This is a genomic window from Clostridium sp. UBA2485 (assembly GCF_002341865.1).
Classification (GTDB): Bacteria; Bacillota; Clostridia; order Clostridiales; family Clostridiaceae; genus Clostridium_J.
The window spans coordinates 1-56,963 of the sequence record NZ_DDOV01000054.1 but is presented as its reverse complement, the minus strand read 5'-3'; the positions used below and the strand labels follow the sequence as shown (position 1 = coordinate 56,963).

46 protein-coding genes and 1 pseudogene are annotated in these 56,963 nt (G+C 28.7%); 17 read left to right on the top strand and 30 right to left on the bottom strand.

Features of this window, described 5'->3' with window-relative positions; genetic code table 11:
• Positions 1 to 363: 4Fe-4S binding protein (locus B3603_RS11260; protein WP_291564747.1), on the top strand; the 363-nt coding region annotated here is incomplete at its 5' end.
• A 210-nt stretch (positions 364 to 573) separates the two neighbouring features.
• Here the strand turns inward: B3603_RS11260 and B3603_RS11255 are convergent.
• Positions 574 to 792, bottom strand: a complete 219-nt coding sequence (locus B3603_RS11255) for a hypothetical protein (protein ID WP_291564744.1) — start codon at positions 790 to 792, stop codon at positions 574 to 576.
• Between the two features lie 150 nt (positions 793 to 942).
• Positions 943 to 1,365 (bottom strand): hypothetical protein, encoded by a 423-nt coding sequence (locus B3603_RS11250; protein WP_291564741.1) that lies wholly within the window; start codon positions 1,363 to 1,365, stop codon positions 943 to 945.
• A gap of 224 nt (positions 1,366 to 1,589) precedes the next feature.
• Here B3603_RS11250 and B3603_RS11245 point away from each other — a divergent pair, with 224 nt between their 5' ends.
• Complete coding sequence (locus tag B3603_RS11245; protein WP_291564738.1) at positions 1,590 to 2,507, top strand: DMT family transporter; 918 nt, start codon at positions 1,590 to 1,592, stop codon at positions 2,505 to 2,507.
• Positions 2,508 to 2,728: 221 nt separating this feature from the next.
• On the top strand, positions 2,729 to 3,694 hold the full coding sequence (locus tag B3603_RS11240) for a DMT family transporter (protein WP_291564736.1): 966 nt from the start codon (positions 2,729 to 2,731) through the stop codon (positions 3,692 to 3,694).
• 222 nt (positions 3,695 to 3,916) lie between these two features.
• On the opposite strand, the gene B3603_RS11235 is transcribed toward B3603_RS11240, so the two are convergent.
• On the bottom strand, positions 3,917 to 4,060 hold the full coding sequence (locus B3603_RS11235) for a hypothetical protein (protein WP_291564735.1): 144 nt from the start codon (positions 4,058 to 4,060) through the stop codon (positions 3,917 to 3,919).
• A gap of 418 nt (positions 4,061 to 4,478) precedes the next feature.
• On the opposite strand from B3603_RS11235, the gene B3603_RS11230 reads away from it, so the two are divergent.
• Positions 4,479 to 4,682, top strand: coding sequence for a DUF4177 domain-containing protein (locus B3603_RS11230; RefSeq protein WP_291564733.1), 204 nt, complete (start codon positions 4,479 to 4,481; stop codon positions 4,680 to 4,682).
• Positions 4,683 to 4,813: 131 nt separating this feature from the next.
• Here B3603_RS11230 and B3603_RS11225 read toward each other — a convergent pair whose 3' ends face one another.
• The gene (locus tag B3603_RS11225; protein WP_291564731.1) at positions 4,814 to 5,398 is read right to left on the bottom strand and encodes a sigma-70 family RNA polymerase sigma factor; all 585 of its coding nucleotides are present in this window, start codon (positions 5,396 to 5,398) and stop codon (positions 4,814 to 4,816) included.
• 422 nt (positions 5,399 to 5,820) lie between these two features.
• On the opposite strand from B3603_RS11225, the gene murC reads away from it, so the two are divergent.
• Both murC and B3603_RS11215 read left to right on the top strand, forming a co-directional pair.
• Positions 5,821 to 7,212 (top strand): UDP-N-acetylmuramate--L-alanine ligase, encoded by a 1,392-nt coding sequence (murC, locus tag B3603_RS11220; protein WP_291564728.1) that lies wholly within the window; start codon positions 5,821 to 5,823, stop codon positions 7,210 to 7,212.
• Between the two features lie 45 nt (positions 7,213 to 7,257).
• On the top strand, positions 7,258 to 8,220 hold the full coding sequence (locus tag B3603_RS11215; RefSeq protein WP_291564725.1) for a PhzF family phenazine biosynthesis protein: 963 nt from the start codon (positions 7,258 to 7,260) through the stop codon (positions 8,218 to 8,220).
• Positions 8,221 to 8,333: 113 nt separating this feature from the next.
• Here B3603_RS11215 and B3603_RS11210 read toward each other — a convergent pair whose 3' ends face one another.
• The 4 genes from B3603_RS11210 to B3603_RS11195 form a co-directional block, all read right to left on the bottom strand.
• Entirely contained in the window at positions 8,334 to 8,684 is a 351-nt protein-coding gene (locus B3603_RS11210) for a hypothetical protein (RefSeq protein ID WP_291564722.1), read from the bottom strand.
• 233 nt (positions 8,685 to 8,917) lie between these two features.
• Positions 8,918 to 10,228 carry an aldehyde dehydrogenase gene (locus tag B3603_RS11205; protein WP_291564719.1) on the bottom strand — a complete coding sequence of 437 codons (1,311 nt, stop codon included), beginning with the start codon at positions 10,226 to 10,228 and terminating at the stop codon, positions 8,918 to 8,920.
• Between the two features lie 590 nt (positions 10,229 to 10,818).
• Positions 10,819 to 11,925, bottom strand: a complete 1,107-nt coding sequence (locus tag B3603_RS11200) for a toxic anion resistance protein (RefSeq protein WP_291564716.1) — start codon at positions 11,923 to 11,925, stop codon at positions 10,819 to 10,821.
• Between the two features lie 33 nt (positions 11,926 to 11,958).
• Positions 11,959 to 14,319, bottom strand: coding sequence for a YceG family protein (locus B3603_RS11195; protein ID WP_291564713.1), 2,361 nt, complete (start codon positions 14,317 to 14,319; stop codon positions 11,959 to 11,961).
• Between the two features lie 487 nt (positions 14,320 to 14,806).
• On the opposite strand from B3603_RS11195, the gene B3603_RS11190 reads away from it, so the two are divergent.
• The 3 genes from B3603_RS11190 (at position 14,807) to B3603_RS11180 (ending at position 17,561) form a co-directional block, all read left to right on the top strand.
• On the top strand, positions 14,807 to 16,153 hold the full coding sequence (locus B3603_RS11190; RefSeq protein ID WP_291564710.1) for a [Fe-Fe] hydrogenase large subunit C-terminal domain-containing protein: 1,347 nt from the start codon (positions 14,807 to 14,809) through the stop codon (positions 16,151 to 16,153).
• A gap of 73 nt (positions 16,154 to 16,226) precedes the next feature.
• The gene (locus tag B3603_RS11185; RefSeq protein ID WP_291564707.1) at positions 16,227 to 16,883 is read left to right on the top strand and encodes an HAD family hydrolase; all 657 of its coding nucleotides are present in this window, start codon (positions 16,227 to 16,229) and stop codon (positions 16,881 to 16,883) included.
• Positions 16,884 to 17,105: 222 nt separating this feature from the next.
• Positions 17,106 to 17,561: an SH3 domain-containing protein gene (locus B3603_RS11180; RefSeq protein WP_039634323.1), complete on the top strand. Its 456-nt coding sequence runs from the start codon at positions 17,106 to 17,108 to the stop codon at positions 17,559 to 17,561.
• 124 nt (positions 17,562 to 17,685) lie between these two features.
• On the opposite strand, the gene B3603_RS11175 is transcribed toward B3603_RS11180, so the two are convergent.
• The 4 genes from B3603_RS11175 to B3603_RS11160 form a co-directional block, all read right to left on the bottom strand.
• The gene (locus B3603_RS11175) at positions 17,686 to 18,696 is read right to left on the bottom strand and encodes a hypothetical protein (protein WP_291564701.1); all 1,011 of its coding nucleotides are present in this window, start codon (positions 18,694 to 18,696) and stop codon (positions 17,686 to 17,688) included.
• 348 nt (positions 18,697 to 19,044) lie between these two features.
• Positions 19,045 to 20,574 (bottom strand): glycine betaine uptake BCCT transporter, encoded by a 1,530-nt coding sequence (locus tag B3603_RS11170; RefSeq protein WP_291564698.1) that lies wholly within the window; start codon positions 20,572 to 20,574, stop codon positions 19,045 to 19,047.
• A 358-nt stretch (positions 20,575 to 20,932) separates the two neighbouring features.
• Complete coding sequence (gene grdH / locus B3603_RS11165) at positions 20,933 to 22,246, bottom strand: betaine reductase selenoprotein B (RefSeq protein ID WP_291564696.1); 1,314 nt, start codon at positions 22,244 to 22,246, stop codon at positions 20,933 to 20,935.
• Between the two features lie 72 nt (positions 22,247 to 22,318).
• Positions 22,319 to 23,644, bottom strand: a complete 1,326-nt coding sequence (locus tag B3603_RS11160) for a glycine/sarcosine/betaine reductase component B subunit (RefSeq protein WP_291564692.1) — start codon at positions 23,642 to 23,644, stop codon at positions 22,319 to 22,321.
• Positions 23,645 to 23,838: 194 nt separating this feature from the next.
• Between B3603_RS11160 and B3603_RS11155 the strand changes: the two genes are divergently transcribed.
• Entirely contained in the window at positions 23,839 to 24,510 is a 672-nt protein-coding gene (locus B3603_RS11155) for a TetR/AcrR family transcriptional regulator (RefSeq protein WP_291564689.1), read from the top strand.
• Positions 24,511 to 24,602: 92 nt separating this feature from the next.
• On the opposite strand, the gene B3603_RS11150 is transcribed toward B3603_RS11155, so the two are convergent.
• The 3 genes and pseudogenes from B3603_RS11150 to B3603_RS11140 form a co-directional block, all read right to left on the bottom strand.
• A complete protein-coding gene (locus B3603_RS11150; RefSeq protein WP_291564686.1) occupies positions 24,603 to 25,187 on the bottom strand; it encodes a hypothetical protein in 585 nt (194 codons plus the stop codon).
• Positions 25,188 to 25,401: 214 nt separating this feature from the next.
• A pseudogene (locus B3603_RS11145) lies at positions 25,402 to 26,377 on the bottom strand (MerR family transcriptional regulator).
• A 194-nt stretch (positions 26,378 to 26,571) separates the two neighbouring features.
• Complete coding sequence (locus tag B3603_RS11140; protein WP_291564683.1) at positions 26,572 to 28,128, bottom strand: ABC-F family ATP-binding cassette domain-containing protein; 1,557 nt, start codon at positions 28,126 to 28,128, stop codon at positions 26,572 to 26,574.
• Between the two features lie 548 nt (positions 28,129 to 28,676).
• Here B3603_RS11140 and B3603_RS11135 point away from each other — a divergent pair.
• Positions 28,677 to 29,855, top strand: a complete 1,179-nt coding sequence (locus tag B3603_RS11135) for a class I SAM-dependent rRNA methyltransferase (RefSeq protein ID WP_291564680.1) — start codon at positions 28,677 to 28,679, stop codon at positions 29,853 to 29,855.
• A gap of 33 nt (positions 29,856 to 29,888) precedes the next feature.
• Here B3603_RS11135 and B3603_RS11130 read toward each other — a convergent pair whose 3' ends face one another.
• The gene (locus B3603_RS11130; protein WP_291564677.1) at positions 29,889 to 30,080 is read right to left on the bottom strand and encodes a hypothetical protein; all 192 of its coding nucleotides are present in this window, start codon (positions 30,078 to 30,080) and stop codon (positions 29,889 to 29,891) included.
• Positions 30,081 to 30,486: 406 nt separating this feature from the next.
• On the opposite strand from B3603_RS11130, the gene B3603_RS11125 reads away from it, so the two are divergent.
• On the top strand, positions 30,487 to 31,707 hold the full coding sequence (locus B3603_RS11125; protein ID WP_291564674.1) for a NupC/NupG family nucleoside CNT transporter: 1,221 nt from the start codon (positions 30,487 to 30,489) through the stop codon (positions 31,705 to 31,707).
• 713 nt (positions 31,708 to 32,420) lie between these two features.
• Here the strand turns inward: B3603_RS11125 and B3603_RS11120 are convergent.
• From B3603_RS11120 to B3603_RS11105, 4 genes are all read right to left on the bottom strand, one after another.
• On the bottom strand, positions 32,421 to 33,302 hold the full coding sequence (locus B3603_RS11120) for a DMT family transporter (protein WP_291564671.1): 882 nt from the start codon (positions 33,300 to 33,302) through the stop codon (positions 32,421 to 32,423).
• A gap of 138 nt (positions 33,303 to 33,440) precedes the next feature.
• Positions 33,441 to 34,403, bottom strand: a complete 963-nt coding sequence (locus tag B3603_RS11115) for a S66 peptidase family protein (protein ID WP_291564666.1) — start codon at positions 34,401 to 34,403, stop codon at positions 33,441 to 33,443.
• Positions 34,404 to 34,598: 195 nt separating this feature from the next.
• Entirely contained in the window at positions 34,599 to 35,306 is a 708-nt protein-coding gene (locus B3603_RS11110; RefSeq protein ID WP_291564663.1) for a 2-phosphosulfolactate phosphatase family protein, read from the bottom strand.
• Positions 35,303 to 36,241 carry a TIGR01212 family radical SAM protein gene (locus B3603_RS11105; RefSeq protein WP_291564660.1) on the bottom strand — a complete coding sequence of 313 codons (939 nt, stop codon included), beginning with the start codon at positions 36,239 to 36,241 and terminating at the stop codon, positions 35,303 to 35,305. The genes B3603_RS11110 and B3603_RS11105 overlap by 4 nt, the downstream gene beginning before the upstream one ends.
• A 388-nt stretch (positions 36,242 to 36,629) precedes the next feature.
• Between B3603_RS11105 and B3603_RS11100 the strand changes: the two genes are divergently transcribed.
• Positions 36,630 to 37,052: an EamA family transporter gene (locus B3603_RS11100; protein ID WP_291564657.1), complete on the top strand. Its 423-nt coding sequence runs from the start codon at positions 36,630 to 36,632 to the stop codon at positions 37,050 to 37,052.
• 221 nt (positions 37,053 to 37,273) lie between these two features.
• On the opposite strand, the gene B3603_RS11095 is transcribed toward B3603_RS11100, so the two are convergent.
• The 3 genes from B3603_RS11095 to splB all read right to left on the bottom strand — a co-directional run bounded on the left by B3603_RS11095 (position 37,274) and on the right by splB (position 41,247).
• Entirely contained in the window at positions 37,274 to 38,569 is a 1,296-nt protein-coding gene (locus B3603_RS11095) for a metallopeptidase TldD-related protein (RefSeq protein WP_291564654.1), read from the bottom strand.
• Entirely contained in the window at positions 38,569 to 39,993 is a 1,425-nt protein-coding gene (locus B3603_RS11090) for a TldD/PmbA family protein (protein ID WP_291564651.1), read from the bottom strand. Before B3603_RS11090 ends, B3603_RS11095 begins: the two co-directional genes overlap by 1 nt.
• A 246-nt stretch (positions 39,994 to 40,239) precedes the next feature.
• A complete protein-coding gene (splB, locus tag B3603_RS11085) occupies positions 40,240 to 41,247 on the bottom strand; it encodes a spore photoproduct lyase (RefSeq protein WP_291564648.1) in 1,008 nt (335 codons plus the stop codon).
• Positions 41,248 to 41,469: 222 nt separating this feature from the next.
• Here splB and B3603_RS11080 point away from each other — a divergent pair, with 222 nt between their 5' ends.
• Both B3603_RS11080 and B3603_RS11075 read left to right on the top strand, forming a co-directional pair.
• Positions 41,470 to 42,552 (top strand): transporter, encoded by a 1,083-nt coding sequence (locus B3603_RS11080; protein ID WP_291564787.1) that lies wholly within the window; start codon positions 41,470 to 41,472, stop codon positions 42,550 to 42,552.
• 193 nt (positions 42,553 to 42,745) lie between these two features.
• The gene (locus B3603_RS11075; RefSeq protein ID WP_396151960.1) at positions 42,746 to 43,651 is read left to right on the top strand and encodes a radical SAM protein; all 906 of its coding nucleotides are present in this window, start codon (positions 42,746 to 42,748) and stop codon (positions 43,649 to 43,651) included.
• A gap of 356 nt (positions 43,652 to 44,007) precedes the next feature.
• On the opposite strand, the gene B3603_RS11070 is transcribed toward B3603_RS11075, so the two are convergent.
• From B3603_RS11070 to B3603_RS11060, 3 genes are all read right to left on the bottom strand, one after another.
• Positions 44,008 to 45,807 (bottom strand): heme NO-binding domain-containing protein, encoded by a 1,800-nt coding sequence (locus B3603_RS11070; RefSeq protein ID WP_291564645.1) that lies wholly within the window; start codon positions 45,805 to 45,807, stop codon positions 44,008 to 44,010.
• 628 nt (positions 45,808 to 46,435) lie between these two features.
• On the bottom strand, positions 46,436 to 47,941 hold the full coding sequence (locus B3603_RS11065; RefSeq protein WP_291564642.1) for a sensor histidine kinase: 1,506 nt from the start codon (positions 47,939 to 47,941) through the stop codon (positions 46,436 to 46,438).
• The gene (locus B3603_RS11060; RefSeq protein ID WP_291564639.1) at positions 47,931 to 48,617 is read right to left on the bottom strand and encodes a response regulator transcription factor; all 687 of its coding nucleotides are present in this window, start codon (positions 48,615 to 48,617) and stop codon (positions 47,931 to 47,933) included. Before B3603_RS11060 ends, B3603_RS11065 begins: the two co-directional genes overlap by 11 nt.
• 773 nt (positions 48,618 to 49,390) lie before the next feature.
• Between B3603_RS11060 and B3603_RS11055 the strand changes: the two genes are divergently transcribed.
• Together B3603_RS11055 and B3603_RS11050 are read left to right on the top strand one after the other, a co-directional pair.
• Positions 49,391 to 50,080 carry a TraX family protein gene (locus B3603_RS11055; RefSeq protein ID WP_291564636.1) on the top strand — a complete coding sequence of 230 codons (690 nt, stop codon included), beginning with the start codon at positions 49,391 to 49,393 and terminating at the stop codon, positions 50,078 to 50,080.
• A gap of 14 nt (positions 50,081 to 50,094) precedes the next feature.
• A complete protein-coding gene (locus B3603_RS11050; RefSeq protein WP_291564635.1) occupies positions 50,095 to 50,301 on the top strand; it encodes a hypothetical protein in 207 nt (68 codons plus the stop codon).
• A 482-nt stretch (positions 50,302 to 50,783) separates the two neighbouring features.
• Here B3603_RS11050 and B3603_RS11045 read toward each other — a convergent pair whose 3' ends face one another.
• The 4 genes from B3603_RS11045 to B3603_RS11030 form a co-directional block, all read right to left on the bottom strand.
• Complete coding sequence (locus B3603_RS11045; RefSeq protein WP_291564632.1) at positions 50,784 to 52,169, bottom strand: peptidoglycan-binding protein; 1,386 nt, start codon at positions 52,167 to 52,169, stop codon at positions 50,784 to 50,786.
• Between the two features lie 325 nt (positions 52,170 to 52,494).
• A complete protein-coding gene (locus tag B3603_RS11040) occupies positions 52,495 to 54,372 on the bottom strand; it encodes a S8 family peptidase (RefSeq protein WP_291564629.1) in 1,878 nt (625 codons plus the stop codon).
• Between the two features lie 46 nt (positions 54,373 to 54,418).
• Positions 54,419 to 56,287: a S8 family peptidase gene (locus B3603_RS11035; protein ID WP_291564626.1), complete on the bottom strand. Its 1,869-nt coding sequence runs from the start codon at positions 56,285 to 56,287 to the stop codon at positions 54,419 to 54,421.
• 45 nt (positions 56,288 to 56,332) lie between these two features.
• On the bottom strand, positions 56,333 to 56,963 hold a 631-nt coding region (locus B3603_RS11030), incomplete at its 5' end, for a S8 family serine peptidase (protein ID WP_291564622.1).

The following is a 56,963-nucleotide window of genomic DNA, read 5'->3' as shown; positions in this document are numbered from 1 at the left end:
CTTAGAAAGCAGGGGAAAGTTCACTGTTCCCATTATTGTCCTAGAGGATCATTACTTCAAAATTTTTTAAGCCATATATCCTTACAAAACAACTTACCTAGTAAATTTAAAACAAAAACTGTAAAAAATATTATTTTAAGTTTCATGTTGATAATGTTTACTATTACCATGATTAAATCCGGCGGAAATATAAATTCAATAGGGTTTGGATTGTTTAGACTTATGATGTCTTCATTAGTCTTAGGTGTTATTTTAGGAATAATATATAAGCCTAGAAGTTGGTGTCAGGTTTGTCCTATGGGGTATGGTTCTGGTCTCATAGATAAAATAATAAAAAAGCCTAAATCTTCTAGCCACAAATAATAATTATAATATCTAATCTTTTTATTGCCTATTTGTATATAAAGCAAAAAACTTCTCAGTATATCTGAGAAGTTTTCCAATAATTTTTATTATAAATTATTGATATATAAAATATGGAAGATAAGTTGAAAGAGCATGTGAACGAAAGGATTGATGATTACTCTATAATTATTTTTATGAACAAATGTTATCTCATATCTTCCATATTTACTAACATTTAAATTTATTAATCATTGTATTCTTTTGTAAAAATTCATTTGTCTCATCTATGTTTCTCATTTTAAAAACTATTTTAGAGTTTTTTTTATTCAATATCCCCCTACAAAGTATATATTTATTATTATATACATCATTTTTAAAGCTAATTTCTAAAGGTAGTTCTTCTCCATTTTCATAATTTAACTCTATAAACATTTGATTACTACTCATTTTTTTCCCCCTAAATTTAACATAGATCATTTATATACTCATTATATCGAACATTTGTTCGCAATGCAATATTTTTCTAAATTTTTTTTTATTTTTACTAAAAAACTCCTAAATCCAAGATTTAAGAGTTTTCTTTATTAAAATTCCAATTCATTTTTTTATCTCATCCCAATTCCACCTTTTTTTAGGCGAATTTAAATTTTTAATTATTTCTTTTTTAATATTCCTTAATAATAAATAGCTAGATATTAATCCTAAATATCCTATTACAATAGCTTTTAAATTATATTTACTTAACGTTTTTATTGTATCATTAATTTCTGCAAGCTCTTTTACCGTTAAAGCACCACTTTTAACTCCTTCATTATAAATATCTAAATTGCTAATACATGCATTGCTGTAAATTACAACCATTATTGAACAGTATAATGAGAGTGCTATACATAATATAAGTACTACATTCTTTATTCCTTTTTCACTGAGGGTGTTATCAATAAATATTTTCTTAATCGCCCAATAGCCATTAATTACAGCTAATATTATCCCAGCAATATATATTACTGTAGGATTCATAAGTTCTCCCCCTTTTTCAAAATTTTCTTTATATTTTAATTGTACCACTTTATGTAGTTTTTACAACCACTATTCTTACCATATATTTTCCAATACATCTTAATATTAATTAATTTTTCTACTTATATATTTTTTCAAATTAAAATAAAGATTTTTACTTAAATAATTATATTAATTGTGTTATATTTTATTTCAATAATATAACTTACCTTAGGAGGAAAAATATGAATAATAAAAATAAAATAATTCCTATAATCTCTGGAATTATATATTCGACCCTATTTGGACTTACTTTTATGTTCAGTTCCATTGCTCTTAGATTCACTTCTCCTTTCGCACTTTTATCTATGAGATTTGGAATTGCTTTTATCGTAATGTCTATACTTGTATTTTTTAAAATTATAAAAATAAATTTTAAGAATAAAGATTTAAAAACCTTATTTTTATTAGGACTTATGCAACCCATTTTATATTTTATTTTTGAAACTTACGCCATAAAAAATACAGCTACTTCAGTAGCTGGTACACTAATTGCACTAATTCCTATATCGGTAGCTATAAGTTCAAGTTATTTTTTAAAAGAAAAACCTACTAAAGCTCAGTATGGCTTTATATTAGCCTCAATAGTCGGCGTTATTATTATAGTAGTTTTAGGTGGGCAAAATAATACTAGTGGAAATTTTATAGGTATAATTCTTTTGTTTGGAGCTGTTATTTCTGCAACTATATTTAATTTATTATCTCGAAAGCTCTCCACCACCTTTACACCTGCTGAAACCACGTATTTTATGATGGGAATTGCTTTTTTTGCTTTTACTCTAATTGCCTTAATAGAAGGATTATTTCAAGGTACATTAGATAAATTTTTCTTACCTTTTTATAATTTAGACTTTCTATTATCATTATTATTTTTAGGAATAATGGCTTCAATAATTGGCTTCTTTTTAGTTAACTTCACTCTATCTAAAATGGAAGCTACTAAGGCATCGGTCTTTTCTAATTTATCTACTGTAGTGTCAATAATTGCAGGAGTTATTTTTCTAGGTGAAAGTTTTAAATTATTTCAAATAATAGGTGCTATTTTAATACTCATAGGAGTATGGGGAACAAATAAATTTGGAGAAAATTATAATCATAAATAAAATTATAATTCTTATCAAAAACTAAAAAGCTTCAATTCATTAATAATGTGTATAAAATTCTTCACTACAAAAAAATCATCAATGGAATTATTAGTTAAAGTTCTTAAAGAAATTAATCCTCAAAGAATTAGTTTCTTTAAAGATTAATAATGATGTTTTATTGTTCCTCTTTAATACTATGATTTTAAATGATAAAATTAAGTAGNNAGGGGGATGGTATTATGATTAATAAGAAAAAAGCCATGCCAATATTTGCCGGCATGGCTTATGCACTATTATTTGGACTAACTTTTATGTTTATATCTATAGCTTTAAGGTATACTTCACCCTTTCTTCTTTTATCTATTAGATTTTCTATAGCATTTATTGTAATGTCTATATTAGTAATTTTTAAGATATTAAAAGTAAATTTTAAAAATAAAAATTTATTACCTTTAATATTGGTAGGATTTATGCAGCCAATTCTATACTTTGCTCTTGAAACTTATGCATTAAAAAGCATTCCTAGCTCTATAGCAGGAACAATTTCCTCATTAATTCCTATATCTGTTGCTTTAAGTTCAGCTTATTTCTTAAAAGAAAAGCCTACTAAAGCACAGTATGGATTTATATTAACCTCTATAGTAGGAGTTATTATAATAGTAATTTTTGGTGCAACAGATAGTGGAAGTGGTAGTTTAGTAGGAATATTACTTTTGATTGGTGCTATATTATCACAAACAGCTTTTACTATACTTTCAAGGAAATTTTCAGTAAGATATACTCCTACAGAAACTACATATTTTATGATGGGAATAGGTGGATTCGTATTCACTATAATTGCTTTTATAGAATGTTTAATTAAGGGGGATTTAACTGCATTTATAACCCCTTTTCTACATAAAGAGTTTATATTTACAATAATTTTCCTATCCATTTTTGCATCAATAATGGGTTTCTTCTTAATAAACTACACACTGTCTAAGATGGAAGCTGCAAGGGTTGCTGTATTTGAGAATCTTTGTACTATAGTATCCATAATAGCTGGAGTGGTATTCTTAGGAGAAAATTTCAGAGTATATCATGTAATTGGTGCTATATTAATAATTTTAGGCGTATGGGGGACAAATCGTTTTACAGCATCTAACCATAAGATAATTGAAGAAAAAGCTATAGATAATACTATAAGAGAAAAAAATCGTGATTAAAAATCACGATTTTTAGTTCCTAATTTATTACTATATTTATGAGAAATTTAAATTACCAAAGTAAAAAAAGTAGGGCTATTCGCCCCCAAAATTTAACTTTCACATCCCTAATATTTTGAAAATTATTTATATTATTTAAAACAAGATTTGGCTAATAAATAGTAGATTAATTTTAAAAATTATTGCTTTATTTATAAATTTATACAAAAGGCTTACTAATTATTATTGGGTATCAAATTGCCAATATGCATACTCTAAATCTACACCTTCTGCAATTCTATCACAATCATCAATTGCCTTCCTATCATCTCTTCTTTTACTCTTTAATTGCCATATAAGATATTCAGAATTGATTTTTGTTAACATATTAACACACCTCTCCATACCTTAACCAAACGGTTATATTTTTTATATATTTATATAATTAATGAAAATCTGTACTATGTCTAAAAAATCTAAGTAAAATTCTAATATTATGCACGTATATTACATTCTATGCATCTGGTTAAATAATTAACACTTTATGTTTAAAGTTTAACATACTTTTTCTACTAATGGAAGTAATTTTTTAGAATATTTTAAATTTTCTATCGACTTTTTTTGTCATAGAAAGTCATGCTTTAATATTTGTTATCACTATTTTATTATTATATTTTAATCATCTACAAATTGTATAAATATTTCATAAATTTTATGAATAAAGTATTGATTTTCAACTCATTATATTGTATATTATACTATATAAATAGTTAGCTCTTATTGTTTTAGAAGGATTCTTATATTTATGTATGAATCTAAGTTTGTGAAATTTGACTTAAAAGCAGGTTTATTATCTCAAGATTCAGCAGAAGATTATCATAAAATAATTGAAGATCATCTAAAAGAAGGTTGGAGATTAATTCAAATATTTGCACCTTCTACAGGAAAGTATGGGCTTTCGCCTTATTTTGAGCTAATTTTTGAAAAAGAAATAAAAAATTCTAATTAAAATTAAATAGCAATTATACTTAATATTTGGAAAAAGCAGAGAAGCAAAATAGTTAATTTAACATCAACCCCTGATAAGTTATATCAAACTTCTTCACTGCTTTTTATTTATTATTTATACAAGTATATTGTTTATTTAATTATATATCCTTTTTTTCTAAACATATCTTTTAATCTTTTTATAGCTACTTCCCTTCTTTTAACTATTGTCATATATTTCATATTTTTATACTCTGAATATTCCTTTAGATTTCCTTTTTTATCTAGATAAACATAGTATATAAGTTCCTTATGTTCAGCTGTAAGCATATCAACAAATTCATAAAGATATCTTCTAGTTTCATCATTAATATAATTGTCAATAAATCTATCTTCATAAGTTAATTTATCTTGAAGTATTATACCTTCTCCTATAGGAGTATTTAGGCTAACTTCATAATTTGATTTAATTTTGCTCCTTATTAAATAATTAAAATTATTTTTTATACTTCTCATAGCGTATGGAATAAACTCGCCTTTGCCTACCTCATATTTATCTATGGCTTTCAATATGCTAATTCTTCCTAGTTGCAGTAAATCATCTTTATCATATCCATTAATATATATAGCATTGCAACATTTATGTAGAAATGGATTTAGTTTATTTATTATATATTCAATTTCTTTGGTCTCTCCATTTTTAGCTCTTAATACTACATCATTTATCTCATTACACATATTTTATCCCACCTTAAAATATTTTCTTCTAATTAATTAGGTATGCATTTTAAAGTAATATTTATAATATTATTGTAAGTTTTGCAAATATTTTTGTATGTATTTCACAATAACATTAATTAAGTTTAAAATATGCTTTTTATAAGTAATAATTAGTGCCTATATTATTTCTTGTATTTTTTTAGTGTTTTTTTGTATATAATTAAAGATGAGAATATTTTATAGGTAAATTCTAATTAAACATTGACTATAGTCAACAGAAATTATTGTTAAGTCTCTTTTATAGGAATTAAAAAGTTTAATAACTTAGAAGTTAGTTATATATTAACTTTTTAAGCAATTTATCTATATATAAGGGTTGCCTATTAAAATATTAATAATAATCTATAGTATGTATGCATTAATATTAAGGAGTTGTTAATATGTCTTTTGATTTTTTAAGAGATAAAAATAAAAAAATACACTTTATAGGTATAGGTGGAATAAGCATGAGTGGTCTTGCAGAAATACTTATAAAGAATGGATATAAGGTTTCTGGTTCAGATATGAAATGCTCTAATATTACTGAAAAATTGAAAAAAGATGGAGCAAAAGTGTATATAGAACATAATGAAAATAATATAAAAGATGTAGATTTAGTAGTTTATACTGCTGCTATATCTCCTGAAAATCCTGAACTTCTGAAAGCAAAGCAGGATGAAATCCAAGTAATGGATAGGGCAGAATTTTTAGGCTACCTTATGAAAGGTCATAAGTATGGTATAGCTGTTTCAGGTACCCATGGAAAAACTACGACTACATCAATGGTTTCTCATGTTATATTAGAGGAAAATTTAGATCCTACTATATTGGTAGGGGGAGAGCTTGACGTAATAGGTGGAAATGTACTTGCAGGAAGTAGTGACTATTTCATCACAGAAGCCTGTGAATATAAAGCTTCATTTTTAAAATTTTTCCCTCATATAGGAGTAATTTTAAATATAGATGAGGATCATTTAGATTACTATAAAGATTTGAATCACATAAAAGATACTTTTAAGAAATTTGTAAATATCATTCCTAATGATGGTTATGCAATAATTAATGCCGATGATGCTGATTGTTTAGATGTTATTGAAGATGCTAAGTGTAATATACTTACCTTTGGTATACACAATGGACAATATAGAGCTAAAAATATTACTTATAATGATTTAGGTTGTGGCAGTTTTGATTTTTGTAAGGATGATAAAATGCTATTTAAAATTAGTTTAAATGTACCTGGCAAACATAATGTTTTAAATGCATTATCTGCTATATGTACTGGGTTAGCACTTAATATTTGTGAGAAATCTATAGTAGAAGGATTATTTAACTTTAAAGGCACTCATAGAAGATTTGAATTTAAGGGTAAAAAAAATAATATAACTGTTATTGATGATTACGCACATCATCCAACAGAAATAAGAGCAACATTAGAAGCATCTAAAAATTATCCTCATAATAAATTATTTGCTATATTTCAGCCTCATACCTACACTAGAACAATTGCACTATTTAATGATTTTGTAGAGTGCTTCGATGGTGTTAATGAATTACTACTTGCAGATATATATGCTGCTCGTGAAAAAGATACTGGAGTAGTTAGTTCATTAAAGTTAGGAGATGCCCTTAGAGATAAAGGTGTCGATGCTAAAAACTTTCATAACTTTGATGAAATAGTTAGCTATTTAGAAAATAATGCACATGATGGAGATCTTATTTTAACTATTGGTGCAGGAGATGTATATAAAATAGGGGAAATGTTCCTTGAGGCATCTTCAAAAAATAACTAGTTATTTTATTTCAGATGTCTGAATAAACTTAGGAGGAATTTAAACATGGGAATATCAGTTTATATAGTAAATGCTTTTACTAAAGATAATAAAGGTGGTAATGGTGCAGGTGTAGTTGTAGATGCTTCTATGCTTAACACCTTAGAAATGCAAATTATTGCAAAAGAAGTAGGGCTATCTGAAACAGCTTTTATAATTCCTAATGCTAATAAAAAAGAACATAATAATTCTAATAATCTAGAAGATTATGATTTTGAAGTTCGATTTTTTACACCAACTCAGGAAGTTGAGCTTTGTGGTCACGCTACTATCGCCAGTTTCTATACCTTAGCAAAGCTAGGAATGATAACCTGCAATGAAGGAAAGAATCAAGAAATTATAAGGCAAAAAACTAAAGCAGGTATATTAGATGTAGAGCTTAATTTTAATGATAGTAACATATCTAATGTTCTAATGACTCAAGCAGAGCCTAAATTTTTATTTGAAATAGATGATAGTAAAGAACTTTGTGATATTCTAGGTATTTCAAGCGAAGATATTTTTATAGAATCTTTTAAGACAAAACCTCAGGCAGTATCTACTGGACTTGCAGATATAATGCTTCCTGTTAAAAATCTTAAAGTCTTAAAGTCAATCAATCCTGATTTTAAAAAATTAGCAGACTATAGTAATTCTTTAGGTGTGATTGGGGTTCATGCTTTTACTTTAGAAACAGAAAATGATACTTCTACTGTTTCTACAAGGAATTTTGGTCCTGCAGCAGGAATTGATGAAGAAAGTGCAACGGGCACTTCTAATGGAGCATTAGGAGCTTATCTTATAAAAAATGAAATTATAAAAGTTAATGAAAATGAAAGCACAACTATTTATTGTGAACAAGGATACTATATGGATAATCCTAGCGAGATAATAGTTAAAGCAAAAAAAAGTTTTGAAAGAATTAGTATTAAAGTAGGTGGAAAAGCCTCAATAGTAAATAAAACTGAAATAGAACTAGGTGTATTTTAAAGGGCTTCTGCCCTTTTATTTATATGAAAAATTTAGTTTATTTATAACTTATAATGTTTTAATTAATTCTTAATATTATAAGTTATCTAAAATAAAATACACCATAATATCTACTAATTATTTTTTAAAGTATCTAAATTCATATCAACATAAAATTCCATAGATCTAATTTCTATAATTAAATCACTATAATCAACCTCGAAATTACAAATTGTTGAATGTATTCCTTTATCCTTTAGTAAATGTATAGTGGCAATATTATTATTATCCTTACATGCCCTTATAAGTATCCCCTGTACCCCTGTAAATTGCATTCTTGATCTTATGTGGTAACTATCCATATTAAGATTTAAAGTTCTATCACCTATTGAAATAAGCAAATCTATATCATTTTCATCTTCTCTAAAAATTTTTATTTCAAAATCACTATTTATATTTAAATTATAATTAGCGAAGCATTTCATAAACATCACCTCTAATTATTATATAGATAAATCATCTAAAAAATTAATGTGCAACTAATAAAGCACCCCATTAAATATTTCAATTCACACCTTTAAGCAATTGAGGATTGAAAATGGACAATTTGACAATTATAGTGGAAACTAATTTTACAAATTAATTTCTTNNATAATTCTCAATTGTCAATAGTAAATTCTCAATTATATTTTGAAGGTAATACATCTACGCCTAATATTTATTTAAATATTTTCTTTATATACTTAATTTTGTCATCATATGGTGGATACCTTAAAGGAACATCAATTGAAAATCCTTTTTTAACCACTGACTTATGATGAGTAAAAGTATCAAAGCTAGCTCTTCCATGATATTTTCCCATTCCACTGTCTCCTACTCCTCCAAAAGGAAGATATAGCGATGCTACATGCATTATAGTCTCATTTATACAAACTCCACCGGATGAGGTATAAGTTAATACTTTTTCTATACTTTTTTCATTCTTTGAAAAGAAATATAATGCCAATGGCTTAGGAAGACTATTAACCATATCTATTGCTTCATCTAAGCTATTAAATTCCAATATAGGCATTATAGGTCCAAAAATTTCATCTTTCATAATGCTATCATTAAAAGTAATATTATTTAATATTGTAGGAGAGATATATAATTCTTTCCTCTCAAATCTTCCACCAATTTCAATATTTCCCTCATCTAAATATCCTATTAACCTATCAAATTGTCCAGTATCTATAATTCTTGGATAATCATTTGATTCTTTAGGATTTTCTCCATAAAATTTTTTCACATAGTAAATCATAGAGTCAATTAATGCATCCTTTACATCTTTATGAACATATACGTAATCTGGTGCTACACAGGTTTGACCTGCATTTAAAAACTTTCCCCAAACTATTCTTCTAGCTGTTACTTTTATGTCTGCATCATAATCTACCATGCAAGGACTTTTCCCACCTAACTCTAAAGTTGTAGGAGTTAGGTTTTTTGCTGCCGCCTCCATTACTATACGTCCTACAGGTACACTTCCTGTAAAAAAAATATAATCAAATTTTTGATTTAAAAGTTCTGTATTTTCCTCTCTACCACCATTTACTACTGCTATATATTCTTCTTTAAAGTTTTGTTCGATCAGTTCTGTTAATACTTTAGATACATGAACACTTTTATTAGATGGTTTTAATATTACTGTATTTCCTCCTGCTATAGCCCCTATCGTAGGTGCTATAGNNGAAAAACAACTTGCAGGAAAATGAATTATTTGTGATCTAACTTTTGTGGGCTGTGACCATTTTTTTAAATTTTTTATTGTATAATTAATTTCTTCTAATACTATGCCCAACTCTGTTGCATATCCTTCAAAATTTGCCTTATTTAAATCCTTATTTAATGCTTCTAATATCTTTTCTTCGTTTTTAGTTATTATATTTTTTAAAAGTGTCAATTGCTTAAATCTAAAGTCTATACTTAAGGTTTCTCCGGTATAGAAATATTTCCTTTGAATATCTACAAGGTCTTTTATATCTCTCATAAGTTTCACCTCGAAATCTTTTATTTTTACTCATATTATTAACTAAATAATACCACTTATTACATGTTTTCTATAGTGCTTTATATAATAAAATTATGACTAAAAATTTAAATTAATATTTATCTTAATATTTATTATATAAAGTTATAAAAATTTAATTATTAAAATTATATAACTATGTTAATCTATAAATTAATATGTACATTACTTATCTAATTAATAGTTGAAAGCTAATGATAAATAATAGCTAAAGTTCTTCCATATTTTAGACTTAGCAAATAATACTCTATCCTTTAATTCCAGTACTAATATAAGTTTTAAAGCCCTATACGTAAAATTTATACTCTTTATGAAATTTTTATTTAAAAGTTGTTGACAACCATTCAGGTATGTAATATAATAATTTTTGTCGGCGGGGTGTGGCGCAGATGGGAGNNTCAATCCCTGTCACCCCGACCAAGAGAGTTGCATAGGCAACTCTCTTTTTTTATTTTAAATTTAGTATGTATAGTTTATTAAATCATATTAAAAACAAAAGGTTGTAAAAAGCAGAAACTTTTTCTACTTTTCACAACCTTTTTATTTTTATGCTAAGTTAATTGTTTTGCATTAAATTCTTTTTTTAGTTCATCTAATTTTTTATTATCTATAGCTCTTTTTTCTCTTATTTCATCTTGTATTTGTTTAGTTTCAGTTATTCCATTTACAATAGTATGCCATGTTTTTTCAAGGGTTTCTACTTCAACAAAGCTACCACTTGCCAATCTTGCAGTTACCTTAGATTGGTTTGCTAAATTTTCTGCATTTCTCATAAGTAGCTCATTTGTTTTTTCATCTAGTGCTGTTAGTGCTTTAGCTTGTACATCTTGCCTTTTTAACATTATTGATTGAATAAGACATTGCTTAAATATTGGTAATGTTATTATAAAGGCTGAGTTTATTTTTCTGATAAGGTTATAGTTGTTGTACTGTAACATTTTTATAGAAGGCATTGTTTGCAATGCAATATTTTCTGCAAGTTTTAAATCATGAACCCTTTGCTCCATCATCTCCCTAACTTGCATTATATTACTCAATTCCATCTTCTCTACATTTCCACCTGTTTCAGCTTTTCTTTCTAACTCTGGTATTATGTTAGCACTAAGCTCTTCAACTGCAAATTCTCCAGCATGTATATACTGTTCTAATTTTTCATAATGCTTAAGATTTTCTTCAAACATCTCATTAAGGCTTATGTTTAAACCATTTATTTCATTTTCATATTCTTTTAAAGATATGTATACCTTCTCAACTTCATCACCCATAGTATGATATTTTTTAAATAATTGCTCTATGGAGTTTTTAGTTTTATTAAATACTTTTTCAAAAAATCCAACTTTTTTTTCATCAAAATCTTTTATGTCAAACTTCTCCATTATTTTATTTAAATTATTTAATAATGTTCCTGTGTCTTCTATCTTAGCCATTTCCATATTGTTAAGTATTCTATCAGAAAACTTAGATATACTTTCCACTGTTTCATTTCCGAATTTTACTACCGTTTGCATATTATCTGTATCTATTTGGGCAAGTATATTGTTTATTTCTGGTGAATTTTCAACTCTTTTTGCTATCTCTTCTTTCTGCTTTTGTAAATTAAATTCTTTAACTTCAATTATCTCAGTATTTTCTGAAGTTGTACTTCCATTTAGTTTCATATTTATCTTCCCTCCCTATATGTTTTCCACTTTTTAGAATCGAAATAACTTACTAATAAAGGAATCCCTTTTTTTCTCTAGATTAGGCATAGATAAATCAAGCCTAACAGAAGGCAAGTTATGACTTTTAAAAGCATTTTCTTTTAATAATATTTCTATATTTTTATAATTAGTAGGTGTGAATACTGCTATATCCATCCCTATAATATTTAAATATGCTAAAGTTATAATATCTTCTTCACTTAAAAAATCTTTAGTATTATCATATATTATCACCTTAGGAATATATGATGTATAGTCAAAAGTTTCTATTAACTTTAAAATATTATCACTAATGTTGAGAACAGTCATTATTATATTTAATTTGAATTCATTCTCCATCTCCCTATTAAAAGGATTCAATAATATTAATTCATTTATTTTAGACAAAATTAGATTTTGTAATTTATCACTTAAATATTTAAATTTATATAAGTCACTATTTTGTACTTTATTAAAATCTAATAATCCATCTCTATCTAAGAAATAAATAATTGAGTATTTATCTTGTCGTGAATATCTAATTTCCGTAAAAGGAACCGTATTTATTGTTAAAGTATTACTATTGGAAGACAATTCTTTAAAATCTCTCCAATACTCCTCTAAATCTTCATGAGTACCATTTATTTTAGCAAATATATTAGGTATATAAACTATATTATTTTCCACTTTAAAATGAGGTCTTATCTTGCCGGTTTCTTTCCACAATATTTTCATTTCATCATAAGTAGTCTTTAATAAAACTGATTTTGTTAAACTTTCATTTAATTGTCTTGGCTTATAGTAACCAACATCCGTTCCTAATAGTTCTTCAAGTTCCTTAGAAGCCCTATATGCTACTGTCTCCTTTATTATGGTTCTTTCTATTACTGGAAAATTCTCAAGTGGAGTAAAGCTATCTAGCTTAGTTAAAAAAGTATATTTTTCTTGCTTGTCCAAAATATTATAAAGTGAATCATCCTCTTCTCTAGGACTGATATAAACAATATCGCAGCCCACAAGAGATGCATATATTAAGAAATATATTTCATGAGCTTTTATTTCTCCATAATATATAATTTTTCCGTTATGCTCTTCATTAAAATTATTATGTAAAGTAACAGAATATCTATTAATCCAACATATAAGCTTCATTACAAAGTTTTGAAGTTTGGATATATTTAAGTTTTCTTCTACATCAAGATATAAATGTAATATCTCTATAAAGCTAGCTTTTATTCTTAAATTAATTTCTTCTTTATTGCTCCTAGGTAAAATATTAAGAGATATTATTTCTGTAATGACTTTATTCTTATCTTTTATATCTAGTAAATTTATCTTTTTCTTAATCTTTCCAATATATTTAGTTGCTTCTTCATTAGATGGTACTGCAATTTTATTTTCAAACTTTAAATAATTGTATTTTTCTTCTTTTAATTTTTTATCCAATTTATATAGATTATTGTAATACATGTCACTATTTTCATTTTCTATACCAATATATCTTTCAAAATATATTGGATAAACTTGATTTTGTAAGTAACCTTCTCTTGCTTTTAAAGTAGTAAAAATATCTTTAAATATATCTTTACTTTTCACTAATAATACCTTTGGTGATTTCCCTTCATCATATAAATCACTACTTACATCAGTTCCATGTTCTAATGTAATTTCTTTTACTTCAACTCTGTTTTTATTGTTGATAGTTAATATAAATTCATTATGATAATCTATTGAGGAAAATATATTATCGTTATCACTATTAATATATAAAACGTCATATCCAATTAAAGAAAGTAATATTAAAAAATATGCTTCATGCTTCTTTATGTTGCCATAATATAAGACTTTAGGATTATGCTCTTTTATATCATAGCAAAAACTCTTAGGTATATACTCATAGAGCCAAAAAATAATTTTACTTATAAAACTAACTATTAAACTTGAATTAACTTTACCTTCATTTTTCATATATAAGTTAATTAATCTTATTAAAGCTTCTTTTATATTTTTATTTATAAAATTATTGATTTTAAGAATACCTTCACGATACAGAGCTTCTACAATATTATCTATAAAAAAGCCATTTAAGGAAGCATTATTTATACAATCTTTTATCTTATTTGTTCTCTCTAAATCATATGGAATATTAATTTTATCCTCAAAATGTATATATATATTTCCTAATTTTGAAAGATTACTGTTTAACTTAATAATTTCACTATAATATTCACTCTCATTATTTAAACCAATATATCTATATCCATATATATATTCATTATTATCACTATTAGAAATCTTTCTTTCTTTCCTTGTTAATAGTATATCTCTAAAAATATCATTTGATTTTTTTAGTACAAAACCTTTATCCTCCATATACATTACCTCTCTTAGCTTAACATCCTTAGATAATTTATGTAACTTTATTATAGTTTAAAAAAATCTTTAGTTCAATTAAAGAAAAGAATAAGTAATCTATAAAACACTTTAATGATTAACTTTATAAATATTTAGGTTTAATTTTAAATATAATTTGAAATTATATTTAAATATTTTTTTTACATTTCGCTGTTTTTCTCATTTGTATGTTTCCTTATAAGTAATTTATGCAATTGAGAATTGACGATTGACAATGGACAATTATGGATACTTCTCTTTTGTAAGAGAAGTTTTAAATTCATTCTTTTTAAAAATCTATTTTTAAAAATTAATTTTCACCTTAATTGTCAATTGTCCATTTTGAATTCTCAATTGAATAAAGTTTATCTATATAGTCTATCCTTTTTTTATATAATCGTATAAATATTTTCCTTGTGTGGAAAAATACTTACTAAAATACTATTTATTTTAGGAAGTGAATTATTTGAAAGCAGAATATAGTGATTTATTTAAAGAACTTATAGAATCATATTCAGAAGGTAACTTTAAAGAAAAAGTTACTAAATTATTAAACAATAATGATACTGAAAAAAATCATATTGCAGCAATAATTTCTAGTCTCTGCGGCGTAGAAATTCCTTTTAGCGATAATTATATAGATGATATTAAAAACGCAATACTTAAATACACTCCTGATCATAAAGTTGTAGATAAAGTAAAAAAATGTAGCATGGACTGTGCAGATAAAGATGGAAAAACTTACTGTCAAAGATCATGCCCTTTTGATGCTATTTTAGTAGATGAAAAATCAAAAACTACTTATATAGACAATAAAAAATGTACTGATTGTGGATTCTGTGTTGAAGGCTGTCCTACAGGAAGTATATTAGATAGAGTTGAATTTTTACCTTTAGCAAATCTTTTAAAGAGTAATAGTATAGTAATTGCGGCAGTTGCACCTGCCATCACTAACCAATTTAATAACGCTAATATAAATCAGCTGAGAACCTCTTTTATGAAAATAGGCTTTACAGATATGGTAGAAGTAGCATTTTTTGCTGATATGTTGACTTTAAAAGAAGCAGTAGAATTCGATGCAAAGATTAAAACTAAAGATGATTTTATGATAACTTCCTGCTGCTGTCCCATGTGGGTTGCTATGCTTAAAAGAGTCTATGAAGATCTAGTAAAACATGTTTCTCCTTCTGTATCACCTATGATTGCTGCTGGTAGGATTATAAAAGCTTTAAATCCTAATGTGAAAGTAGTTTTTATAGGTCCTTGTGTTGCTAAAAAAGCAGAAGCTAAAGAAAAAGATTTATTAGGAGATATAGACTTTGTATTAACTTTCTCTGAAATGCAAGAAATATTTGATGTCTTTGGCATCAAACCTGAAGAACTCCCTGAAACTCCTTCAATTGAATATACTTCTCGCGGTGGAAGATTATATGCTAGAACTGGTGGAGTATCTATAGCTATAACCGAATGTATAGAAAGACTATTCCCTCAAAAATTTGAAAATTTAATAGCAGTTCAAGCTAATGGGATTAAAGAATGTAAAGAATTATTAAATAGTGCTATGGATGGAAAAATTCCCGGAAACTTTATAGAAGGTATGGGATGTATAGGTGGATGTGTTGGTGGACCTAAAGTTATACTTGATAGAGAGCTAGGTAAAATTAAAGTTAATGAATTTGCAAATAGTTCAGAAATTAAAATATCTGTAGATAGTGAAACAATGAATACCATTTTAGAAAAAATTAATATAAATAGTTTAAATGATTTTCTAAATCATGATAAAACCAATATATTTCATAGAGATTTTTATTAAATTATACATTTAATAATAAAATTACCTTTTAGTTATGATGAAACTTTGATATACTACCCTAAGAGGTGATGATATGCTTAAAGATATAAAAGCTGCAATATTTGACATGGATGGAACAATAGTTGATTCTATGTGGGTTTGGGAAAGTATCGACATTGACTACCTAAATAGTAATAATTTATCCTTACCACCAACTTTGAAGTCAGATATAGCCCATCTTAGCTATGATGAAGTAGCTGTTTACTTTAAAAAAGCCTTTAATCTTCCATATACCGTAGAGGAAATAAAAGATCATTGGAATGAGTTGGCTTATAAAGAATATTGCACGAATGTTAAATTAAAGCCCGGTGTTGAAAGATTTTTAGAACTACTAAAATCTATGAATATAAAAATAGCGTTAGCAACAAGTAATAACAGATTACTATTAGAAGCTTGTTTAAAATCAAATGGCATTTATGACTATTTTGACGTTATTACTACTACTGATGAAGTAACACGAGGAAAAGATTGTCCTGATGTTTATTTATTAACAGCAGAAAGACTAGGAATAGACCCTAAAAATTGTATAGTCTTTGAAGATATACTTCCTGCGGTAAAAGGGGCTAAATTAGCTAACATGAAAGTAGTCGGTGTTTATGATGACCATGCAGTTCATCAACATGAAGAAATGATAAAAATTGCAGACAAATTTATAAAAGAATATGATGAATTACTTAAAGAAATAAATTAAAAAGTCGTAATAAAAAGTTACGGCTTTTTAATTTACTACAGATTTTCTTCAAACTACGAGAAAAGTTTACGCCATAGTTATTTATATATTTATCTATACATCTTTAGCCTCATTGAAGTAAATTTTAATAATGTATAATCCATAAAATTAAATTATTAGTCAAGTTTTTATATCTTCTGAATAAACTTATAACAATAGTATTTATTTTACTTAGGGGGATATATGAAGACTTTTTTTATGTACACTTTCTTTATAATAGCTTGTGTAGCTTGTGGATATGCTTTTTTTCTTTCTTTAAAATATAATAAACAATATACTCAACTTAGAGTACTGTCAAGGCGCAATAGTGAATTGTTATCTAAACTTAAAACTTTTAACACTCCGTTAGAAAATTTAATTATATCCTATTTGCCAGTATATTCTTATCATGGAGAAATAAAAAATAGTACTTTATTATATATTGCTCCACTTTTGAATTCAGCTATAGTGAGAAATCTTTCTCGAGGAGTTAAAGTTCAAATTATAGATTGTTGTGAAGTTTATAATATAATCTGGTATGAGGTTAAAGTAATTATTCAATCACAAAATAAAAACATAAAAGGCTTTGTTATGAAAAGCGATGTTAAAGAATTGGAAATTGTAGAAAGTGGTTTATACACATATAAAAATATTGAATGATTGCTATTAGTTTATACAATATTTTAATTAATTATCTTTATAATTTTAATAAAGTATCTCCCATCCTTTACAGATGGGAGATTTATTATGGTTTTATATTAAAATTTTAATAAATTTAACTTTCTTATAAGATTCTTGCTATAGTCAATCTAGCACTTATTCCATTAGCGCCTGCAACTATTACTGAAAGAGTTTTGCTAACTCCAGATGTGTTTATTAATCTTATTACATCAAATTCTTCAAGACTTAATACTACACTACCACTCAATTGATCATTTGCTTGATTAGTTGCCATAGCTTGTGCATTACTATTATTACGTGTAATAGCGAATTGAGCACTTCCTGCGTTATCATTTCCTAAAGCTACATGCCAAGTTATATAATAAATACCTGGAATTACAATAGTAGCAGAAGTTGCGTCAGTAATTATTCCTGTACTACTGCGTAGATTAAAGTTAACCGGTGCATTATTCGCAACTGTTTGAGTCATATTGCTTGATAAAATTGCTATTGCTGTTGGACCTGGTGCTCCGGTTGGGCCGGTTGGACCTGTCGGGCCTGTTGGACCTGTTGGACCAGTTGGGCCTGTTGGGCCTGTTGGGCCGGTTGGACCTGTCGGGCCTGTTGGGCCAGTTGGACCTGTTGGACCTGTCGGACCGCTTGGGCCGGTCGGACCTGTTGGACCGGTTGGACCGCTTGGACCTGTTAAGCCAGTTGGACCTGTTGGGCCTGTTGGGCCGGTTGCTCCTGTTGCTCCTGTTGCTCCTGTTGCTCCAGTTGCTCCTGTTGCTCCTGTTGCTCCTGTTGCTCCGGTTGCTCCTGTCGCTCCGGTTGCCCCGGTTGCCCCTGTTGCTCCAGTTGCTCCTGTTGCCCCGGTTGCTCCGGTCGCTCCTGTTGCTCCGGTCGCTCCTGTTGCTCCAGTCGCTCCTGTTGCTCCAGTTGCCCCTGTTGCTCCAGTTGGGCCGGTTGGACCTGTTGGGCCTGTTGGGCCGATTTGCTCTATCTGAATATCATTATATTGATCCTGAACATTATTATTGGAATCTTCTAATCCTTCCATAATTTCAATCATAGTATCTATCTTTTTTATTGTATCGGCATCTATTGAGTTATTATATTCATCTAACTTAAACATAGTTACCCCCATATATTTTCAACTTATTTGTATTTATTTCAATATCTACAAAAGACATTGAATATACTACGATATAGTATGCTTGTACAATATATTTGGTCCTATTTTTAGTATTGTTATAACTTTATTTACTCAAATTAAATTTGAATTATCAATTATATAGTAATTAATGAAACTTACTCCATAAAAATAGAGATAAGATCTATACACCTTATCTCTATTTTGCTTGTTTATTACATTATTTTATTTACCTTTTAAAACCATACAATTTTATTCTTTTTATAGAACTTATATGAATATTATAAAATCATTAAAATAAACATTAGATATTTAATTTTTATAATCTCTTTATATCTTTTCTTCCCTAAAGGCTTTCCATAATGATATGCAAGCTAATAGCATTACTAATATAAAAGGAAAAGCTGCCACTACCGAAGCTGTTTGAAGCGATTTTAATCCTCCGGATAATAATAATGCTACTGCTAACAATGATTGTACTAGTCCCCATAATATTTTTTTAGTATTAGAAGGATTTAAATCTCCCTTTGAAGTCAGCATACCTAAAACAAAGGTAGCTGAATTTGCAGAAGTAATAAAGAAAGTGCAAAGTAACACTATAGTTATTACTGCTATAACTATACCTAATGGGTAATTTTGAACTACAGCAAAGTATGCTGTTTCAGGAACTGCCGCTATCTCTTTAAGTTTATCAAGAGATATTTTGCCTGTAATACCTAGATCAATTCCTAAAGTTCCAAAAATTGAAAACCAAATTAAAGAAGCTATCGTAGGCGCAACTATAACCCCTAGTATAAATTCCCTTATTGTTCTTCCTCTTGAAATTCTAGCTATAAATATTCCTACAAACGGAGCCCATGCTATCCACCATGCCCAATAAAATATTGTCCATCCATTTATCCAGCTATTATCTCCGAAAGCCTCTAAATGTAAACTATCTTGTATAAAGTTTCCAATATAAGCTCCTGTTCCACTTGTTAATGAATTTATCATTTTAATCGAAGGTCCAATTAAAAAGCATAATATTAATATGCCAAAGGCAAGTATTAAGTTTAAATTTGATATTGCACTTATCCCTTTTTCTATGCCCTTAACTGCTGTATATATAAATATTATTGTAATAACTGCAATTATAATCAATTGAACTAAGTTAGTTGTAGGTATGTCAAACATATAGTTAAGTCCACTATTTATTTGTAATGTACCTAGTCCTAGAGAAGTAGCTACCCCTGCTACTGTAGCAAATACTGCTAATATATCTATTGTTTTCCCTATAGGTCCATTTACTCTTTTTTCTCCGAGCAATGGAATAAATATGCTACTTATAAGCCCAGGCTTACCTTTTCTAAATTGAAAATAAGCAAGTGCAAGTCCTATTATGCTATAATTTGCCCAAGGATGAAATCCCCAATGCATTAAAGATGATTTCATAGCGAAATTTGCTGCCTCTATTGAACCTGCTTCAATTCCTGATGGCGGTGATACAAAATGAGAAAGTGGCTCCCCTATTCCCCAGAACACAAGACCAATTCCCATACCAGCTCCAAAGAGCATTGCAAACCATGCTGTAGTACTATAATCCGGTTTAGAATCCTCTGGACCAAGTTTAATCTTACCATACTTACTGAATGCTACTACAATAGCAAAAATAACAAATACAAGCATTGAACTAAGGTATGCCCATCCGAACTTTTCTGTTAAAAAAGCAAATAAGTTGTTAGACATATTTGAGAAATTTTCTTGAGCTAATATTCCCCAAAGTACAATAGCAAAAGTGATGATTAAAGATATAATAAAAACTTCATCAGTCTTTGATTTTGGTGATAATTTATTATTTACTGATGGCTCAATATTTTTCATAAATAGCCCCCCAAATATTTATTTTATATGAGGCTGACATTATAGGTATCCAATGTGAAAATTTAAAATATACTCTAGAAAATAAATTTCCTGTAAAGATAGCTAATCCCTTAAAAATTAAGTATTAATAATTAAGAATGAAGAATTTAGGATGAAATTCACTTTAGTGAATTTCTAAAACACAATCTATTCCCGAAAACTCCAAAGGCTTTTACGGTGGAGTTTTAACCATAATTCTTCATCTTTAATTCTTAATTTTTAATTCACGGAAAAGATTTCTTGCTATGAAACTTAAAATCGTATATAAATTAACTTTCTATTAAGGAATCCTATAATATTGTCAGCCTTCAAATTCTTATTACATTTTCACCTTAAATACTGTTTGTTCTTTAATATCTTCGGTTAATGCATCTAATGCAACACCTACTCTGTAATATCTTAATCTCCACTGTTCTTCTTTAGTAGTAGCTGGATCTCCTAATGGGTATGGTATGGATATTGTAGGAACTATTTTGTTTGCTCCTGCGGTTTTAGCTACTGGTATTAAATTAGCCATCTGGACTATTGGGAATCCTTCTTTTTCTATTTCTTTTACCATCGTTGCACCACAACGCGTACAAGTTCCTCACGTAGAAACCATTATAACTCCTTCTACTTTATCTGCTCTAAGGTATTCAACTATCTCTCTGGCCATTCTTGCTGCTTCTGCTTGAGTTGTACCGGTTCCAACAGTTGAATAGAAATAATCATGAAGATATCCAAACTTACCTTCTTTTTCATATTGTCTTAATACATCTAATGGAAGAATTACATTAGGATCATTATCCGCTGCTGCTGGGTCAAATCCTGCGTGTATTGTCTTATATACTCCACCTTCTAGGCAGTTCATATCTTTAATATTATATCTTCCCCATCTAGTTGCAGATGCAGATTGAATTCTGTCTGGATTATCAACAGGTACAATTCCTCCTGTTGTCATGATTGCAATTTTAGCCTTAGATAATTCTTTGATTGGAGTAGCTATCGGTACTCTATCCGCTTTTGGTATTGGAAGCTCTGTAATGAATTCTTCTCCTCTTAACTTTTTTATAAGCATTTCTACTGCTCTATCAGCACCTGTTTTTCTGTCTTCTCTCCATACTTGATGTCTTATTCCTCTTGGATAATATCCTTCCTTATCAGCGCCTAAATTTTCTTCACCTTTTAATAACTTATTACCAAACTTAGCCATAGCCTTTATATCTGCTCTCATTTTCGCTGCACTATGCCCACCTCTGAATATATACATTTCCTTTTTAAACATCTCAACACCTGGATTTTCAATATGCATTGATGTTATAACAGGTACATTGAATTTATCTTTTACTGCTCTGCATATCTCTCCACAGGCAACTCCATATCTTCCTGCTTGAAAAGCTGGACCTGCAAAAAACATATCGAAATCTATATTTTCAAGTTCTGATAAAATAATATCTATTGCTTCTTCTGTATTAGAGCCCATAAAGTTATCTCCACAAATTATTGTATGTGTAACTTCTGCCTCTTCTAAATTCTTATTTAATTCTATAGCTGGTCCTACCAACTCATTTTTTATAACTGGTTTAAAATCAGCTTTATCCTCTCCTCCAATTTGGCCAAAGAACTGATTTATATATAAAATCACTTTTTTCATATAATTTATCCCCCTAAAATTTATTGAAGATTATCTTTGATTACTATAATTATTGATTCTTCTTATTAAAAACTAAAAATCTATCACTGTTTTTGGTGACCATCCACAAACTTGATCTCCACAGAACATAGCATTATTTTCCATTATAATTGAACCATCTTCTCTAACTGATGGCCCTAAAATTTCATCATTAGACCATCCACCTGAAAGTCCATCTCTTCCTAATGCTTCAAGCTCTCCTAATACAATCTCCATAGGTGGAAGTTCTATAAGTTCAGAAACATTACCACAAGATACAATTGCATTTTCCTTTTCATCCATAGATACTAGCGGTTGTGATTGACCATCTCTACCAGTACATTCATTTGTTAATCCTACAACTTTAACCCCTGCATCTTCTAACGCAACTATACAAGCTGTAAAATCTGCATCAGGATTTCCATATCCTTCTTCAGCAACTATAGCGCCATCCGCTCCTAAGTTTTTTGCCATTTGAGATACAAATAAAGCTGCTCTATTTTTTTGCTCTAATGCTACATTAAGATTGGACATTATTACCCCTAAAAAGTTAAGTGTCTTACCATGCTCCTTATATAACCTCTTAATAGTTGGATTATTCTGAAATTCATAAGTAGCCCATTTAGAAGAACAAGGCATAAAGCTTCCTGATACTACTGCTCCATCTAATATTTCATTAGGATGCATGAAAGTAGGTACCATTCTATTCATATCCCAACCATAAAGCAAATCATTATATCCTAACTCCTCCATTTGAGATTGGGGCTGCATTACGAATACCATACTAGGAAGTTTGCTTATATCTTCACTTCTCTTTGTAACAGGTTCAAGTTCATATACTTCCACCTCTTCTGGTTCTTGATTTTTTACGCACTGAGCTATAAATTCAGCAAGTTTATGACCAGCTTCTCTTAATGCCCTATTCTTTTTTTGTTGCTCTCTTTTTTCAAATTCCTCATTAGTGTCCGCAACTAATACTATATTTTTAAGCTGAGAGTAATAGGTATACTTAGCGCCTTCCCCACTCATATCTATTAATCCATCTTGAAATCCACCCCAATGTTTTCCCACTACAAGTAAGCTACAATCTTTAAGTGCATGAGTTCTTCCCTCTCCAGCTTTAATAAGTTCTCCTGTATATCCAGGGAATAAAGGATTTCCATTTAATTTAACTCTTGGTTCAATAGCTTCTTTAACAGGAACAAGTCTTACCTTGTCTCCTGGTTTTACAATATATAATTCTGCTTCTATAATACGTTCATCTTGTTTAACAAAGTTTAGTGTTTCTTCTTTGTTTATTGTCAATAGTCCATCCTTAAACTCTGTATTATCTCCAAAAACAATATCTCGTACATGGAAATTTCCTATTTCTAATTTCATAAACCCACCTCATTTTTATAATTTTCTAAATATTCTATATAATTAAATAATATTCTGTTTATCAAATTGTGTAGACCGGTTTATAAACATGTTTACAAATTGTTAAACACCTACCTATTACTTTTTCAAATATTAATATTTCTTTATTTATGATATAATAGTAAATTATGGATGTACATTTAAGGAGAATACAAATGGCAAAAACTGCTTTAGAAAAAAAACAAGTTATGATTTCTTTTATAGATGCTGCCTCACAAATTATGGATAGTGAAGGTATTGAAAGTATCACAGCAAGGAGAGTGGCTAATTTAGCTGGTCATAATGTTGCTATAATTTACAGGTATTTTAATAATCTAGATCATCTTATATTTTTTGTCTGTGTAAAATACTACAATAAATATGTTCATGATCTATATAACTATGTAAATATAAATGATAATACTATAAAAATTTACTATAATATTTGGAAGTGTTTTTGTGTTCATTCCTTCAATAATCCACAAATATTTAAAGCTATGTTCTTAAATAACATAAACCAATCTTTTACTCAGGCTATAAATAATTATTATGAATTATTTCCTGAAGAATTAGAAAGTCTACCTAATGAATTATCTCATATGCTCGATAAGGAAAATATACATGATAGAGATAAGGCGGTATTATTAAAGGCAGCAGAAGACAATTACATAGATGAAAAAGACTTAAATGAAATAAGTGAAGTAATCATTATTTTTTATGAAGGTATACTTACAAGACTTATAAGTGATTATCATAAATATACTAGAGAAGATGCTCTAAATTTAACTTTCAAATTTATTAGGCAAATATTGAAATCTTATTGTTTAAAAGATATAAATTTAAATTAGCAAATTTTTTTAAATAAAGATAGAAAAAGTCTATAACATATATTTCGTTATAGACTTTCTTATATACTATTTTAATTATTCTATTATCTCTTTTAATAGCTTAAATGTTTATTATTCTTCCAAAAATAAATTATTCTTGGACCCTTTGAAACTCTATCTCCTGTCCTTGGAATCTTAATTACCTTTTTGGGATTTACATTTAATGTCCATTCCGAGATTATTTTTTCATCGATCATATGGTGCTCCGGATAATTTGCATTATCTTTAGGACAATCCCACATATAAGGGAAACTTAATATAGCTGCTTTTGAAGTTCTCATAACTTCCTCAAATGCCTCCTTTTGTTTTCCCTCTAAATACTCCCAAACTTGTAATGCAATAAACAAATCGTAGGTTCTATCTTCTATTGGCCAGGGTACAACTGTGGCATCATTTTTAAATTCTTTATTTATATACTTCTCAGGTCTACCCCATACATCAATCTCTGGCTTAACCATAATATCACAATTCTTCACAATTGTTTGAAATGCAGGTCCCAACTCTAAGACTTTCTCAAATTCATTCTCTTGCTTTATAATATTTATTACTTCACTAAAATAAGTCCATCTTCCCTCATAATATTTAGACAAAGAACTTTTAAGTAAATTATTAAAATCCTCTTTGTTCATTAAGTCCACTCGTTATTCCCCCTTTTTATCCATACCTCAATAAATTCTTTTTATAAAATATACTATTTTTCTTAATTTTACCATTAATATGAAACATATTAAATATAAAAACAAAAGAGCTAAAACTAGCTCTCAATATTAAATATTATTATACAATTTTTGTTATCCAATAAAGAGTACATAGGTTGTGTGATTTTTACTATAAAATTACATTCCTCACTCTTCATATCTTATTGCCATTTTTATTACGATTAGCAACTATAACCCCTACAAGTGGATGTACCTTATGTACTTCAATAGTAAAATCAAAGTTCAAAAAGCAGTTCATTAGTTCTTCAATACTTGAAGGAAAATCTACTTCTGGTCCATATCCTACTAAAGCAAACTCTTCTCTATGATCATTAGGATTTTCAAAAAACATTAAGTCACCTATGATAATACTTTGTAGCTCTTCTCCTCCTATATTTATCATATTTTCTATAGCTTTCTGCTTATACTCTGTAGTTAAATGATGCAATGCATAATTTGATATAATTTTTGTAATATGCTTTCTTCGTAAATCTACATTTAAGTTAGGTTCTTCAAAGCTTCCTATATAGAGCTCAATATTATTTATTCCTTCATTTTCTACATTTTCTTTGGCTTGTTTAAGCATCCCTTCACTAATATCTAACCCAATTGCTGATTTCACATTTTTAGATAATTCTATAAGCTGCTTACCAGTGCCACACCCCAAGTCTAATATTACATCATTCACGTCAGGTTTAACTAATTCATTTATTAATTCTGCAGTTTTTGCTCTCCAATAATAACTATCAGTAATATACTGTTTGCATGCATTATTAAACCTTTGTTTTGCTTTTATTTCCATGATTGCTTTGTATTTTTCCTTTTGCTTTATTTAGTGCAGTAATAACTGTTTCAATGTGCTTTTTCTTTTCTTCCAGTGCTTTTGTCTGAACATCAATTATACTTCCTATATCCTGTCCCTTTTCACTTAAAAGATGTTTTATTTCTTCAAGAGACAATCCAACAAATTTTAATGTAGTAATTTGCTGCAGTTTTGTAAAATCATCATCACAATAAATTCTATATCCTGCATCTGTCTTTCTAGAAGGCTTTAACAACCCAATCTTATCATAATGCAGTAATGTCTTCACAGTTACCCCTGACCTCTTAGCGAACTCACTAATTTTCAAGAATATCCCCCCTTTAATACTATTCTAAATTCTAACCCTGGGTTAGAGTCAACATAAAAGGTAAATTACAATTAGAGGTTAAGTAATATAAAAATGGACAGCTTTTCTCCACTCTCTAAAATCAGCATATAGTAAGAAAATAGCCTAAACATCACTGTCTAAGCTATTTATATTAACTGTTAAATATGCTGTCATTAAACGATTTTAGTTGTCCATTCCTCACAATTCCATACCTCTGTTACTATATCTCTATAGAATTCTGGCTCGTGGCAAACTATAAGTATTGAACCCTTATATTCTTTTAATGATCTTTTTAATTCTTCTTTTGCGTCTACATCTAAGTGATTAGTAGGCTCATCTAGGATAAGTATATTCGTCTCATTGTTTATAAGCTTTGCAAGTCTTACCTTTGCAGCTTCCCCTCCTGAAAGTACCATTACCATGCTCTCAATATGCTTTGTGGTCAATCCACACTTAGCAAGTGCTGCACGTACCTCATATTGGGTATAACTAGGAAATTCTTTCCAAAATTCTTCTATACAGGTATTCGTATTTCCTTCTCTGCTCTCTTGTTCAAAGTATCCTATATATTGATAATCTCCAAGCTCTACCTCTCCACTTAGTGGTTTAATATCTCCCATAAGACTCTTTAAAAGAGTAGTTTTTCCAAGTCCATTAGAACCCACAAGGGCTATTTTTTGCCCTCTTTCCATGTAAAGATTTAATGGTTTTGTAAGAGCACTATCATATCCTATAACTAAATCCTTAGTTTCAAAGATCATTTTTCCTGATGCTCTTGCTGGTTTAAAATTAAAAGTTGGCTTTGGCTTCTCTTTTACAAGTTCTATTTTTTCCATTTTATCTAGTTTCTTTTGTCTAGATTTAGCCATGTTGGCAGTAGCCACATTTGCCTTATTTCTTGCAACAAAATCCTCAAGCCTTGCAATTTCTGCTTGTTGTCTTTCAAAAGCCTGCTCTAATTGCTTTTTCTTTGCCTCATAAATTCTTTGGAATTCATCGTAGTCACCAACATATCTTGATAATTCTTTATTTTCCACATGATAAATAAGGTTAATTACTGAGTTTAAAAATGGTATATCGTGAGATATCAGTATAAATGCATTTTCATAATTTTGTAGATATCTTTTTAACCATTCAATATGAGCTTCATCTAGATGGTTAGTAGGCTCATCAAGAAGTAATATATCTGGACATTCAAGTAATAATTTTGCAAGTAAAACCTTTGTCCTTTGACCACCACTTAACTCAGCCACATCTTTATCAAGTCCTATATCTAAAAGTCCTAATCCCTTAGATACTTCTTCCACCTTGCCATCTATAATATAAAATCCATTATGATCTAACATATCTTGAATTACAGCTGTTCTCTCCAACATTTTTTCAAGTTCTTCTGGAGACACGTCTCCCATTCTCCCATAAAGTTCGTTCATTTCTGCTTCTGCATCAAAAAGATATTTAAAAGCACCTCTTAATACATTCCTTATGCTTATTCCCTTTTCCAAAACTGCATGTTGATCCATATATCCAACTCTAACATTGTTAGACCATATAACTTGACCTTCATCTGGCATCAATTTACCTGTAATTATATTCATAAAGGTAGACTTACCTTCTCCATTTGCTCCTATAAGACCTATATGTTCCCCTTTTAAAAGTCTAAAAGAAACATTTTCAAATATAGCTCTATCACCAAAACCATGACTAATATTTTTAACCGTAAGTATGCTCATTTTATCTCTCCTTAAAATTCAATATAGGCACAGTTTATAGTTTAAAATATAAACCTATATGATGTCAAAAGAAAAAATAATCCTTTATGGCTAAAAATTGAATATGTGCATACTCATTAAAATTTAGGCTATAAACCATCATAGCTACTTTCTTCAACTCTCAATTACACAACATTATCTTTCATCCCTTGCTCCTATATGAAAACTACAAGATTTAAATAAAATTAAAGTAACCACAAAATTTAAATCTATAGGCACTTTTCGTATATCTCCCTAGGGTGCAGAATGATATAGCGCAATATCTATATCATTAAATAATATTTTAATTACATTGCTTATCTCCATAAATATTAGTACAAGTTTATTAGTTCTTGCTCCAAACCATACTGCACCTCAGGGGAACCCTAAAGGGTTTCACTACTGTTCCCCAGAGGTGGGAAGGCTTAATTGTGAACTGTGAATTGTGAATTGTGAATTAAATCTGGAGGTTATATAAAAATTTACACTGTGATATACTACTAACATCTTATTTTTTAGGAGGACAAAAGATGAACTGTAAATTTTATTTGGATAAAGGTCGTGGAAAAAGGACCTTAAGTGGCCATCCATGGATCTTTGCTACAGAGATAAATGGCTATGATGGAGAATATACTAATGGAGATATTGTTGAGGTTTATACTTCTGATAATACTTTTATAGGAAAAGGATACATAAATGATGCCTCTCAAATAGCTATAAGAATAATGACTAGAGATATAAATGAGGAAATAGATAAAGATTTTTTTAGAAGAAAATTAAGAGATGCCTGGGAATATAGAAAAAAGGTTGTAGATACATCTTCTTGCAGGTTTATTTTTGGAGAAGCTGATTTTATGCCTGGAATAGTCATAGATAAATTTGAAGATATCTATGTAATTCAATCCTTAGCACTAGGAATTGATAAATATAAACAAACTATTGTAGATATATTAGTTGAAGAATATAATGCAAGAGGAGTTTATGAGAGAAGTGATGCTGCTGTTAGGTTAAAAGAAGGCATGGAGCAAACTAAAGGATTTTTAAGTGGAACTTTTGATACTATGATAACCATTGAAGAAAATGGTGTTAAATATTATGTGGACATAGAAAATGGTCAAAAGACAGGATTCTTTTTAGACCAAAAAGAAAATAGAAAAGCAATACATAAAATTTGTAAAAACTCAGAAGTTATAGACGTATTTACTCATACAGGTTCTTTTGCATTAAATGCTGGAATTGCTGGTGCTAAAAGTGTTTTAGGTATAGATATATCTCAACATGCAGTAGATTTTTGCAGAAAGAATTCAGAGCTTAACGATTTACAGGATATAGTTAAATTTGAATGTCATGATGCCTTTGACATATTAAAAGAGTTTAACTACGAAGGAAGAGAATTCGATGTTGTAATATTAGATCCCCCTGCTTTTACAAAAGCAAGAGAAACTATAAAGAATGCTAAAAAGGGTTATAAAAAAATAAATTACAGAGGAATAAAATTAGTAAGAAAGGGTGGTTACCTTGTAACAGCTTCTTGCTCACACTTTATGAGCCCAGAACTATTTAAAGAAGCTATATATGAAGCAGCAAAAGATGCTGGTAGAATGCTTAGACAAGTAGAATTTAAAACTCAAGCACCAGATCATCCAATACTATGGACAGATAATGAAGAGTCTTACTATTTAAAATTCTTTATATTTCAAGTTATATAGCAAAACCGTGACTAAATGTCACGGTTTTTAATATTATTTTCTATCATCTATTTTAGCTGATGTATGATCTTTAAGATTATAATAGTTTGGTATTTCATTAGAAAATTCTGAAGAAAACTCATTATGTCTATTATGTCCACTATTATTTTGTGATTCTATATATCCTTGTTCTTTTCCTAAATTAAAAGCTCTTTCTAAATCTTCTTGAGTAAAAATTTTTTTCATATTTAACACCTCTTAACTTCTGAATATTAATTAAAAATAGCTTTCCTAAAAATTATCTTTAATATACATTGCGTTCTCTTCTAAAAATATTTACTCTTTTAAAATATTTAATATAAATTTTATTAACATTATAAAACTTCTCAAAATATTAGAAGTTTTAATAAAAATAAATTTATAACTTTTTACAAAACATTCCTATCTTATTTATTTTCAAACAATAAACATATTTAAGCTCTTTATTTATGCGGTTCTTTTCTATACTTATTTCTAGATGACAAACATTATCATTTAAAATGAATAAAATGTTTTGTTGAAAATTGTCGAATTTTATTCTATATTATTTAATGGACTTTACAAGTACATCTATGTTCTGAGTCTAAAAATTTATATATACGGAGAATGTATTATGGATAGAATTATAGGAATTTTTGGTTTAGCTATTTTTATCTTAATAGCATATTTATTTTCTACTAATAGAAAAAAAGTTGATTGGAAGCTTGTTACTATTGGAGTAGTTCTTCAAGTAATATTTGCACTATTAGTACTTAAAGTACCTTTAGGACAAAAGTTTTTCCAGTTTGCTAGTAATATAATTGATAAATTATTGCAATTTACTACTGAAGGTACAGCTTTTGTATTTGGAGATTTAGTAAACGTAAATAAAATAGGATTTATATTTGCATTGCAAGTACTACCTACTATAATTTTCTTTTCAGCACTTATGAGTGTACTTTATCATTTAGGTGTTATGCAGTTCTTTATTTCAATTATATCTAAGGGACTTGCAAAAATTTTAGGAACTAGTGGAGCAGAAACATTATCCGCTGTAACTAATATATTTGTAAGTCAAAATGAGGCACCTCTTATTATAAAACCTTACATAGGCAAAATGACTAAATCTGAGTTATATTCAGTTATGGTTGGTGGTATGGCTACCGTTGCTGGTAGTGTTATGGCTGGTTATGTAGCTATGGGTGTTAGTGCTGGTCATTTACTTGCAGCTAGTGTTATGTCTGCACCAGCAAGTTTAGTTATAGCAAAAATTATGATTCCTGAAACGGAAGAACCATTAACTAAAAACTCAATTGAATTGAAGAATGAAAAAACTGCTACCAATATAATTGAGGCAGCAGCCAATGGAGCTATAGATGGTATTCAAATTGCTTTTAATGTAGGTGGATTATTAATAGCTTTTATAGCTTTAATAGCTTTATTAAACTTTCTTTTAGGATGGCTAGGTGGATTAGTTGGTGCTGACTACTTTAGCTTAAGTTGGATTTTTGGTAAACTTTTTTCACCTGTTGCATACATAATGGGTATTCCGACAAAAGACATAGCAGTAGCAGGAGATCTTCTTGGACAGAAAGTTGTATTAAATGAATTTGTTGCTTATGCTAATCTTTCACCACTAATTTCTAGTGGTCAATTAACTGAAAAAACAATAGTAATATTAACTTATGCACTTTGTGGATTTGCTAACTTTAGTTCTATAGCAGTTCAAATAGCTTCTATAGGTGGAGTTGCGCCTGAAAAACGTAGAGATGTTGCAAAGCTAGGACTAAAAGCAGTTTTAGGAGGCTCTCTAGCAGCCTTCATGACTGCTGCTATTGCAGGTGTATTGCTATAATCTTTATAAAGAATAAAATACATTAGTAATTTAAAATAGAGATATGCTGTATTTAATATTAAATACAGCATATCTCTATTTCAAGAAAACATACTTTCTATCTTTAACTAGTTATTTTGGTTTATGTACTTAACACTCATATTTACAATTATTTTAGAATTAGATATGAAATGTTCTTCAATTTCTCATTAATTATATATTTCGACATGTATTAAAGGCATTTATGGGCTTATTTGTAAGAATAAATTTATTTACTTTTAGTACTATTAATGCAATAATATACATATAGTAAATATTTGGAAGTAAAAGAGGTGATTTTTTGAAAAAACTATCCACCTTTAGACTTATTCAAATTTTTATATTTTTCCCCCTTTTAATTGTACTGGCAACTTATAATATGAGCGAAAAAGAGCAAATAACATTTATCTCCCTTTTTACCCTCTATACAGTAATATATGAGATCTTACTCCTTAGGAAAAGACATAGCAAAGCCCCAAAATAAACTTAATTAGTTTTGGGGCTTATTTATACAATTGAAAATTGACTATTGACAATTGACAATTATTGATACTTCTCTTTTATANNAAGAAATTAATTTGTAAAATTAATTTTAACCATAATTGTCAATTTTCCATTCTCAATTCTCCATTGATTAACTTCCCCAGAGGTGGAAAAATAGTGGTACATTGATAGTAAAAAATTAGCTAAAGAAATTACTTATAAACAGATTGGGGTTGACTCTTCTTCTTAAAATCTAGCTCAGCAATTAGAACACTAAGCAATAAAATTACTGCACCTACATATCCCTTTTTAGTAAGAATTTCTCCTAAAAACACATAGGCAAATACAGCTGAAAAAACTGGTTCCAATGATAGAATAAGTCCAGTATGAGTTGCACTTGTATATTGTTGCGCAGTTGTTTGTACAATATAACCAACTGCCGTACAGAGAATACTTAGCGATAATACCACAAACCATGATGTAGTATTGCTAGGAAGCTTCACAGTCTCTATTAACATTGAAAATACAACGCTAAAGATACCAACAAAACCAAGCTGCAAAACTCCAAGAGCAATTGAATCAACTTTCTGAGTAAAAATACTAGTTACAACAATATGTGTTGCAAATAATAGTGCGCATAATATACAAAGAATATCTCCACTACTTAATCTCAGTTCAGTATTTAATGTCAATAATGCAATTCCAATTAAGGCTAAACATACCCCACCAATAACTTTCTTGTCAATTTTTTGCTTTAAAAATATAAAAGAAATTACTGGTATTAAAACTACAGAAAGGCTAATTAAAAATCCAGCATTTGAAGCTGAAATATATTTTAAACCAAATGTCATTGAAATAAAAACACCAAATAAAATTATTGATAAGATCAAAGCATATTTTATTGTTCTTACATCTGTTTTAAAAACCTGTTTTTTAAACACAATAGCAGATATGCCAAAAGCAATAATAAACCGTAATGCTATTAAATTAAATGGCTCAAAAGTTTCAAGCCCGATTTTAGTAAGAATATATGATGCTCCCCAAAAAATTGTAATCATTAACAGCATAAAATCTGCTTTTGCTTTTCTATTCATAGCCCTTCCCCCTATATAATACAATTAATATTACTTTAAATATTATTAATTCTCTTTAAGTCCTAGCAATATCTCCATTATTTTTTAAATTTTCTGACATTATCTCCTAAGCTTTCTATCTACAAATATAGATTCCCATCAATCTGCATTTCCAGATTCAGTGAATACAATCTGTTTTTTATCTGCATCTATAATAACTTTTGTTCCAAATGCTAGTGTAGCTTGAGGATTGTTATGACCTGCTCTAAAATTTGTAATTATTGGTTTTTTATATGGAAGTAAGATTTCCTTAAAAGTTTCTTCTAAAGCTAAATTGCTATTGTAGTATCCTTTATTTTCTAAATTGCAATTTGTCCATGTTCCCAGTATTATACCACTACACTCATCAAATTTACCTGCAAGAGATAGTGAGATTAACATCCTACCAATATTGAGTACATCTTCTTTAGTATCTTCTATAAATAATATTTTTCCTCTTGTATCAATTTCATAATCAGAACCTAAAGTCCTCGCTAGTAGTGATAAATTACCTCCTATAAGTTCTCCTTCAGCTTTACCTCCAAACAACGAACCAATAATTTCTCCTAGAGGATTTTCCATCAAACCTGGTGCCTCATTTGTAAACAGATTCTTCTTGATACTGTCAAAAGTATAGGGCTCAAATTTAAATTTGTTACCTTTCTTTTTATATATGTTTGAAGATGCCATAGGCCCGTGATAAGTAACCATCCTGCATATTTTATTAAATGCTATATGCAACGCTGTAATATCACTATACCCTAGAAAAACCTTAGGGTTTTCCTTTATCAGATCATAGTTAAGTAGTTTAAGTATATGTTGTATGCCATATCCGGCTTTTAAGCAAATGATTCCTTTAATATTTCTATCCTGAAAAGCATCATTAATATCTTTCGCTTTTAAATAATCAGATATTGGTAAATCTCTTTGTGTTGTGTAACAACTAGGATACATAACTGGTTCAAGTCCCATTGCTTTTATCATTTTTTCCCCTTTTTTAACAACTTCCTTTGTTGCTGGTGAGGATGGTGCAATAATTGCTACCCTGTCTCCTACGTTTAATTTCTTTGGCTTAATAATCATAAATTACCTCCACTATCACGTAAGATTTTATTATTTAAGAAAAATTCTTTTTCTAATTACTACTAAAGGTTTTCAGAACTTCTCCTCATAGTAGCTTTCCAATATGTAAAAACCTCAAGAGAACAGTAGTATGATTCTACAAGGGTTCCCCTGAGGTGTATAACTTAATTCGTCTCCAATTTTCTTTCAGATGCCTTATATATTTATTCTACCATCTCTATATTCTGGTACTATGTCAACTACATCCTTAGAAAGGCAATATTTCAAATCTTCTTCTAAACCTAGTTCTAATATTCTTTTGTAGTGAGAAGCATTTTTTACAAAGGAAAATATATCTTCATTATTGTTATATATATAATTGGAAGTTACCGCTATATCTGTAAGTTCTATCTCTGCTTCTTTTCTAATTAAATTTATTATATATCCACTAGTAATAAAATCATCTATGGAGAACTCCCCATATGTACCTGCATTTACAAATACTACATCTTTATTTAATTCTATTAGTTTTTTTGCAACAGCTTTTCCATTTATCATAGAAGCTATGAAGATTCTACTTGCCCCTTTTGAATTTTTTATAGCCCTTGTACCATTAGTTGTAGTCATAACTAATGTTTTACCTTGAATATTTTCTCTTGTATAATCTAATGGAGAATTAGAATAATCAAATCCCTCTATTTTAAGGGCATTTCGTTCTCCACCTAATACATATTTTTCCCTATCTTCCTTAACAACTTCCCTAGCTTCTTCTACATGAGATACAGGTATAACTTCTTTACACCCATTATTTAAGGCTGTGACCATCACTGAAGTAGCTCTAAGAACATCTATAACCACAACAACTTTATCTTTAATTTTTTCTTCTTTAATGTCACTAGCAGAAATTATTATATCGACTTTCATAAAATCTCCCCCTTAAAATTCACACCCTGATATAGATTTTCATCTTCTAACTTTTTATCGATAGCATTTAAAACTTCCCATTTCTTTAGACTCCACATAGGTCCTATTAATAGATCTCTAGGTGCATCACCGGTTAATCTATGTATTACCATACTTTCAGGAAGTAATGCTATAGACTCACCTATTAAATCTATATATTCTTTCATCTCCATAAGCTTTAAATCTCCACTTTTATAAAATTTTTCTAAAGGAGTATTTTTCATAAGATGAAGAAGATGTATTTTTATTCCTTGAATATCACTATGTGCTACATAGTTTATCGTGTTTATCATATCTATCTTACTTTCAGTAGGTAATCCAAAAATTACATGTGTTACTACATCAATATTTCTTTTTCTTAAACTTCTAACCCCTTCTTCAAAGACTGAAAGTTCATAACCTCTATTAATAAGCCTTGCAGTTTCATCCTTTGAGGTTTGAAGTCCTAATTCTACCCATGTATAAACTTTATTTGAGTACTCTTCAATTAAGTCTAGAACTTCTTCACTTAAACAATCAGGTCTTGTAGCAATAGCTAATGCTACTACATCTTGTTGATTTATTGCTTCTTCATATTTTTCTCTCAAAATATTAATGGATGCATAAGTATTGGTATAAGCTTGAAAATAAGCTATATATTTTCCATCTTTCCACTTTTTATTCATCATCATTCTTATATCTTCAAATTGCTTAGATATAGAAAAGCACCTATCTCCTGCGAAATCGCCTGAACCTCTCTCAGAACAAAATACACATCCACCTTTGCTTATAGTACCATCCCTATTAGGGCAAGAAAAGCCTGCATCTAAAGATATTTTAAACACTTTCTGGCCAAATTTTTCTCTTAAAAAATAATTTAAATTATGATATCTCTTTCCCTTCCAGTTCTTCGTCATATCATATTCCTTTCTAAGCATAATGTTTTATCACTAAAATATATTATTAATAACAATACCTAAATTATAACGCAAAATATATACAAATAGTATTCTTTTAATGTTATAAACACCTTAAGAATATAAAGATTTATAATATTTTATAGTTTTTCTTAGTAGAATCTTAATTTGTAAAATATTTTGATTTCCATAATAAAAATCCTTGTTTATAAATTTAAAACTAAGAACGAGTATAATTTTGTAAGAATTTAACAAATAATATAAAGGATTTTTAACTCATTATATTTAATATAGTACAGGTAAACTTTATGCAAATTTTAATTTGAATATGTTTAATATTTAAGTTAAACTCTATAAGTCTAGATATTTATAAAAAGGAGAGGATATCATGTGGATTGTTTATTCTTTATTATCAGCAATTTTTGCAGCATTAGTTGCCATATTTGGTAAGATAGGCCTTGCTAAACTTGATGCTAATAGTGCTACCGCTATTCGCGCTATTGTTATGGCTATATTTACAACTTTAATAGTATTTTTTCAAGGAAAATTTTCTGAGGTTTCTAAAATATTAGAAGATAAGAGAGCACTATTATTTATTATTTTTAGTGGAATGGCTGGAGCCCTATCTTGGATATTCTATTTTACTGCTATAAAGACAGGAAAAGTAGCAGAGGTATCTGTTTTAGATAAAACTAGTGCAGTTATGGCAGCAATACTTGCATTTTTAATACTAGGTGAAAAAATAAATAAAACAAGTATATTAGGTCTAGCTCTTATGACTATAGGTGCAATACTTGTAGTTTTAAAATAAACTTTTATTCTTTATTTATTATGACAACTTTTAGAATTAGAACTACAATAATATAAATATAAGCACATAATAATTAAAATCCACTTTTGGAGAACTTCAAGCAATTTTACTCTCATTCTCCAAAGGTGGATTTTCATAATAAAATTACAAATGAAAAATTAGTATACATATCTTATACTTATTAAGAAATCAATACGCTATTCTCAATTCTTCATTTTTAATTATCTTCCTGCTACTGAAATATTTTTTAATAACATTGCTTTTGGACCAAAGAAATTTCCATTAGTTTCAATCTCCGATGATAAATACATTTCCCCTTGTACATTTTTTATATTTCCTGATATGGATCCTCCTGTCACAGGAGTCATTTTATCTCCTTCAACATATAAAGCAAGTCTTATCTCTCCTCCAAAATCTCCTGTTAAGCTATTCATTTGGAAATCTGAAAAAGCTTCTACTATAATACAGGATTCACTCTTCATTTCTTCAATTGATTTGCTTCCACCCTCAACAATATAATTTCTAAGAGTTCCTGTTGGGTTTACATTTAAATAGTAACTATTTCTAACATCTCCATAATAGTTTGCTAGCTTTCCATCTTCAATTATTTTTATATTTGATAACTGAAAGCCATCTTCATCATAAGGTGAAGATACTGGAGAATTTTCTAATTCCTTAGTTAAAGTGATATTTAATAAATCCCCTTTTACATTCTCTCCTTGAATTTTATCCCCAATTTTAAATTTTCCTATTTTGTTATACACAGATTTAACATTAGCTTGTGTATAATAATATGTCATCATTTCTTTTACATTATCACCTTTTAATATTACGTTATAACTTCCTGTTGATGGCTCTTCTTTCGCTTTTGCCTTATACTCTGAAATTTTTAATGCTTTCTCTACTTTATTTTCTATATAAGCTTCATCATAATCAGAAAAGCTCATCATATTGTAAAGTTCTACTTCTTCTTCACCTTTCCAATTTGTAATAAATTCTATTTCCGATGAATTACTTATATAACTTACATCTACTCCTTCAGAGTTCACAATTCTAGTAAAAATTTTATTTAAGAATATCTCTGAAGAATTTATACTTCCATCTTCTTTGTTATCATTTTTATAAAGAGAATCTTTTAATCTTATCATCCATTTAATAGGGTCCTCTTCATTAAACTTAGAAGGTATAGTTATAGTGTCTTCCTTAATTCCACTTACCAATGGATAATACTTATTTTTCACAAATTTTGCTGCATAACTAGCATCATTTATAGCTTTTCTTATCTCTTCATCACTCATTGTAGTATATACTTCTATTGACGAATCTCCCTTAAATTTCTCTCCATTCTCTTCAAAGTCTACATAAACTACAACATTAAATTTATGAACTTCTTTATTTCTGTTCATATCTAATTGTTTTTTTATAAAAAACATTTCTTCACTAATTACTTTCTTTTCTATTATCTTATATCTACTAATATCAAACTCTTTTAATATAGAAATTATATTATCTAACATTATCCTAACCTCACTCTCGCTTTAATATATGGGCCTCCAGAAGATACCTTTACATACTCCTTATATCCTTTACCACAAGCTCCACTTCCCTCTAAACATATCTCATCAGAAACCATGGATATAGACTTTAATAAGTCTGGTACATATCCAGTTAAAACGATAGGAGAAAAGATTTTCCCTGTAAGTTTTCCATCTTTTATTTCATATGCAAAGTTCACCATGCATTGGATTCCCCAGCTTTTAGGATCTTCCATTCCACTCATAGGTACATCTAATAAAAAACCATAATCTATGGATTTAATCATTTCTTCTAAGTTACAATAACCTTTTTCAAAAAACGTATTAGTCATTCTTGAATAAGCTTTTCTTTCAAAGGATTGTCTTTTCCCATTACCTGTAGGCTTTTCACCTAATTTTAGCGCTGATAAAGTATCAGATATTCCACATTTTAATACACCTTTGTCAATAATAACTGTGTCTTGTCCTAATACTCCTTCATCGTCAAACAAATAAGAGGACATATGTCTTTCAGATGTTGCTCCATCACGCATTGTTACTAATGGTGATGCAATGTGTTGTCCTATATACTCCTTGGCTTTTGCTCTTTCTTTAAGGAACATGTCCATTTCTACGCCATGACCAAAAGCTTCATGAGCAATTAATCCTGACACCTCTGGAGAACATATTACATCATACATTCCTGGAATTATAGGCTTAGCTTCTAATGCCTTTAAAGCTGTATCTACAACTTCTTTAATTGAGTTTTCCATTTCATCCATAATTTCTACACCTTTTAATCCAGAGAAAACTTTATAATTAAATCTAGTGTCTTCTTCATTAGTGGTTATACATTGAATCATACCTTCACTCCATAAATAACTTTGCTCTAAATCTTTTTTATTTGACATAAAAATTTTATTTACATGAAGATAATTATAGGCTACTCTTACATCTAAAATCTTATCACTAAGAACCATTGCACTTTTATTTATATTTGTAATTTTATTTAATATTTCTTTATCACTAACAGTTGTAGGATAGATATCTACTTTATCCTTAAAAGACTTTGTTATTTCTTCTTCCTCTAATACTAGATAATGATTTACTTCATATTCACTAAATAAAGATACATAAGTTTTTATTTTTTCTTTAATTTGTTCTGCAAGATTTTCTATATTATCATCTAATATATAATCAAAGGAAAATTCCGAATAATTAATTCCATTATATACTTTTAAAACAAATCCTCTTTCATTCCAAACAGAGTTTTTTATAGAGGTTCCAGTTCTTAAAGAAGTATATTCTTTTCCAAAACAATCAGTTCCTAATACAGATACATATTTATATTCCATTGATAAAATTTCTATAAGTTTTTTTATAGATTTCTTTGATTCTATAAGAAAATTCGATAATTCTAGTTCCATATATTACACCCCTCTTTGTTTAAAACTATGTATTTAAATATTATGCTAGAATATTTTTACTTATTATTATATCACTAAAATTATCATAATTTTCAATTTAATAAAACATAAAAAAATTTCTATTCACTTTTATACTTTTAGATAATAAATATATTGATTAATATTTCTTCTTCAGTATAAAAACTTTAAATTAATTTCTTTAATATTTATTATAAATTTCTAGATGTGAAAACAAAATAAAATTTGTTAAATTATATAATTTATATTTCCTTCTCCAAAAAGCTCATTTATACTCTTTATAAAAAACTCTTTATATTCTTTCATTTCATCATCCTTATAAATATATTTTCCATAACCAAATTGACCGAATTTAAACTTTCTTAATTCTTCTTCCATAGGTAAAATGCTTTTAGGAAATATGCTTAATATATTTTCTTTAGCTCTTTTAGTAAATCTATGAGAAATTACTTCAAAGTTTATTTTTGTATTTGGAATTTTTTCTTTAATCTTATATAAAAGTTCATAATATTTCCCTTGGTAATTATCCTCTAAAAACACTGGGGCAATTATGAATCCTAAATTATATCCTGCATCACTTACTTTTTTAGCTGCTTCTATTCTTTCTTCAAAACTAGGTGTTCTATGTTCAAATCTACTTATTACTTCATTTATGTTTAAACTAAATCTTATAGTAGTTCTTCCATTATGTTTTGCATCTAAAAGACTGTCCACCTCCGTATACTTAGTAACAAATCTAAAAAGTGCCTTTTCATTTTTACCAAAATACTCAATAGCCTTTTTTAACGCTCCTGTATACTGTTCTACTGGTATAGGGTCAGAAGTAGCGGCGCCTTCAAATATTGTTATATTAGGTAGCCTTTCATCTATATATTTTCCTGCTTTTTCTAATATTTCTCCAACATTTACATAAATTTTTGTATATGGTCTTTTTCCCATTTGGGTGTTTAAATAACAATATTCACACATTCCCATACATCCACTAACTAACGGAAGTTGATAATGAGCGGATGGCTTACAAGATTCAAATTTTAATGTCTTTCTCACCCCTACAACTAAAGTATTCTTTCCTTCTCCATACATTTCCGTAGGGCTTTTACCTGGAATTCTAGATATTCTTCCGCTTTTAGAATACTTTATTTCCACATTTTGATCTTTAAAAGCTTCTAAAAGCTCCTTTCCTTTGTCATATGTCAATGCTCCTTCTTCAAAAACCACTCTTTTAGGATTAAACATTTATATCACCTCAACAATAGTGTTTGTAGAAAATTTAATACTAAACATAAAAAATCATTATTTTATATTATGTTCGCTTTGAAGTCTTTAGCTTTATTTATAGATTTGATTGTGAAATTCATACTATAACTTTAATATTTATTTTATTTTACATACTTAAGTATTTTTCTTATGAATAAAATTGTACAACCCCATATATATTTAAAGTATATAGATAAGATTATGGGGGAGATATACTTGAAGAAACAACTAGCTTTAATTTTTCAAACAGCTACAGTTTTTGTGGGTACTATTGTTGGAGCAGGATTAGCATCTGGTCAGGAAATAACTCAGTTTTTTACTACATATGGATATAAAAGCTTTATTGGGTTATTAATTTGTGCAATATTTTATATATTTGTTAGTTCTATGATAGTATCCATAAGTTTACGTTACAATTTAAATTCCTACACTGAGCTTATAAACTTAGTAAGTCCTGGCTTTCTAGGAAAAATTACTGATATTTTAACTAGTTTTTTTCTAGTAGCTGGTGCAGCGATCATTTTAGCTGGTGGAGGAGCATTATTAAAACAATATTTTGGACTTCCAAAATATATTGGAATTATTTTAATGGCAATAGTTTCTCTTATCACTTTACTTCGTGATACAAAAGGCCTAATTGCTATTAATTCTTTCATTGTACCTTCACTTTCTACTATTATAATTGCTGTATTTACCCTTTATTTAATATATTATAGAGATAATATGTCCTTAGAATTTATGAAAACTGTACCTGTTCATAAGAATATAATAATACCTTACCAATGGATAATTTCCTCATTTTTATATGCAGGATTCAATATGTTATCCTGTAGTGGAGTTCTTGTTCCTGTAAGTAAGGAAATGAAAAATAAATCTATGATTATCTTTGGTCTTATACTAGGGTCATTGTTATTAACCTTACTAGGATTTCTAATAAATTCTATGTTACTGGTAAATATTCCTGATATATTTAAATATGAAATACCTTTACTTCATGTAGCAAGCAAGTTTGGACCATTAATGCAGGTTCTTCTTCTACTTGTTATTTGGTGTGAAATGTTCTCAACAGAAGTATCAGATATATATAGCGTAGGAAAAACTCTTGAGCAAAAATTTAATATACCTTATAAAAAAGCTGTAATTATAATACTTCTTATCGCTCTTCCAGTTTCTCAAATAGGTTTTAAAAATTTAATAACCTATTTGTATCCTGGCTTTGGTATTATAAGCTTAATATTTGTGGTACAAACATTCATATTCTATATGAAAAAATGTAGGAAATAAATAAATGAATTCTCACCTCTGATTCCTATAATGGTTTTCAGAGGTGATTTTTCCTATATATTAAATTTTATTTAAATTGTACATTCTCCATTATATTAGGTTATAATTTTAATATATTAAGGCATTGAAAATGATGGATTAGTATATTATTTTCTTTTACATGCCTAAAATCATTTCACCTAGGAGAAGTACTATGGAAAATTTGTATATGCTAAAAAGTTGTAATCTTTGTCCTAGAAATTGCTCTGTTGATAGAACAGTTGGAAAGCTAGGATTTTGTAATTCAAATTCAAATATAAAAGTTTCTAAAGTTTCTAAGCATTATTGGGAAGAACCTTGCATTTCTGGTTCTAAAGGTTCCGGTACTGTTTTCTTTTCTAATTGCAATCTTAAATGTGTTTTTTGCCAAAATCATCAAATTAGTCATAATGGAGTAGGAAAAGAAATTTCTATTGGAAGGCTTAGTGAAATATTTTTGGAGCAACAGGAAAGTGGAGTTCATAATATAAACTTAGTTACTCCTACCCACTATATTCCTCAAATCATTGAGGCTATAAAATTAGCTAAAGATAATGGGTTAAAGTTACCTATTGTATATAATTCTAACGGATATGAGAATGTAGAAGCTATTAGAAAATTAAGAGGACATATTGATGTCTACCTTCCAGATTTAAAATATTTTAATGATAAATATGCCATAAAATACTCTACTGCTAAAAACTATTTTAATAGCGCAATCTCTGCTATTGAAGAAATGTTTAATCAAGTAGGTGAACCTACCTTTGACAATGATGGTATGATGAAAAATGGTGTTATAATAAGACATCTAATGCTTCCTGGATTATTATTTGATTCTAAAAAAATTGTAGATTACATATTTAAAACTTATAATCACAAAGTTTATCTAAGTCTTATGAATCAATACACTCCAGTTTATAATTGTAGCAAATTTGAAGAATTAACAAAGCCTCTAAATCCTAAACATTATAATGCACTTATTAGTCATTGCTTAGAATTAGGATATAAAAACGCTTTTATACAGGAAGAAGGTACTGCGAAAGAAAGCTTTATACCTGAATTTGATTTAGAAGGAGTTTAGTCAATTGACTATTGGCAATGGACAATTGAGAATTATGGTGGAAATTAGTTTGATTAAAACTAATTTCTTTAATAGATTTTTTCACTAGCAATACAATTGCTAGTTTTTTCGCCTCTGGGGAACTTAATCAATTGAAAATTGACGATGGAAAATTGACAATATGGTTGAAATTAATTTTAAATTTCTCAGCTTTTGCTGAGAAATATCCATAATTGTGAACTGCGAATTGTGCATTGTGCATTGATTGAATCTAGTTATGATACTAAAAAGCATCAATTATTTATATATATATATATATATATTTTAGAACCGATATATAAGAAAGTCCATTATCCTAAGGATAATGGACCTTTTCATTATATTTTATATTTTCCTAAATCTTCTTCAAAGAATTTAGCAATTTTTTTAAATTCATTTATGCTTTCTATAAGATTTTTAATTTCTTCTGTATATAGATTAACATTTGCGCTAACCTCTTGTGATGCTGCTGAGTTTTGTTCTGCTATAGCTGCTAGAGATTCTATGTTGTTGTACATATCTGCAATTGACTCTGCTTCTGTGTCTAATTCATTTATTGTTTTTATCATTGAAGTAGATACAGTTCTAACAGATGTAGTTGTTCCTTTATTTACATCTCTTATTAAGACTAGTCCTTTAGTTGCTTCTTGAAGTACATCATGTTTATTTTCTATATTTTTAACTAATACATCAATATCATCAACAAATTGAATAAGATTTGTATTTATCTCTTCTACTGCATCCTTAGTTTGCTCAGCAAGTTTTCTAACTTCATCAGCTACTACAGCAAATCCTTTACCTTGTTCTCCTGCTCTTGCTGCTTCAATAGAAGCATTAAGAGCCAATAGGTTAGTCATATCAGAAATTTGAGATACTATATAAACTATATTAGTAATATCTTTAGCTTTATCACCTAATTGAGTTCCTTTGACTTTAACTTCTTTGAAACTTTCTAGTGTCTCTAATATATTTTCACTTACTTTATCAACTTGTTTATAGCTATCAGTAATCTTATTAATTGTAGTTTCAAGTTCCTCTTTATTATTGTTTTCACTATCAACAATAAGCTTTAAGGCATTGATATTATCATTTAATATATGTGCAGCATTTTCTGTATTTTGTGCTTGATCAACAGAAGTGTCTGCTACCTGATTCACAACTTGAGATATTTCCTCTGAAGTCTTGTCCATATTTTCAGAAATAGTGCTTATATTTTTAGCAAAAGTTGCCATCTCATCAGTGATACCTTTGAATCCTACAAAATCACTCTTTATATTCTTTATATGATTATTAAGCTTACCATATAATCTTTCAAATCTATCATTCGTGATAAGAATACTTTCTTCAATAAATTCCTTATTATTAAGATTATCCAGTATTTTTTCAATATGAGTAAGTGGCCTTATAAGCAATGAAGTTCCTATAAACGCACTTGCTCCACTAATTAATGAAATTATTAATCCTTTAAATATACTACTTAACCCTAAAATAGGTAGCGTAGATAAAAATGTTATTATAGATGTAACTATTGCGGCCTTGAAACCTATGCTTTTTACAAATCCAAAGGATAATATTTTATTTATGAAGTAAGTTTTTTTATACTTAATATCTTTATTGAAAGTTATTTTAACTTTCAATCCATCTTCTGTTTTTTCAATTACATCAAAATTAGCTTCCTCTTTAAAGTAAGAGAAGCTACCTTCAAGCATTCCTAAGAAATAATCAAACATTTTTCTTTTAGAAGAATAGGTTATAATAGCTTGTTTATCAGAAATAGCTTTAATATCAACTATTGGTGGCTTAGCTCCTGGTATTCTTTTAGTCATTACAGTATGTATATCATAAAGTGACTTAAGAAATGAATAGGTATTATCATGATAAAAAAATGCTTTAAAATCTTTAGAGAAAGAGTATATGTTGTCTTTTCCTATTTTCCTCCAAAGTTCCCCCTCTGTTATTCCTTTATTATTTGAAATATATTTTATAAACTTTTGAATTTTTAATTCGTCAACATCTTCTGCTGGAGAAAATATCTTATTACTTTCAAAGCCAGCATTTATCATAGCTTCATCAATAAAACCATCTCCATAAAAATTTCTACATGTTCTAACCCATGTAGCTACTGTTGTGCCTTTCATATTTTATACCCCCATCTATTTTATGTTTAGGCATCTGAAACAAAATAATTAGNNCATCTGAAACAAAATAATTAGTTAAAGATTCTAAGTATATTTTTTGACAGACAAAGAGTAAGGTCCAAAAGATAGTGGCGCTATCTTTTGGTTCTTACGATGAAGTATGACATAAAATATATTAGAATACTAACTAGTTATTTTTTGAAGATGCCTTAGCATCTGAAACAAAATAATTAGTCAAAGATTCTAAAGATATTTTTGTCACACAAAGAGTATTGTTCCATAGATAGCGCTAGTATCCTGGGTCTTTTACGATTTATCATGACATAAATATCCTAGATTAATGACTAGTTTTCTTAAAGATGCCTTCTTTGTATTTAAAATAAATATTGAATTTAACTTATAGAGTTCTAAGTAACATCTTTATGGATAAATGATTCTAAGCATATTTATCCTATAATTGTATAAATTACTTATATTTTCGCATAAAGCTAATATATACTAAAATTTTCCCTATGTTGTAAGACTATAATACCAAAATTCTAAATATTTTTTCAATAGTTTAATTATACTACATTAATTTTAATAGAATTTTCATAGGTATCTTTGAAAAATATTTAGAAATTATATGCTAATTGTTTTTAACATCTTCTACTTCTGTATAAAAGTAAAACGCTACTCCTCTTTCTGTATTTCTAGCACCATATTCCATATCGTGAAGTTCTAATACATTTTTAACTATAGAAAGTCCTAATCCGCTTCCTCCCAAAGTTCTACTTCTTGACTTATCAGCTTTATAAAATTTACTCCATATATTACTCATCTCTTGATCAGATATAGGATTTGCACTGTTTTCAACAGATACTCTAAGCCTATTGTCTTCAAAATTCATAGATACCCATATAAGTCCCAAAGGCTCCGTATGTCTTATAGCATTAGTTAAAAAATTAGTTATAACCTGTTCTATTCTAAATTTGTCTGCTTTTATATAAACATCAGAAATATAGTTTCTATCAATGGTTATATCTTTATCATTTATTTCATTGTTTAAGCTTTTTATATTTTTTTCTATCATTTCACTAAGGTTAAATATTTCATATTTAAGTTCTGTAGCATGGCTTTCTAATGCAGATAAATCTAACATATCCTTTACAAGCTTGCCCATTTTATTAGTTTCTTCTAAGATTATATCTAAGGATTCATTTTTTTCTTCCTCTGAAAATACATCATCCTTAATGCCTTCTATATAACCTTTAATTATAGTTATAGGAGTTTTAAGCTCGTGTGATACTGCTGCTACAAATTCTTTTCTAACCTCTTCTACTTTTCTTTCTTTTTCTATATCTTTTTGAAGCTGGATATTTGCTCTTTGTAATGAAGATAATGCACGATACAAGTTTTCTGAAAGGAAGTTTAATGTTATTGCCAAATTGCCTATTTCATCTTGGGATACTACTTCACATTTTTCACTAAAATCTAAATTACTCATTTTCTTTGCAGTTGCGTTTATTCTTCTTAAAGGATTAGTAATCATTATAGAATATATAAAAGACAACACTAAAATTATAAATATTGCTACTACATAGAAATATTTATAAAACTCCTCTATAACACTAATACCTTCATCAATAGGCTGAAGCGATGTAGTCCCTATTATAAGTTTATTATCGTCTAACTTTATACAAACTAAATCTTTATTCTCACTATATGTAGTCTCTGCTGAAAATACAATTATCTTTTCCTTTAAAAGCTTACTTCTTAACAATTCATTTGTGTTTAACTCGTGTAGGATTTGATTTACATATTTACCTCTTTTATTATCTTCTCCTGCTATTTCAATATTAAATGTAATAGTAAACTCATATTTATATTCTACTATTGCTAAATATGTATTGTATTTCTCCTCATATTCTTTCATAAGTACTGTCAACTCTTCATAGCTCTTTAGTTTATCGTATTTCTGAGAAAACTTAACAGTATTAGTTCTTATTTCTTGCTTCTTCTTATTAGAATACATACTTTGAAAAAATATTCTTTGTATTAAAAGGCTAAAGCTTAAAAATAATGTAAAAATTAGTGTAGTAATTATAAATAGCTTTGTTGATATACTTTCCTTATATCTTATATTATACTTCATTCTTCACCTCAAATTTATATCCAAAGCCTCTAACTGTTTGAATCAACTTAGATTTATCCTTTAACTTTTCTCTTAGTCTTTTAACACTGGTATCTACTACCCTAAAATCTCCATCAAAGTCATAACCCCAAACTCCATCTAAAATTTGTTCCCTAGTTAATACAATATTTTTATTTTTTACAAAGTACATAAGCAAAGAAAACTCTGTAGGAGTTAAAGAAATTTCTAATTTATCCACAGTTACTATATGTGATTTCTCATTTATGCACAAACCATCAAAGTCATACACATCTTCACTTTTAACTTCACTGCCATAAGTTCTCTTGATCAATGCATTAACCTTTGCTATCAATATCTTAGGGCTAAAAGGCTTAGTTTCATAGTTGTCTACTCCAAATCCAAAAGCTAAAAGTTTATCTTGTTCTTCTTCCTTTGCACTGAGCATTATAATAGGAATATCATAACTTTGCCTTATAAGTTGTAATGCTTCAAATCCTCCCATGATAGGCATCATTATATCTAAAATTATAAGGTGAACCTCTTCATTTTTTAATTTATTTAGAGCATCCACGCCATTTACTGCATAAATAACATTATATTTTTCTTTCGACAAGTAAGCTCCTAATAATTTTCTTATACTTTCTTCATCATCAACAACTAGAATTGTCTTCTCCATTAATTTTCACCTCTTATAAATCTTTATTTATTATATTATAAATCAATATTAACATATTTTCAGAAGGATTTTATTATAAGCAATAGGAGTCTATTGTAACCAATTTTTCCAAAAGATTATTATCATGCTCAAAAATTTAAAAGAATATTCAACTACTAGTCTTTAGATTCATTTCTCAGCTACCTTATATGCTCACTCTTAAATCATCTATCTTAAATATATTCTTTACATTATTCCTTGGACTTATAGCTGTGTATTTTATAGTATGTTTAGTATATTTACTTGCTTTTGAATATGTGAATCTAAAGAAGAAGCAGCTAAATTGATTGATACTTTAAACTTAGAATAAATGCTAAAAATATTATATCTTAAGGTCAGAATCATAATTAACTGTCAGGGTTCTGTTTTATTTTAAATTGTATTTTTACTAATCGATGTTACAAAAAATCAGTTTTTTACAGATAGTAAAATGCAAAACTTTTATTTTATTATTCCTATACACTATGAATATATTTAAAATATTAACAATATATAAAAGGATTTTTTTCTTTATTAGGGAATATACATTACATCATAAAAATAATAGGTTCTAGAAAACAAATAAATTAAAAAAATTCCATACTCTTCTGATAATTAACTATAATCTTCCACTTCCAATTCTCCATTAATTAAGATTGTAAATTCTATTTTCTTACTATGCAACTTGTTACCTTCAACCTTATAATAGTGTTATTCTAATTTGGATTTAAAAATTTATAAATGAGGTGATATTTATGAACAGTTTTCACTTAAAGCTAATTGCTTGTATTTGTATGCTTATAGATCACATAGGCTCTGTTCTATTTCCACAATATTTGCTTTTGAGAGTTATAGGAAGAATTGCTTTTCCTATATTCGCTTATTTAATTACAGAAGGTTATATACATACCCATAGCATTAAAAAATATTCAATAAGACTTTTTATTTTTGCTTTAGTCTCCCAAGTACCTTATATGCTAGCCTTTCACATGACTTATTTAAATATATTTTTTACATTATTCATTGGACTTATGGCACTATATGCTACTGACTATGAATTTTCTAAAAATCAACTATTAAATAATATATTAAAATTTATAGTTGTATCAGCTATAGTTACATCTTCCTATGTATTTCGTGCTGAATATGGAATATATGGAGTTTTAACTATATTAGCATTTAAATTGTTCAAAAATAATTTTACAAGGCTAATTATAGCACAGATTATTGTGAATATAATTTATGTCGTACCTATTTATAAATATATATTTATAAATGGTAATTTAAATTTGGGTGTTTTCTTGCAATGCGCCTCTCTTCTTTCCTTAATATTTATTAAAAAATATAATGGTGAAAAGGGTAAAAGTTTTAAATACGCTTTTTATGCTTTCTATCCAATTCATATTTTATTGTTATATATTATAAGCAACTTTTTACTTATTTAAGTAGGAGAATATATATGAAAAAGAAAATTGTAAATGTAGTTATTATCATATCCAGCATCTTTATATTACTTATAGGCTTAAACAAATATATGTATATGAAATCTGGAAGGTGCTTTATAAAATGCAACGGAATTAAAATTGAAAGAGGATTAAATATTTTGAACGAAGAACTTCAAACCTTTACTTATAAAATTCAATCGAGATTGTATAATCAAAGATAACTTTTATGACTTATTCATCAAATTTTAATCTTCTTATAAGAATTATATAATAAAATCTTATTAAAATAATATTATTGAAATGTTTTTAATTGTAACTATTATACATTGGATAAAATTCTGTAAGTATTTTTTAATCACTTCCCCAAGTATTATTTTATAGATTTTATTCTATAGAGAAATAATTTGAATTATAAACTTATATAAATATTCTAAGATTTTCTCTTAAATATCTTTGCAATTAAGCCAATTTAAATCTTAGCTGTAAAGATATAAATGATAGTTACTATGATAAACTTTAATAAATCAATCCCAATAATCCCGAAAAAATAAGGCATGATAAAAATCATGCCTTATTTTGCATTTACACTATATTAATAATTGTTTTTAAACTAATCTATTTAAACTAATACTATAAAATACCAATTTTATAGTAAAATATAAATAAAGAATGCCTACATTTTTCACAACCATTCTCATTTATTTTAATCCATTGGATATTCCAATCTTGGTACATTCCATATTCCTTTATATGGTGTAGGCGGAATAAATATTGATGTGCTACTTCTATTTAATTCTTCTTCTAAGCTTCTAGCCTCCCTAGAGTCTATGCCCATACTACTTCTCAATTCAGCAATTCTAGTAACACCTACATATATATTTGATATTTGATACCAAGTTGCATAATCTACCGTTCCTGTCTGTGGAAGATTGAATATTCTTTGAAATACTTTGACACTTTCTGCAGTGGTAGGCCCATATACTCCATCCACTGCTACTTTAGGTATTAAAGGATAATTTTGTGCTATTCTATTTAACTGAGTTTGAATTACTCTTACTGGTTCTCCAGTACTGCCAATTCCTAATGTATAACCTGGATAAGATTGTGGACTTCCTGCTACTCTTTCAGCCCTAACCAAGTCAATATCACTTCCATAAAAATTAGTTAAGATTTCATACGGCACTTTTCCTTGATCTCCTAAATATTTGCTTCCCCACTGAGTCAACCATCCTGGACATTTAACCCTTTGACCGTCACAATACTGAGCTAATAGCGGCTGTTTTGCTCCTCTTCTTCTAATATAAGTTGTAAACACCTCATCAACAACCCTATCAAAACTGTCAAAGATGTTCCTTCCATAAGTAAATGCATGATCAAAAGCAGTGGAATTTGTAATATCAAAATTATATCCTTTGCCTCTATACCATTCAGTATAAATTCTATTTAATGTAAAAGATATTATACAATATATATTAGCTCTTATTGTACTTTCTGGCCAAGTTGCATATATTTCGCAACTTGCAACATTCTTAATATAATCTTTAAATGGCACCCTATAGTTTGGTGCTGCTGGATTAGTTGGTGCACCTGCATGAACTACTATATATTCAGGTATTATTGGTTCAGGTAATACAACAAATCCGGTTGGTGGAGGTGGCAAAGCTTTCTCAGGATCTTCAGGAATTTTAGGTGGAAAATTTCCGAACAAAGTTACATCGGGTACAATTATTACTCTTCCTATCTGTATTTCTCTATTGCTTCTAGATAAATTTGCTAGGTTAAAATTTTGTATAGCTGTAGTTTCAGATACTACTTGACACCCTTCCACAGTTACTGGCTCATATCCTTCTGCTTCAACGTTTACATTCCAAAGACTGTAAGGCATTTCAGCTTGTTGTGGATCCATTGTAAGTTCTATAGGTGGTGCACTTACTTCAACAGCTTCTGTTTGTCCGGAACTATTAGTTGATAGTACAATCTGTTGTCTCGTTTCTCCTCCTACTGGAGTTATTGTCACCTTGGCACCAGTAACTGGAACATAACTATTTTGTCTATAGACATTAACCATTATTTTGCCTGTATCAGCCATATAAATACTCCTTAATTAAAATGCTTCAATTATATTTTATGCCAATATATGTAAACATATGAGTAAACTGTTTTTTATATTATTAATAAATTTAATTCATACAACTTGTTTTTACAGAAAGTTATAAATATTAGTTGCAATATTTATTAAATTATAATTACTTAATTTATACTAAAGGTATTATTTAGTTTTTATATTTAATAATTAGATATATTAAAAAATAACTAGTCAGTATAAGTATATGAATCGTCAAGCCCCCATGATAGCTAAGCTATCATGGAAACCTGTCGACCTGTCTAACACAAAATATACTTTGTACCTTTAACTAGTTATCTCTTTTATATGCATTATAAAGTTCTTTAGGTATACGAATAATTACATTTTTGGTAAATGCTATAGTATTATCTTTTTTATCTATATTTCTATTTAAATCTTCATCGAAAGAGCGAATTTTTTGAAATACTTTATTTAAATCTAGTATACCATACCCCCAGCTTGGATTAGGATAAATATCTCCTGGTCTTGTTCTAGTACCAGATATAAGAAGAGTATTTATCTTAGGTGGATATAACGCTGGCTTATTACCTTCTACTACACCCCACTGCAATATTAATGCTACTGCCCCAGTTAAAACTGCAGTAGCTGCACTAGATCCAGTAATAATAGTTGTTCCACCTCCTGATTTAGTGGTAAGCACATTAACTCCTCCAGTAGTAACTGATGGTTTTACTCGTCCATCCCTTGTAAATCCCCTTCCAGAGGTTGGTACAACTGTGCCAGTATCTTGATTATAATAAGAAGTAACAATTATAGTTCTGCTTGTTGAAGGAATAGTTAAAGTAACTTCTGGATCTGGTTGTAAAAATTTTGTTCCCGGTCTTAAAAAATCCTTTTGATAAGTCCATGCATCATATCTTCCATTTACTATATACTCACCTACTAAAACTATCTGCCATATTCCACCTCTAACATTTGTAAAGCCAATAGATATATGCCCATTCCCAGTGACTTCTTCTGGGTAATCATATAATAGCGTAGCAATCGTTCCTTCCAGTGTAAACTTTAAAGTTACTACCCCCTTTAATTTTTCCGGAATTTTTTGCAGTATTTCTCCACTTGGAGAAATGATTGCTACAGAAATTCTATCTGGTCGGTTAAACCATATATTTACTTCAATTCCAAGTTGATCATCCGCTACTTGTAGCTCAATTATTCTAGTTTCTCCAGTTTGTGTAAATACACCGCTAGTATGATTTGCAGCATCTCCTTCATTTCCAGTTCCACCAACTACTGCTATTCCACTTCTAACTGAAAAATAATCTATATACCTTTCTACTCGAGAACTTCCATCATGAGCTCCATAATTTGCACCTAAAGCTATACATATAGCCATAGGTTTATTTAGTTTTCTTTGAGTATCATATAAATATTTTAGTGCTAAAAGTATATCAGTACTTTGATATTCTGGTATTGCCACATTAACTTGTGGAAATTGTTCGGTAAGACTTCTACTAGCTTCCTTAAGTTTTACAATTAAAAATTCACAATCTGGTGCTGCCCCTGTTACTCCAGCCCTACCTCCTGCACCGATAATTCCTGCTATTTCAGTTCCATGGCCATTATCATCCTTTTGAGGAACAATAGCATAAGGATCTTCTCCTCTAGCCTGAGCCGCGATAGCCTCATTTATCTGTTCCCTAGAATATTCCGCTCCATAAGGAAATCCTTCTGGAGATGGTCCTTCTTGTATAGTTTGATCCCATATTCCTATTATTCTTGTTTTGTTGTCTTCTGTCATAAATTCTCTATTTAAATAGTCGATTCCTGTGTCTAACATTCCTATAACTACACCTGTACCTCGTAATGTTAAATAAGAATTTCCATGAAAAATAGAAATATTAGCTGTATTGATAGGCGATAATATATTAAGAGAATATAATTCATCTCTCTCTAAGTTTATTATAGCTGGTACATCACGTAATAAATCACTTACCCTTCCACTTTTAACGATTACTATTACTGTAAATTCGCCAATGACCAATGCACAAGCATAATCTATCTTATTAAGTTGACCTGCCACATCTCCAATATATTCTCCAATATAGCTTTCATATTCAGGATCTAAATATAGTTTACCGCATTGTGGCAAACTAATTATTAATTCTTGTTGAACTTCACTCACACTTTCTCTATGCTCTTTCATAAATAGAACCTCCTTATCTTATATTCATAAGGTTATCTAGAGAGCATTATTCTAACCTTGTATAAATTTCTTTTGGAATTTTTATAAGTATATTTTTACTAAACTCTACTATCTCATTTTTATTCTTATGAATTTTATTTAAACTATTATCAAGAGAGCGAATATTTGCAAATACTCCTGCTAAATCTAATATACCATACCCCCATACGGGATTAGGATATATATCTCCTGGTCTCTTTCTAGTTCCCGATATAAGAATAGTATTTATTTTAGGTGAGTATATTGTTGGACTATTTCCTTCAACTATACCCCACTGTCCAATTAATGCTACTGCTCCTGCTAAAACTGCAGTAGCTGCGCTAGAACCAGTAACAATGGTTGTTCCTCCTCCGGGCTTAGTTGTAAGCACGTCAATTCCTCCAGTGGCAACTGATGGTTTTACTCGACCATCTCTTGTAAATCCTCTTCCTGAAGTGGCTACTGCTGTATTATTATCTTGATTATAATAAGATGTAACAATTATCTCTCTGCTTGTTGAAGGATTAGTTAAAGTAGTATATGGGTTAGGTTTTAAAAACTTTGTTCCCGGCTTTAAAAAAAGTTTTTGATAAGTCCATGCATTATATCTTCCATCAACTATATAATCTCCTATTAATACTATTTGCCATATTCCTCCTCTAATATTGCTAAACTCAATGGATACATGTTCATCCCCTGTAATATCAAATTGATAATCGTATAATATAGAAATAGTAGTTCCTTCTAATGTAAATTTAAAACCTGTGATTACTGTTATTTGTTCTGGAACTCTTTCTAAAGCTTCTCCACTTGGAGAAATTATACCTACAGATATCTTATCTGGCCTGTTAAACCATAAGTTTACCTCTATTCCTATTTGATCATCAGCTACCTGTAATTCAACTATTATAGTTTCACCACTTTGTGTAAACCTTCCACTAGTATGGTTTGCTGCATCTCCTTCATTTCCAGTTCCACCTACTACTACAATTTCACTTCTGAATGCGAAAGAATCTATATATCTTTCTACTCGAGCACTTCCATCATGTCCTCCATAATTTGAGCCTATAGCTACACATACAACCATAGGCTTATTTAATCTTATTTGAGTTTCATATAGATATTTTAATGCCATAAGCACATCGCTAGTTTGATATTGTGGAGCAGTCGTCTCTATTTTAGGGAATTGTTCTAAAACAGCTGGATTAACTTCCTTAAGCTTTACAACTACAAACTCACAATCTGGTGCTGCTCCTGTTACTCCTGCACGGCCTCCTGCACCAGCAATTCCTGCCACTTCTGTTCCATGACCAATAGTATCTTGTTCAGGTACAATAGCATAAGGATTTTCACCTCTACCTTGTGCACTAATAGCTTCATTAATCTGTTCTCTAGTATATCTTGTTCCATAAGGAAACCCCTGTGGAGGCGGGCCGTCTTGTACTGTTTGATCCCACATTTCTATTATTCTTGTTTTATTATCCTCTGTAATGAACTCTTTATTTAAATAATCAATTCCTGTATCTAACATTCCTATAACTACACCTGTACCCCGTAACGTCAAATAAGGATTTTCATGAAAGTTAGAAATATTAGCAGTATCAATAGGAGATAATTCACTAAGAGAATATAGATTATTTCTTTCCAAATACACTATAGTCTTAGATGCACTTCTTAAATCATTTACTCTTCCTTTTTCAACAACAACTACTGCCATATTAGTCCCTACAATAAAAGCACAAGCATACTCTATATTGCTAAGCTCGCTTACAATATCACCAACATAACTAGCAATATAACTCTCATAGTTATCATTTAAATACAATTTCCCACATTCCAGTAAGTTATTATTTAGAGTTTGCTGAGTTTGATTTATAATTTCTCTATGCTCTTTCATAAATAGAACCTCCTTATCTTAATCCATAAGGTTATCTAGAGAGCATTATTCTAACCTTGTATAAATTTCTTTTGGGATTTTTATAAATATATTTTTACTAAATTCCACTACCTCATTTTTATTCTCATGAATTTTATTTAAACTATTATCAAGAGAGCGAACATTTTTAAATACTTCTACTAAATCTAATATGCCATACCCCCATACAGGATTAGGGTATATATCTCCCGGTCTCTTTCTAGTTCCAGATATAAGAAGAGTATTTATTTTAACTGGATATAATGCGGGACTATTACCTTCAACTATACCCCATTGTACTATTAATGCTACTGCTCCTACTAAAACTGCAGTAGCTGTGCTAGAACCAGTAACAGTAGTTGTTCCTCCTCCAGGCTTAGTTGTAAGTACGTCAATTCCTCCAGTAGCAACTGACGGTTTTACACGGCCATCTCTTGTAAATCCTCTTCCAGAAGTGGCAACTGCTGTATTATTGTCTTGATTATAATAAGATGTAACAATTATTTCTCTACTTGTTGAAGGATTAGTTAAAGTAATATATGGGTTTGGTTTTAAGAACTTTGTTCCTGGTTTTAAAAAAAACTTTTGATAAGTCCACGCATTATATCTTCCATCAACTATATAATCTCCTATTAATACTATTTGCCATATTCCTCCT

Excerpts from the sequence above, each read along its gene's own strand:
- B3603_RS11160 (WP_291564692.1), bottom strand. The coding sequence starts at position 23,644 with ATGAAATTAGAAATAGGAAATTTCCATGTACGAGATATTGTTTTTGGA.
- B3603_RS11110 (WP_291564663.1), bottom strand. The coding sequence starts at position 35,306 with ATGAAAGTCGATATAATAATTTCTGCTAGTGACATTAAAGAAGAAAAA.
- B3603_RS11200 (WP_291564716.1), bottom strand. The coding sequence starts at position 11,925 with ATGAAACTAAATGGAAGTACAACTTCAGAAAATACTGAGATAATTGAA.
- B3603_RS11075 (WP_396151960.1), top strand. The coding sequence starts at position 42,746 with ATGGAAAATTTGTATATGCTAAAAAGTTGTAATCTTTGTCCTAGAAAT.
- B3603_RS11255 (WP_291564744.1), bottom strand. The coding sequence starts at position 792 with ATGAGTAGTAATCAAATGTTTATAGAGTTAAATTATGAAAATGGAGAA.
- B3603_RS11060 (WP_291564639.1), bottom strand. The coding sequence starts at position 48,617 with ATGGAGAAGACAATTCTAGTTGTTGATGATGAAGAAAGTATAAGAAAA.
- B3603_RS11115 (WP_291564666.1), bottom strand. The coding sequence starts at position 34,403 with ATGATTATTAAGCCAAAGAAATTAAACGTAGGAGACAGGGTAGCAATT.
- B3603_RS11035 (WP_291564626.1), bottom strand. The coding sequence starts at position 56,287 with ATGAAAGAGCATAGAGAAATTATAAATCAAACTCAGCAAACTCTAAAT.
- B3603_RS11185 (WP_291564707.1), top strand. The coding sequence starts at position 16,227 with ATGCTTAAAGATATAAAAGCTGCAATATTTGACATGGATGGAACAATA.
- B3603_RS11225 (WP_291564731.1), bottom strand. The coding sequence starts at position 5,398 with ATGTGTAATGAGATAAATGATGTAGTATTAAGAGCTAAAAATGGAGAG.
- B3603_RS11125 (WP_291564674.1), top strand. The coding sequence starts at position 30,487 with ATGGATAGAATTATAGGAATTTTTGGTTTAGCTATTTTTATCTTAATA.
- B3603_RS11045 (WP_291564632.1), bottom strand. The coding sequence starts at position 52,169 with ATGGCTGATACAGGCAAAATAATGGTTAATGTCTATAGACAAAATAGT.
- B3603_RS11235 (WP_291564735.1), bottom strand. The coding sequence starts at position 4,060 with ATGTTAACAAAAATCAATTCTGAATATCTTATATGGCAATTAAAGAGT.
- B3603_RS11080 (WP_291564787.1), top strand. The coding sequence starts at position 41,470 with ATGGGGGAGATATACTTGAAGAAACAACTAGCTTTAATTTTTCAAACA.
- B3603_RS11070 (WP_291564645.1), bottom strand. The coding sequence starts at position 45,807 with ATGAAAGGCACAACAGTAGCTACATGGGTTAGAACATGTAGAAATTTT.
- B3603_RS11230 (WP_291564733.1), top strand. The coding sequence starts at position 4,479 with ATGTATGAATCTAAGTTTGTGAAATTTGACTTAAAAGCAGGTTTATTA.
- B3603_RS11155 (WP_291564689.1), top strand. The coding sequence starts at position 23,839 with ATGGCAAAAACTGCTTTAGAAAAAAAACAAGTTATGATTTCTTTTATA.
- B3603_RS11245 (WP_291564738.1), top strand. The coding sequence starts at position 1,590 with ATGAATAATAAAAATAAAATAATTCCTATAATCTCTGGAATTATATAT.
- murC (WP_291564728.1), top strand. The coding sequence starts at position 5,821 with ATGTCTTTTGATTTTTTAAGAGATAAAAATAAAAAAATACACTTTATA.
- B3603_RS11065 (WP_291564642.1), bottom strand. The coding sequence starts at position 47,941 with ATGAAGTATAATATAAGATATAAGGAAAGTATATCAACAAAGCTATTT.
- B3603_RS11240 (WP_291564736.1), top strand. The coding sequence starts at position 2,729 with ATGATTAATAAGAAAAAAGCCATGCCAATATTTGCCGGCATGGCTTAT.
- B3603_RS11130 (WP_291564677.1), bottom strand. The coding sequence starts at position 30,080 with ATGAAAAAAATTTTTACTCAAGAAGATTTAGAAAGAGCTTTTAATTTA.
- B3603_RS11120 (WP_291564671.1), bottom strand. The coding sequence starts at position 33,302 with ATGAATAGAAAAGCAAAAGCAGATTTTATGCTGTTAATGATTACAATT.
- B3603_RS11105 (WP_291564660.1), bottom strand. The coding sequence starts at position 36,241 with ATGACGAAGAACTGGAAGGGAAAGAGATATCATAATTTAAATTATTTT.
- splB (WP_291564648.1), bottom strand. The coding sequence starts at position 41,247 with ATGTTTAATCCTAAAAGAGTGGTTTTTGAAGAAGGAGCATTGACATAT.
- B3603_RS11090 (WP_291564651.1), bottom strand. The coding sequence starts at position 39,993 with ATGGAACTAGAATTATCGAATTTTCTTATAGAATCAAAGAAATCTATA.
- B3603_RS11250 (WP_291564741.1), bottom strand. The coding sequence starts at position 1,365 with ATGAATCCTACAGTAATATATATTGCTGGGATAATATTAGCTGTAATT.
- B3603_RS11095 (WP_291564654.1), bottom strand. The coding sequence starts at position 38,569 with ATGTTAGATAATATAATTTCTATATTAAAAGAGTTTGATATTAGTAGA.
- B3603_RS11210 (WP_291564722.1), bottom strand. The coding sequence starts at position 8,684 with ATGAAATGCTTCGCTAATTATAATTTAAATATAAATAGTGATTTTGAA.
- B3603_RS11100 (WP_291564657.1), top strand. The coding sequence starts at position 36,630 with ATGTGGATTGTTTATTCTTTATTATCAGCAATTTTTGCAGCATTAGTT.
- B3603_RS11055 (WP_291564636.1), top strand. The coding sequence starts at position 49,391 with ATGAACAGTTTTCACTTAAAGCTAATTGCTTGTATTTGTATGCTTATA.
- B3603_RS11040 (WP_291564629.1), bottom strand. The coding sequence starts at position 54,372 with ATGAAAGAGCATAGAGAAAGTGTGAGTGAAGTTCAACAAGAATTAATA.
- B3603_RS11170 (WP_291564698.1), bottom strand. The coding sequence starts at position 20,574 with ATGAAAAATATTGAGCCATCAGTAAATAATAAATTATCACCAAAATCA.
- B3603_RS11140 (WP_291564683.1), bottom strand. The coding sequence starts at position 28,128 with ATGAGCATACTTACGGTTAAAAATATTAGTCATGGTTTTGGTGATAGA.
- B3603_RS11050 (WP_291564635.1), top strand. The coding sequence starts at position 50,095 with ATGAAAAAGAAAATTGTAAATGTAGTTATTATCATATCCAGCATCTTT.
- B3603_RS11215 (WP_291564725.1), top strand. The coding sequence starts at position 7,258 with ATGGGAATATCAGTTTATATAGTAAATGCTTTTACTAAAGATAATAAA.
- B3603_RS11175 (WP_291564701.1), bottom strand. The coding sequence starts at position 18,696 with ATGTTTAAGTTAGATGAATATAATAACTCAATAGATGCCGATACAATA.
- B3603_RS11135 (WP_291564680.1), top strand. The coding sequence starts at position 28,677 with ATGAACTGTAAATTTTATTTGGATAAAGGTCGTGGAAAAAGGACCTTA.
- B3603_RS11195 (WP_291564713.1), bottom strand. The coding sequence starts at position 14,319 with ATGGAGGATAAAGGTTTTGTACTAAAAAAATCAAATGATATTTTTAGA.
- B3603_RS11180 (WP_039634323.1), top strand. The coding sequence starts at position 17,106 with ATGAAGACTTTTTTTATGTACACTTTCTTTATAATAGCTTGTGTAGCT.